Source organism: Ruegeria sp. AM4 (assembly GCF_056540665.1).
On the sequence record NZ_JBQFXD010000003.1, the window covers coordinates 222,621 to 277,425 of the forward strand.

General features: G+C 59.6%; 57 protein-coding genes and 3 tRNA genes (1 of these 60 running past the window's edge). 39 read left to right on the forward strand and 21 right to left on the reverse strand.

The window, feature by feature from the left end:
- Positions 1–326: the 5' portion of a hypothetical protein gene (locus tag ACR0JA_RS08895; RefSeq protein ID WP_480572920.1), read on the reverse strand. The gene continues 34 nt to the left of window position 1, outside the view; 326 of the gene's 360 nt are visible here — the first part of the coding sequence; the start codon lies at positions 324–326; its stop codon lies off the left edge, out of view.
- 394 nt (positions 327–720) lie between these two features.
- Here ACR0JA_RS08895 and ACR0JA_RS08900 point away from each other — a divergent pair, with 394 nt between their 5' ends.
- Together ACR0JA_RS08900 and ACR0JA_RS08905 are read left to right on the forward strand one after the other, a co-directional pair.
- A complete protein-coding gene (locus tag ACR0JA_RS08900) occupies positions 721–2,007 on the forward strand; it encodes a lipoprotein-releasing ABC transporter permease subunit (protein ID WP_480572923.1) in 1,287 nt (428 codons plus the stop codon).
- Positions 2,000–2,686, forward strand: a complete 687-nt coding sequence (locus ACR0JA_RS08905; protein WP_480572926.1) for an ABC transporter ATP-binding protein — start codon at positions 2,000–2,002, stop codon at positions 2,684–2,686. The genes ACR0JA_RS08900 and ACR0JA_RS08905 overlap by 8 nt, the downstream gene beginning before the upstream one ends.
- On the opposite strand, the gene ACR0JA_RS08910 is transcribed toward ACR0JA_RS08905, so the two are convergent.
- Positions 2,670–3,107, reverse strand: a complete 438-nt coding sequence (locus ACR0JA_RS08910; RefSeq protein ID WP_480572929.1) for a DMT family transporter — start codon at positions 3,105–3,107, stop codon at positions 2,670–2,672. The genes ACR0JA_RS08905 and ACR0JA_RS08910 overlap by 17 nt on opposite strands.
- 98 nt (positions 3,108–3,205) lie before the next feature.
- Here ACR0JA_RS08910 and ACR0JA_RS08915 point away from each other — a divergent pair, with 98 nt between their 5' ends.
- Positions 3,206–3,613: a c-type cytochrome gene (locus ACR0JA_RS08915; RefSeq protein ID WP_480572932.1), complete on the forward strand. Its 408-nt coding sequence runs from the start codon at positions 3,206–3,208 to the stop codon at positions 3,611–3,613.
- 4 nt (positions 3,614–3,617) lie between these two features.
- Here ACR0JA_RS08915 and ACR0JA_RS08920 read toward each other — a convergent pair whose 3' ends face one another.
- Both ACR0JA_RS08920 and ACR0JA_RS08925 read right to left on the reverse strand, forming a co-directional pair.
- Positions 3,618–4,304 (reverse strand): hypothetical protein, encoded by a 687-nt coding sequence (locus ACR0JA_RS08920; protein ID WP_480572935.1) that lies wholly within the window; start codon positions 4,302–4,304, stop codon positions 3,618–3,620.
- A gap of 42 nt (positions 4,305–4,346) precedes the next feature.
- A complete protein-coding gene (locus ACR0JA_RS08925) occupies positions 4,347–5,009 on the reverse strand; it encodes a DNA-3-methyladenine glycosylase I (RefSeq protein WP_480572938.1) in 663 nt (220 codons plus the stop codon).
- A 367-nt stretch (positions 5,010–5,376) separates the two neighbouring features.
- Here ACR0JA_RS08925 and ACR0JA_RS08930 point away from each other — a divergent pair, with 367 nt between their 5' ends.
- The 5 genes from ACR0JA_RS08930 (at position 5,377) to ACR0JA_RS08950 (ending at position 10,811) form a co-directional block, all read left to right on the forward strand.
- Positions 5,377–6,327, forward strand: a complete 951-nt coding sequence (locus tag ACR0JA_RS08930) for an ABC transporter substrate-binding protein (RefSeq protein ID WP_480572941.1) — start codon at positions 5,377–5,379, stop codon at positions 6,325–6,327.
- Between the two features lie 10 nt (positions 6,328–6,337).
- Positions 6,338–7,387 (forward strand): quaternary amine ABC transporter ATP-binding protein, encoded by a 1,050-nt coding sequence (locus tag ACR0JA_RS08935; RefSeq protein WP_480572944.1) that lies wholly within the window; start codon positions 6,338–6,340, stop codon positions 7,385–7,387.
- A complete protein-coding gene (locus ACR0JA_RS08940) occupies positions 7,384–9,447 on the forward strand; it encodes an ABC transporter permease (protein ID WP_480572947.1) in 2,064 nt (687 codons plus the stop codon). The genes ACR0JA_RS08935 and ACR0JA_RS08940 overlap by 4 nt, the downstream gene beginning before the upstream one ends.
- A 105-nt stretch (positions 9,448–9,552) precedes the next feature.
- A complete protein-coding gene (locus tag ACR0JA_RS08945) occupies positions 9,553–10,218 on the forward strand; it encodes an NnrU family protein (protein WP_480572950.1) in 666 nt (221 codons plus the stop codon).
- A 71-nt stretch (positions 10,219–10,289) separates the two neighbouring features.
- Complete coding sequence (locus ACR0JA_RS08950; RefSeq protein ID WP_480572952.1) at positions 10,290–10,811, forward strand: DUF2478 domain-containing protein; 522 nt, start codon at positions 10,290–10,292, stop codon at positions 10,809–10,811.
- Between the two features lie 83 nt (positions 10,812–10,894).
- Here ACR0JA_RS08950 and ACR0JA_RS08955 read toward each other — a convergent pair.
- Positions 10,895–10,978, reverse strand: a tRNA-Tyr gene (locus tag ACR0JA_RS08955).
- 116 nt (positions 10,979–11,094) lie between these two features.
- On the opposite strand from ACR0JA_RS08955, the gene rlmB reads away from it, so the two are divergent.
- From rlmB to ACR0JA_RS08975, 4 genes are all read left to right on the forward strand, one after another.
- Entirely contained in the window at positions 11,095–11,868 is a 774-nt protein-coding gene (gene rlmB / locus ACR0JA_RS08960; protein ID WP_480572955.1) for a 23S rRNA (guanosine(2251)-2'-O)-methyltransferase RlmB, read from the forward strand.
- A 141-nt stretch (positions 11,869–12,009) separates the two neighbouring features.
- Positions 12,010–12,150 carry a hypothetical protein gene (locus tag ACR0JA_RS08965; protein ID WP_480572958.1) on the forward strand — a complete coding sequence of 47 codons (141 nt, stop codon included), beginning with the start codon at positions 12,010–12,012 and terminating at the stop codon, positions 12,148–12,150.
- Positions 12,151–12,215: 65 nt separating this feature from the next.
- Entirely contained in the window at positions 12,216–12,698 is a 483-nt protein-coding gene (locus ACR0JA_RS08970) for a YHS domain-containing (seleno)protein (RefSeq protein ID WP_480572961.1), read from the forward strand.
- A gap of 201 nt (positions 12,699–12,899) precedes the next feature.
- Positions 12,900–13,370, forward strand: coding sequence for a CoA-binding protein (locus tag ACR0JA_RS08975; RefSeq protein ID WP_480572964.1), 471 nt, complete (start codon positions 12,900–12,902; stop codon positions 13,368–13,370).
- 4 nt (positions 13,371–13,374) lie between these two features.
- Here ACR0JA_RS08975 and ACR0JA_RS08980 read toward each other — a convergent pair whose 3' ends face one another.
- The 3 genes from ACR0JA_RS08980 to hisF form a co-directional block, all read right to left on the reverse strand.
- Positions 13,375–13,941 carry a hypothetical protein gene (locus tag ACR0JA_RS08980; RefSeq protein WP_480572967.1) on the reverse strand — a complete coding sequence of 189 codons (567 nt, stop codon included), beginning with the start codon at positions 13,939–13,941 and terminating at the stop codon, positions 13,375–13,377.
- Between the two features lie 74 nt (positions 13,942–14,015).
- The gene (locus ACR0JA_RS08985) at positions 14,016–14,333 is read right to left on the reverse strand and encodes a phosphoribosyl-ATP diphosphatase (RefSeq protein ID WP_480572970.1); all 318 of its coding nucleotides are present in this window, start codon (positions 14,331–14,333) and stop codon (positions 14,016–14,018) included.
- Positions 14,330–15,091 (reverse strand): imidazole glycerol phosphate synthase subunit HisF, encoded by a 762-nt coding sequence (hisF, locus tag ACR0JA_RS08990; RefSeq protein WP_480572973.1) that lies wholly within the window; start codon positions 15,089–15,091, stop codon positions 14,330–14,332. Before hisF ends, ACR0JA_RS08985 begins: the two co-directional genes overlap by 4 nt.
- A 118-nt stretch (positions 15,092–15,209) precedes the next feature.
- Here hisF and ACR0JA_RS08995 point away from each other — a divergent pair, with 118 nt between their 5' ends.
- On the forward strand, positions 15,210–15,656 hold the full coding sequence (locus ACR0JA_RS08995; protein WP_480572976.1) for a DUF302 domain-containing protein: 447 nt from the start codon (positions 15,210–15,212) through the stop codon (positions 15,654–15,656).
- A 130-nt stretch (positions 15,657–15,786) separates the two neighbouring features.
- Entirely contained in the window at positions 15,787–16,161 is a 375-nt protein-coding gene (locus ACR0JA_RS09000; protein WP_480572980.1) for a hypothetical protein, read from the forward strand.
- 16 nt (positions 16,162–16,177) lie between these two features.
- On the opposite strand, the gene hisA is transcribed toward ACR0JA_RS09000, so the two are convergent.
- On the reverse strand, positions 16,178–16,900 hold the full coding sequence (gene hisA, locus ACR0JA_RS09005; protein WP_480572983.1) for a 1-(5-phosphoribosyl)-5-[(5-phosphoribosylamino)methylideneamino]imidazole-4-carboxamide isomerase: 723 nt from the start codon (positions 16,898–16,900) through the stop codon (positions 16,178–16,180).
- A 134-nt stretch (positions 16,901–17,034) separates the two neighbouring features.
- On the opposite strand from hisA, the gene ACR0JA_RS09010 reads away from it, so the two are divergent.
- On the forward strand, positions 17,035–17,436 hold the full coding sequence (locus tag ACR0JA_RS09010; RefSeq protein WP_480572985.1) for a DUF2147 domain-containing protein: 402 nt from the start codon (positions 17,035–17,037) through the stop codon (positions 17,434–17,436).
- A gap of 4 nt (positions 17,437–17,440) precedes the next feature.
- Here ACR0JA_RS09010 and hisH read toward each other — a convergent pair whose 3' ends face one another.
- Both hisH and hisB read right to left on the reverse strand, forming a co-directional pair.
- On the reverse strand, positions 17,441–18,079 hold the full coding sequence (gene hisH, locus ACR0JA_RS09015) for an imidazole glycerol phosphate synthase subunit HisH (RefSeq protein WP_480572988.1): 639 nt from the start codon (positions 18,077–18,079) through the stop codon (positions 17,441–17,443).
- Positions 18,080–18,136: 57 nt separating this feature from the next.
- Positions 18,137–18,724: an imidazoleglycerol-phosphate dehydratase HisB gene (hisB, locus tag ACR0JA_RS09020; protein ID WP_480572991.1), complete on the reverse strand. Its 588-nt coding sequence runs from the start codon at positions 18,722–18,724 to the stop codon at positions 18,137–18,139.
- Between the two features lie 153 nt (positions 18,725–18,877).
- Here hisB and ACR0JA_RS09025 point away from each other — a divergent pair, with 153 nt between their 5' ends.
- Positions 18,878–19,117, forward strand: coding sequence for an Lrp/AsnC ligand binding domain-containing protein (locus tag ACR0JA_RS09025; RefSeq protein ID WP_480572994.1), 240 nt, complete (start codon positions 18,878–18,880; stop codon positions 19,115–19,117).
- On the opposite strand, the gene ACR0JA_RS09030 is transcribed toward ACR0JA_RS09025, so the two are convergent.
- The 3 genes from ACR0JA_RS09030 to ACR0JA_RS09040 form a co-directional block, all read right to left on the reverse strand.
- Positions 19,114–19,980 carry a GNAT family N-acetyltransferase gene (locus tag ACR0JA_RS09030; RefSeq protein WP_480572997.1) on the reverse strand — a complete coding sequence of 289 codons (867 nt, stop codon included), beginning with the start codon at positions 19,978–19,980 and terminating at the stop codon, positions 19,114–19,116. The genes ACR0JA_RS09025 and ACR0JA_RS09030 overlap by 4 nt on opposite strands.
- 83 nt (positions 19,981–20,063) lie before the next feature.
- Positions 20,064–20,138, reverse strand: a tRNA-Gly gene (locus ACR0JA_RS09035).
- A 34-nt stretch (positions 20,139–20,172) separates the two neighbouring features.
- Positions 20,173–20,247 (reverse strand) — tRNA-Gly (locus ACR0JA_RS09040).
- A 172-nt stretch (positions 20,248–20,419) separates the two neighbouring features.
- Between ACR0JA_RS09040 and ACR0JA_RS09045 the strand changes: the two genes are divergently transcribed.
- Entirely contained in the window at positions 20,420–20,548 is a 129-nt protein-coding gene (locus ACR0JA_RS09045; RefSeq protein ID WP_480573000.1) for a hypothetical protein, read from the forward strand.
- Positions 20,549–20,563: 15 nt separating this feature from the next.
- Here the strand turns inward: ACR0JA_RS09045 and ACR0JA_RS09050 are convergent, their stop codons facing one another.
- From ACR0JA_RS09050 to ACR0JA_RS09060, 3 genes are all read right to left on the reverse strand, one after another.
- Positions 20,564–20,947 carry an MAPEG family protein gene (locus tag ACR0JA_RS09050; RefSeq protein WP_480573003.1) on the reverse strand — a complete coding sequence of 128 codons (384 nt, stop codon included), beginning with the start codon at positions 20,945–20,947 and terminating at the stop codon, positions 20,564–20,566.
- Between the two features lie 77 nt (positions 20,948–21,024).
- Positions 21,025–24,462, reverse strand: coding sequence for a pyruvate carboxylase (locus ACR0JA_RS09055; RefSeq protein WP_480573006.1), 3,438 nt, complete (start codon positions 24,460–24,462; stop codon positions 21,025–21,027).
- 266 nt (positions 24,463–24,728) lie between these two features.
- On the reverse strand, positions 24,729–26,519 hold the full coding sequence (locus tag ACR0JA_RS09060) for a sensor domain-containing diguanylate cyclase (protein ID WP_480573009.1): 1,791 nt from the start codon (positions 26,517–26,519) through the stop codon (positions 24,729–24,731).
- Between the two features lie 180 nt (positions 26,520–26,699).
- Here ACR0JA_RS09060 and ACR0JA_RS09065 point away from each other — a divergent pair, with 180 nt between their 5' ends.
- The gene (locus ACR0JA_RS09065) at positions 26,700–29,096 is read left to right on the forward strand and encodes an ATP-dependent helicase (RefSeq protein WP_480573013.1); all 2,397 of its coding nucleotides are present in this window, start codon (positions 26,700–26,702) and stop codon (positions 29,094–29,096) included.
- 3 nt (positions 29,097–29,099) lie between these two features.
- Here ACR0JA_RS09065 and ACR0JA_RS09070 read toward each other — a convergent pair whose 3' ends face one another.
- Both ACR0JA_RS09070 and ACR0JA_RS09075 read right to left on the reverse strand, forming a co-directional pair.
- Entirely contained in the window at positions 29,100–29,390 is a 291-nt protein-coding gene (locus ACR0JA_RS09070; protein ID WP_480573016.1) for a DUF1330 domain-containing protein, read from the reverse strand.
- 375 nt (positions 29,391–29,765) lie between these two features.
- Positions 29,766–29,990: a DUF1127 domain-containing protein gene (locus ACR0JA_RS09075; RefSeq protein WP_480573019.1), complete on the reverse strand. Its 225-nt coding sequence runs from the start codon at positions 29,988–29,990 to the stop codon at positions 29,766–29,768.
- An 899-nt stretch (positions 29,991–30,889) separates the two neighbouring features.
- On the opposite strand from ACR0JA_RS09075, the gene mraZ reads away from it, so the two are divergent.
- From mraZ to ACR0JA_RS09120, 9 genes are all read left to right on the forward strand, one after another.
- Positions 30,890–31,393, forward strand: a complete 504-nt coding sequence (mraZ, locus tag ACR0JA_RS09080) for a division/cell wall cluster transcriptional repressor MraZ (protein ID WP_170476981.1) — start codon at positions 30,890–30,892, stop codon at positions 31,391–31,393.
- A gap of 4 nt (positions 31,394–31,397) precedes the next feature.
- Complete coding sequence (gene rsmH / locus ACR0JA_RS09085) at positions 31,398–32,393, forward strand: 16S rRNA (cytosine(1402)-N(4))-methyltransferase RsmH (protein ID WP_480573369.1); 996 nt, start codon at positions 31,398–31,400, stop codon at positions 32,391–32,393.
- Positions 32,390–32,758: a cell division protein FtsL gene (gene ftsL, locus ACR0JA_RS09090; RefSeq protein ID WP_480573022.1), complete on the forward strand. Its 369-nt coding sequence runs from the start codon at positions 32,390–32,392 to the stop codon at positions 32,756–32,758. Before rsmH ends, ftsL begins: the two co-directional genes overlap by 4 nt.
- Positions 32,755–34,542, forward strand: a complete 1,788-nt coding sequence (locus ACR0JA_RS09095; protein ID WP_480573025.1) for a peptidoglycan D,D-transpeptidase FtsI family protein — start codon at positions 32,755–32,757, stop codon at positions 34,540–34,542. The genes ftsL and ACR0JA_RS09095 overlap by 4 nt, the downstream gene beginning before the upstream one ends.
- A 21-nt stretch (positions 34,543–34,563) precedes the next feature.
- Complete coding sequence (locus tag ACR0JA_RS09100) at positions 34,564–36,045, forward strand: UDP-N-acetylmuramoyl-L-alanyl-D-glutamate--2,6-diaminopimelate ligase (RefSeq protein ID WP_480573028.1); 1,482 nt, start codon at positions 34,564–34,566, stop codon at positions 36,043–36,045.
- The gene (locus ACR0JA_RS09105; protein ID WP_480573031.1) at positions 36,042–37,433 is read left to right on the forward strand and encodes a UDP-N-acetylmuramoyl-tripeptide--D-alanyl-D-alanine ligase; all 1,392 of its coding nucleotides are present in this window, start codon (positions 36,042–36,044) and stop codon (positions 37,431–37,433) included. Before ACR0JA_RS09100 ends, ACR0JA_RS09105 begins: the two co-directional genes overlap by 4 nt.
- A gap of 37 nt (positions 37,434–37,470) precedes the next feature.
- Positions 37,471–38,553, forward strand: coding sequence for a phospho-N-acetylmuramoyl-pentapeptide-transferase (gene mraY / locus ACR0JA_RS09110; protein ID WP_170710236.1), 1,083 nt, complete (start codon positions 37,471–37,473; stop codon positions 38,551–38,553).
- A 149-nt stretch (positions 38,554–38,702) separates the two neighbouring features.
- On the forward strand, positions 38,703–40,118 hold the full coding sequence (murD, locus tag ACR0JA_RS09115) for a UDP-N-acetylmuramoyl-L-alanine--D-glutamate ligase (protein ID WP_480573034.1): 1,416 nt from the start codon (positions 38,703–38,705) through the stop codon (positions 40,116–40,118).
- Positions 40,119–40,209: 91 nt separating this feature from the next.
- Positions 40,210–40,584 (forward strand): glycine zipper family protein, encoded by a 375-nt coding sequence (locus tag ACR0JA_RS09120; RefSeq protein ID WP_480573038.1) that lies wholly within the window; start codon positions 40,210–40,212, stop codon positions 40,582–40,584.
- Here ACR0JA_RS09120 and ACR0JA_RS09125 read toward each other — a convergent pair.
- Positions 40,581–41,759 (reverse strand): BaiN/RdsA family NAD(P)/FAD-dependent oxidoreductase, encoded by a 1,179-nt coding sequence (locus tag ACR0JA_RS09125; protein WP_480573372.1) that lies wholly within the window; start codon positions 41,757–41,759, stop codon positions 40,581–40,583. The genes ACR0JA_RS09120 and ACR0JA_RS09125 overlap by 4 nt on opposite strands.
- Positions 41,760–42,004: 245 nt before the next feature.
- Here ACR0JA_RS09125 and ACR0JA_RS09130 point away from each other — a divergent pair, with 245 nt between their 5' ends.
- Positions 42,005–43,048: a Hint domain-containing protein gene (locus ACR0JA_RS09130; protein ID WP_480573041.1), complete on the forward strand. Its 1,044-nt coding sequence runs from the start codon at positions 42,005–42,007 to the stop codon at positions 43,046–43,048.
- Between the two features lie 27 nt (positions 43,049–43,075).
- Here ACR0JA_RS09130 and ACR0JA_RS09135 read toward each other — a convergent pair whose 3' ends face one another.
- Positions 43,076–43,471, reverse strand: a complete 396-nt coding sequence (locus ACR0JA_RS09135) for a hypothetical protein (RefSeq protein ID WP_480573044.1) — start codon at positions 43,469–43,471, stop codon at positions 43,076–43,078.
- A gap of 211 nt (positions 43,472–43,682) precedes the next feature.
- Here ACR0JA_RS09135 and ftsW point away from each other — a divergent pair, with 211 nt between their 5' ends.
- The 11 genes from ftsW to ftsZ all read left to right on the forward strand — a co-directional run bounded on the left by ftsW (position 43,683) and on the right by ftsZ (position 54,615).
- Positions 43,683–44,846 carry a putative lipid II flippase FtsW gene (gene ftsW / locus ACR0JA_RS09140; RefSeq protein WP_480573047.1) on the forward strand — a complete coding sequence of 388 codons (1,164 nt, stop codon included), beginning with the start codon at positions 43,683–43,685 and terminating at the stop codon, positions 44,844–44,846.
- Positions 44,846–45,943, forward strand: a complete 1,098-nt coding sequence (locus tag ACR0JA_RS09145) for a UDP-N-acetylglucosamine--N-acetylmuramyl-(pentapeptide) pyrophosphoryl-undecaprenol N-acetylglucosamine transferase (protein ID WP_480573051.1) — start codon at positions 44,846–44,848, stop codon at positions 45,941–45,943. Before ftsW ends, ACR0JA_RS09145 begins: the two co-directional genes overlap by 1 nt.
- A complete protein-coding gene (gene murC / locus ACR0JA_RS09150) occupies positions 45,940–47,349 on the forward strand; it encodes a UDP-N-acetylmuramate--L-alanine ligase (RefSeq protein WP_480573054.1) in 1,410 nt (469 codons plus the stop codon). Before ACR0JA_RS09145 ends, murC begins: the two co-directional genes overlap by 4 nt.
- A 77-nt stretch (positions 47,350–47,426) precedes the next feature.
- Entirely contained in the window at positions 47,427–47,675 is a 249-nt protein-coding gene (locus ACR0JA_RS09155; protein ID WP_480573057.1) for a DUF2484 family protein, read from the forward strand.
- The gene (locus ACR0JA_RS09160; protein ID WP_480573060.1) at positions 47,672–47,914 is read left to right on the forward strand and encodes a DUF2484 family protein; all 243 of its coding nucleotides are present in this window, start codon (positions 47,672–47,674) and stop codon (positions 47,912–47,914) included. The genes ACR0JA_RS09155 and ACR0JA_RS09160 overlap by 4 nt, the downstream gene beginning before the upstream one ends.
- A 39-nt stretch (positions 47,915–47,953) precedes the next feature.
- Entirely contained in the window at positions 47,954–48,880 is a 927-nt protein-coding gene (murB, locus tag ACR0JA_RS09165) for a UDP-N-acetylmuramate dehydrogenase (RefSeq protein WP_480573063.1), read from the forward strand.
- Between the two features lie 108 nt (positions 48,881–48,988).
- Positions 48,989–49,906 carry a D-alanine--D-alanine ligase gene (locus tag ACR0JA_RS09170; RefSeq protein WP_480573066.1) on the forward strand — a complete coding sequence of 306 codons (918 nt, stop codon included), beginning with the start codon at positions 48,989–48,991 and terminating at the stop codon, positions 49,904–49,906.
- Positions 49,894–50,898 (forward strand): cell division protein FtsQ/DivIB, encoded by a 1,005-nt coding sequence (locus tag ACR0JA_RS09175; RefSeq protein WP_480573069.1) that lies wholly within the window; start codon positions 49,894–49,896, stop codon positions 50,896–50,898. The genes ACR0JA_RS09170 and ACR0JA_RS09175 overlap by 13 nt, the downstream gene beginning before the upstream one ends.
- Before the next feature lie 7 nt (positions 50,899–50,905).
- Positions 50,906–52,240 carry a cell division protein FtsA gene (gene ftsA, locus ACR0JA_RS09180; protein WP_480573073.1) on the forward strand — a complete coding sequence of 445 codons (1,335 nt, stop codon included), beginning with the start codon at positions 50,906–50,908 and terminating at the stop codon, positions 52,238–52,240.
- Positions 52,227–52,652, forward strand: a complete 426-nt coding sequence (locus ACR0JA_RS09185; protein WP_480573076.1) for a hypothetical protein — start codon at positions 52,227–52,229, stop codon at positions 52,650–52,652. Before ftsA ends, ACR0JA_RS09185 begins: the two co-directional genes overlap by 14 nt.
- 349 nt (positions 52,653–53,001) lie before the next feature.
- Positions 53,002–54,615: a cell division protein FtsZ gene (gene ftsZ / locus ACR0JA_RS09190; RefSeq protein ID WP_480573079.1), complete on the forward strand. Its 1,614-nt coding sequence runs from the start codon at positions 53,002–53,004 to the stop codon at positions 54,613–54,615.
- Positions 54,616–54,805: the final 190 nt, after the last annotated feature.

The following is a 54,805-nucleotide window of genomic DNA, read 5'->3' on the forward strand; positions in this document are numbered from 1 at the left end:
AGATCGCCATCTGCGTCATGACCCCGGGCCACAACGATTGGACGGCCCATGCGGCTGACCAGCTCTTTCAGGTCCAACCCCAGAAACCGTAGCCCGCAGACGCGTTCGTTTGTGGCGCGATCTGTCACGCAGAGCGATCCCTGACGAAACGCGAGACGATAGCCCTTGTCCCGCATTATGTCAGCCAGGCTTGCCCAACTTGCGGCGGTTGCGAACAAAGGACGGATCGCCGCACGCAGCAGCGCCGCTGTTTCACAATCCAATTCTGATGATGCTTTGCGGGCCAAAACAGGGCCCGATTCATAAATGTTCTCTTGAATACCCATGAGCGACCTCCCGCTCGTAACTCTTAAAACTGTGTCCCCCGAACTTTAGGGTGACAAAATTACACAAAATAAGCAAACCGCGAAATAAAGTTACGCCTTAAATGTTGCTTTATGGACTCGCATTATTGCTCAACTACTCACATTGACTTCATAGCTGAAACAATAAGCCCTTGTCTGTGAAGGGCTTCACAACTGGCGGTATATCGGAAAAGAAATACATTCTCGGCTGGCAAGAGTGGTTTTGTCAGAAACCGAAGACTGATTCGGAGTTTCTGAATGCAGGGGCCTGTTTCCCGGCGAGCGAAGGCGCCAGGCGTGGTGGGAATAGCACTACTGGCTTGACCATCCCGCGAAATGCCGAAAGGGTCGCCGCAAAACAAATGCCGGAGCAGTAATGGCCAAGACGCCCCCGCCTTTTGCCCCATTCGAATGGAAAATCGCCTGGCGCTATCTGCGCGCCCGCCGCGCCGAGGGCGGTGTCAGCGTGATGACGTGGATTTCTTTGATCGGAATTACGCTGGCGGTTTTCGCGCTGATTGCGACGCTTGCCGTGCGCTCGGGCTTCCGCTCGGAATTTGTCGGCACCATTCTGGGTGCCAATGCCCATGTCACCGTCTATTCCGCGGGCGAGATCGATGCGCAGGGCCGTGTTGACCGGACCATTGAGGACTACGACGGCATGGCGGCCCGGATAGCCAAGGTGCCGGGCGTTGAACGCACCGCCCCGCTGGTTAAGGGGCAGGTGCTGCTGACCAATCGGGACCGCAGCACTGGTGTCGAAGTCTATGGTATTCGCCCGGACGACCTGTTCAGTCTGCCCGGTATTGCCGACAGTGAGCAAGCTTACGGAGACCTCTCGCAATTTGAGAACGGCATTGCCATCGGCTCGGGCGTGGCGCGGGCGATCGGGGCGACGGTTGGCGACAAGATCAAAATGACGTCGCCCAATGGGGTCAAGACCGCCTTTGGAACATCGCCTCGCGTGAATGCATATGACGTGGTCTATGTCTTTTCCGCAGGCCGCTATGACATCGACCGCACGCGGGTCTATATGCCCTTTGCCGAAGCGCAGAGCTTTTTCAACCGCGATGGCGTCGCGGATGAGATCGAGGTCATGGTCGCGCAGCCCGAAGATATGAACTCAGTTCTGATCCCGATATTGGACGCTGCGGGCGAACGCGCGCAGTTGTGGACGTGGAAGGATGCCTCGGGCGGGTTCCTGCGGGCGCTTGAGGTTGAGGACAACGTGATGTTCATCATCCTGTCGATCCTTGTTCTGATCGCGGCGATGAACATCGTTTCCGGCCTGATCATGTTGGTCAAAAACAAGGGCAGGGACATCGGCATCCTGCGCACAATCGGCCTGAGCGAAGGATCTGTGCTGCGTGTCTTCTTCATCTGCGGGGCGTTCACCGGCATCATTGGCACGGCGATGGGCGTCATTCTTGGCTGCCTGTTCGCGCTCTATATTGATCCGATCTTTTCATTCGTGAACTACGTGATGGGCGGCGGCGTCTGGGACCCGGCGATCCGGGGTATTTACGCTCTGCCTGCGGAACTGCACCTGTCGGATGTGCTCAAGGCCATCGGATTGTCACTTGGGCTTTCTTTCCTAGTTACATACTTCCCTGCCCGCCGCGCCGCGCGGCTGAACCCGGTTGAGGCGCTGCGCTATGAATGACGTAACTTTGCGGCTGAGCGGCCTGACCAAGACCTATCTCAAGGGCACGCCGGGCGAGGTGCAGGTACTGCGCGGCGCTGGACTGGAATTGCGCGCCGGTGAGGCGGTTGCTCTGGTAGCCCCGTCCGGAGCGGGAAAATCGACGCTGTTGCACATCGCCGGGCTATTGGATTCACCGGATGCGGGAAGCGTCGAGGTTGCAGGGCAGTCCGTCACCGGCAAAGGCGACCGCACCCGGACTGCGGTCCGCCGACAGGATGTCGGCTTTGTCTACCAATTCCATCACCTACTGCCTGAATTCACCGCGCTTGAGAATATCGTGCTGCCGCAACTGGCCAACGGTGTCTCGGAAAAGGCGGCCAAGGACCGGGCCATGACCTTGCTTGGTCGGGTCGGCGTGGACGCGCGGGCCGATCATCGCCCGGCGGCCCTGTCCGGCGGCGAACAGCAGCGTGTGGCCTTTTGCCGGGCACTGGCCAACAATCCACGCGTTTTGCTGGCGGATGAGCCAACTGGGAATCTGGACCCCGAAACCTCGGACCAGGTGTTCGAAGCGCTCATGACCCTTGTGCGCGAGGCGGGGCTTTCGGCGCTGATCGCGACTCACAACTTTGAATTGGCCGCCCGTATGGATCGGATGGTGCGATTGGACGCGGGGATGCTCAGGCCAGTTGAGTGATGGCGACCCCTGCGGCCATCACCGCGATTCCGCCCGCGCGCATCCATGTCAGCGGCGTCACCTGCGCGCCAAACAGCCCATAATGGTCAATCGCGGCGGTGCTGATTAACTGCCCCAGCAGGACAAAGAACACCGCGTTTCCAACCCCGAAATGCGGCGCTACATGGGTGATGGACAGTACGTAGAACGCGATCAGAATGCCTGCCAGAAACAAGTGTTTTGGGGCCTGCGCTGCTTTGGCAAACGCCTGACCTCCCGGCATTACCAGCAACACCAGTGCAGATGCGGCAAAAGCGATCGCAAACAGGATAACCGCCGCCGCAGTGGGCGAACCGATCAACCGCCCAAGCGCCGCGTTCAGCGCCGCTAGGATCGGAATGCCGATCCCTGCTGCCAGCATGATCGCTGCGTATTGTGTCATGAGGTGCCCCCGAATGTGCCGATCTCGTTGATCTGGATCATTGCGGCATCGCGACTGTCCGGCAAGCCTGTAAATGTCTGATTGCGTCGGAGGATAAGATGACGAATTGGTTGCTCGGGTTCATGAGCCTGGCGCTGGCCACGATGGCAGCGCAATGCGCCACAGCGCAGGATGCCGAAACTGGCGAGGAAATCTATCAGCACTATTGCGCAACATGTCACGGGCTGGACGCCACCGGACACGGCCCCATGGCGGGCGTGCTGGTTATTCAACCGACCAACCTGAAGGCACTGACTGATGCGGAGGGCGTCTTTCCCACTGCGCGGGTCGTAGCCAGAATCGACGGGCGTGACCCTTTGGTCAGTCACGGCAGCCCAATGCCGGTTTACGGCCCCTTTTTCGAAGGGAAAGATACGGCGATCAAAACGCCCGAGGGTCAGCCCATCCTGACCAGCCGACCGATTGCCGATCTGGTCGCCTATCTGAAAGCCTTGCAGACTCGCTAGCGCCTTACCGGCAGATACCTTCGATTTCCGCCCCGGCCCAGGGCAGCAATACGTCGCTTTCGCGCCGGCTTGCGGGCAGGGCAGCGAGGTCGAAATGCGGTTTCAGCATGTCATGCAGGCGTTTCGTGCGCGGCGCTCCGGGATCCAGCGCCCGGCAACACACATATTCTTCGACGATTGAGCCCTGTTGTTCGTAACCATAGGCCAGAAAGTCCGGCGAGGTATCCAGATCGAACAGATATGGGTCAGGCTCACGGCCATGCTCGGCCGCCGCACGCAGGGGGTGATAACCGGTTGTCCTGCGATTTTGCCACTGCCAGACATGCGTTACCTCATGCGCCAGCAACATCGCAGCGATCAGGTTCATCTTTTCGGGGTATTGCGACATGTAGTCGTCCAGATACCAGTCCCTGGTGAAATACACCCGGTTGAACAGGGCCACCGCCGCAGGTTTGCCCGTAACGGTTTCGGTCTTTACCGGCGGCAGTATCCGTTCGCGGCAGGCCAGACGTGGGCGCGCCTGACGGGTAAAGGTAATCGCGGCAACCGGCGCGCCTTTGACGAGTCGCACACGATCCGGGTTAATCGTTTCGCCGTGAATGTTCCCGATAAATGCGCGTTCCTGCGAGGTCATCTGGCGACCGCAGGAAACAAGAAGGATCAGGATCAAAACGAGAAAAACGCGCAGCATGAGGCAGAGCCTAATGCGCGCAGGCGGCGCTGCAAGCCGTTTTCACAGGCTCATGGCCAAAACCCGGCTGATTTCCGTAAGTGACCTTCCGGATTGATTCATCCATGTATTGAACGCCTCTTGCACGGCGGCCATAGCCTTCTTTGACGTAGCGGCCTTGTCGATGACACCTTCGGCGATCAGCCGCGCGGTGACATCTTGTGACAGGATGAAACTGTCGCGACCCGCAAAGCGCATGGCATATTGCGCCGACGCCCCACCCAGTCGCGACCCGCGCTTGCCCAGCATCGCCAGCAGACCAACGTAGTCGGTCGACGGCCATTCGCCTAGAATCTTGCCTGCGCCCCCTTCATCGCGGAGTTCCAGCAGAAACGCCGCGTTGTCGCGGACGGTCGCGATCTTGGTTCCGTTGCGCACGATCCGAGTGTCTTGCAGCAGCGCATCAAACTTTTCATCATCCATGAAAGCACAGCGCCCGATGTCAAAGCCGTCGAAGGCGGTTTCGAACCCGTCCCACTTGGCCTCGATCACCTTCCAGCTGAATCCGGCCTGAAAGATGGTTTTGGTGATAATGGAAAGCCACCGGTCGTCCGGCATCTCCGCGAGTTCTGCCGCAGGTTTGGGTTTGCTCAAGCCGCTCTCCAATGCCTCTGCGCCACCGTGGCGACCTGCGGCCAATTCGTAGATTTCATCAAAGTGACGCATGGTGTTTGCCCTCCACCTGGCAAGTGTTGCCGCTTTGTTCGTGCCTTGCAAGAGCAAGCCCCCAAACGCGTCGTAGAGCCAAGGGTAAAACGGTCAAAATCGACGGGTGATATTTATAATTGACTGGTCAATCAATTTCCCGCAATCTGCCGCCATCCAAAGACCGGAAATGCCGTGCCGCGCGTGGATGGGATAGTAAAGACAGAATTGCGCTAACCGATCCGGAGAATTCGGCAGCGTCAGCAAATGATGTCTTTTCTTATCGTCCTCAACTCGTGCATGTTGCGGTACGGTTTCGGTAAAAGAAACGCCCGTGGACGAGTCACCGATCGGCGCGGGCCAACGAAAGAAGACAGGGAGAATTTCCATGAAAAAACTAGGTGTCAGCCTTCTGGCTTTGACTGTGGCAAGTGCTGCAAGCGCAGCCGACATGGGTGCCGTGGACGAACCGATCAAACTGGCAATCAACGAATGGACAGGCCAGCACGTCACCACCCACGTCGCGGGCGAAATGCTCAAGGCCGCAGGCTATGATGTGGAATATGTGACCGCAGGCATGATGAACCAGTTCCAGGCGATTGCCGATGGCGACATTGCTGCAACGCTCGAGATCTGGTCCTCCAACGTTTCGGACGAATACGCCAAGAAAATTGACGAAGGCACAGTGGTTGAAATCGGTGATCTGGGTCTGGATGCCAAGGAAGGCATCGCTTACCCGGCACACGTTGCCGAACTCTGCCCGGGCCTGCCCGCGTGGGAGGCGCTGAAAGACTGTGCGCAGGTCTTCGCAACAGCCGAGACCTTGCCCGGCGGTCGTCTGGTTGACTATCCCGCCGACTGGGGAACACCCGGCGCGGACCGTATGACTGGCCTGGAGCTGCCGTTCAAAGCAGTCCCTGCCGGATCCGAGGGTGCGCTGATCGCAGAACTGCGCGCGTCGACCGAGCGCAAGTCGCCGCTGTTGATCACCTTCTGGCAGCCGCACTGGGCGATGTCGGCCTATGACGTGCAGTTCGTTGACCTGCCGGCGGGCGAAGAGGCGTGCTTCAACGATCCGGCATGGGGTCCGAACCCCAACGCGGTGAACGATTGCGATTTCTCGCCGTCGCGCATCTTCAAGGCCGGCTGGAGCGGAATGGAAGAGAAGTGGCCCGCCGCTTACGAAATCCTGACCAACTATCAACTGGCGGTTGAAGATCAGCAGCCGATGATGGGCGCGATCGACGTTGACGGTGGTTCCGTCGAAGAAGTCGTGGCCGCCTGGATGGCAGAAAACGAAGGCAAATGGCGTCCGGTCGTTGATGCCGCAACCCAGTGAGCCCCTTTAAGTGACTGACGCGAATACGCCAGCCATTGCCTGCCAGAATCTCTGGCAGGTCTTTGGGCCCGGCGCTGAAAAAGCCCTGACCGACGCGCTGGCTCGGTCAGGGAATGACGCCGACAAAGCAGCCACCGAATTGCGCGACGAGGGGTTTATTCCCGCTGTGCAGGACGCGAATTTCGAGGTCCGAGAGGGTGAGCTGTTCGTTATCATGGGGCTCAGCGGGTCGGGTAAATCCACACTGATCCGGTGTATCTCGCAATTGCTGCCCGGAACGGGTGGTGAAATCCGCGTGGATGGCGAAAATGTCATTGGGGCCTCCAAGAAAGCGCTGACGGAACTGCGCCGCAAGAAACTGGGCATGGTGTTCCAGCATTTCGGCCTGTTTCCACACATGACCGTTGCAGAAAACGTCGCCTATCCGCTGCGCGTTCAAGGGACTGGCAAAAAGGAACGACTGGCGCGCGCGCAAGAAGTGATTTCGCTGGTCGGGCTGGAAGGGCGCGAAGACAGCTTTCCCCGGCAATTGTCCGGCGGGCAACGTCAACGCGTGGGCATCGCTCGTTCGCTGGCTGTGAACCCCGATATCTGGTTTCTGGACGAGCCGTTCTCGGCCCTTGACCCGCTGATCCGCCGACAATTGCAGGATGAGTTCCTGCGCATTCAGGCGACGCTGCGGAAGTCCATCGTCTTCATCACACATGACATTCAGGAGGCGCTGAAGCTTGCCGACCGGATCGCCATCATGCGCGATGGCAAAATTGTGCAGATCGGCACGCCGACGGATATCGTGCTGCGCCCGGTGGACGATTATGTGCGCGAGTTCTCGAAAGATGTTGCCAAGGGGCAGCACGCCAAGGTCGCCTCGGTCATGCGCGAGGATGGCGAGCGAGGGCCGGATGATCCCGGCCTGACCACCGCAATGACGCTGGACGCCGCACTTGCGCATTGCATGGAACTGTATGAACCGGTTCCGGTACGCGATGCCGAGGGCAATATTGTCGGGACCGTTCATCCGTCCGATCTGGCTGCTGCCTTGCAGGTGGATGAAACATGAGTCTTGCAACGGACATGCCCGCGCAAAACACGCAGCTGACCGCAGGTGCGCAGGCGGCGCTGATCACGCTGATCGTCGGTGCGGTTTGCCTCGCGCTTGAGGGCGTCGCGCCATGGTTGGGCAAATGGCCCACAGCATGGGAATTGCCTGCAACCCAATGGGTCGGGGCGTTTCTGGATTGGTTTCTGAACGGAATCAAACCGGCGGCTCGCCTGTTTTCCGATGTCATGGCCTATCCAATGAACTGGGCCAATTTCGTATTGGGCAACACTCCGTGGCCGGTTTTGATCGGCATCGTCACGGCGCTGGGCTGGTATCTGGGTGGTTTGCCGATGGCGGCGCTGGGCTTTCTGGGGCTCAGCTTTGTTCTTGCATCTGGCTATTGGGCCGAGAGTATGAACACGCTCGCGCTGGTTGCGGTTTCGGTGCCCGTTGCACTGGTTCTGGGCGGGGCGATCGGGATTCTGGCCAACGAAGTGCCACGCGTGAAGACCTTTGTTCAGGCGGTGCTGGATGTGATGCAGACGGTGCCGACCTTTGCCTACCTGACACCGTTATTGTTGTTGTTTGGCTTCGGTCCGGTTGTTGGCCTAATCGCCTCGGCGATCTATGCCGCGCCGCCAATGGCGAGAAACGTGATGCTGGGTCTCGAACGGGTTGAGCCCGAGATCAAAGAGGCCGCGATCATGTCCGGCGGCACCCGGTTTCAACAGCTGTTTCAGGTCGAAATCCCTGCCGCGACAACGCAGATCATGGTCGGTGTGAACCAATGTTTGATGGCGGCCCTGTCGATGGTCATCATTGCCGCCGTGATCGGCGGGTTCAACGATATCGGCTGGGAAGTCCTTTTGACCATGCGCAAGGCCCAGTTCGGGGAATCTCTGCTGGCCGGTCTTGTGATCGTGGTCTTTGCGGTGGTCATCGACCGGATGAGCGGCACCCTGGCGACCGAGCGCAAACGATATGACCAACGCATCGTCTGGGCGGTTCTGGGTTTCGCTGTGCTGTTCACGGCAATCTTCTGGGCCCGGTTGCCGAATCCGTCTGACCTGACGTTGCTGGACCCGATGGCACAGGCGGTCGATAGCGGGCTGACCGCATTCACCCAAGCCAACGGGCCGTGGCTGGATGCGCTCAAGAACAACTCGTTGTTCTATGTGCTTCTACCTTTGCGTATCGGTTTGGATCAGGCGGTGCTTCCCTTCACCTGGGGGTTTCAGTGGACCCCGGCCATGAGCTTTGGTCTGTTTGCCTTTGGTGGCGCAATTGCGCTGCTGATGGCGTGGCGCGGCCGCCTGACGGGCGGGTTGATTGCGCTGATCCTGATCGGAATGCTGGAAACCGGCATCTCGAACCTGCCGTGGCCGTTTGTTCTGACCGGGGCTGCCGCGCTGGGCTGGGTCGCCGGTGGTTGGCGTTTAGCGGCGTTGGTGGTTGGTCTTCTGGCCACGATTCTGGTGTCGGGCCTGTGGGAACGGGCTTTGCTGTCGCTCTATCTGAGCGGTGCAGCGGTATTTTCCTGCGCAGTCATCGGAGGTCTGGTCGGTCTGGCCAGCGCAGTCTGGAAACCGGTCTGGAGCGTCGTGCGCCCGATCTGCGACATGCTGCAGACGATCCCGCTGTTCGTTTTCTTGATCCCGGTGCTGATGGTGTTTCAGATCGGAGAGTTCTCGGCTTTCCTTGCGATCTGCGCCTACGCCATTGTACCGATGATCCGCTATACGCGGCACGGGTTGGTCAACACACCGGATGAGATGATGGAGGCCGCCATTTCCAGTGGCGCAACCGATTGGCAGATCATGCGGGATGTGCGGGGGCCCTATGCCGCACCGACGATCCTGCTGGGGCTGAACCAGACGATCCTTTATGCCTTTGCCATGTTGGTGATTGCGGCGCTGATCGGTACCACCGGATTGGGCCAGTCTATCTATCTGGCGCTGGGCCAGGCGGATGTGGGGCTGGGCATTTCGGCCGGTGCAGCGATGGCAATTCTGGCATTGGTCGCCGATCGCATCGTGCAGGGTTTTGCCGAAGAACGCCGTCAGGCGTTAGGCCTGTAAGAGCTGGGACAGGGCGATCTGATCGCCCTGCCGCAAACTTGATTTCGAACAAGGACGGCACGACGTCCGGCGCTTAAAACGCCCTCAAACACGTTCGGAGGTCACATGGCGGGTTGGGGCAGTTTTAGCGCAGCATTGGTCCTGTTCATGCTCAGCCACGCCGTCCCGGCGCGGCCAAAACTTCGCAATCAGTTGATTTCTGCGGTGGGGCGGCAGGCTTATTTCGCCTGCTATTCCCTGATGTCGCTGGGACTGCTTGCATGGCTTGTCGTGGCCGCTGCCAACGCGCCCTATGTCGAGGTCTTCCCGCCCTATCCTGCCTTGCGTTGGGTCCCATTGTTGATAATGCCCATCGCCTGCTGGCTGGCGGTCGTGGGGCTTTCGATCCAAAATCCATTCTCTTTTGGTGGTTTGGGGCGCAAACCGTTCGATCCCGACCAACCGGGCGTTCTCAGAACCACACGTCACCCCCTTTTGCTGGCGCTTTTGTTGTGGGCGGTTGCCCACCTTTTGGCGAATGGCAGCCTGTCCCATGTGATCCTGTTTGGCCTGTTCGCAACTTTTGCGGGGCTTGGAATGTGGATGATCGACCAGCGAAAATCCCGCGACCTGGGGGACGAGTGGGTGCGGTTGGCCCGTAACACGGCCCGTCTATCTCTGCGCTTGCCAAAACCCTGGCCACGCCCCTGGATGTGGCTTGCCGCCGCTGTCGCGTTTGCGGCCCTCTTACACCTGCATGCACCTGTCATCGGTCTCACACCGTTGCCTTGACGGTGCCGAGTGGCCGAACAGACCGAACCGTGCTAACTGAACATTGACACGACTGCTTTGGGGAATTGCTAATGCATCTGGCCTATGTCACCACCACAGACCGCGGAGCAACCGACCGGTTGCTAAGTGCCGTTGCCGAACATTTGCTGGACATGGGGGCCAAGCTGTCCGGCGTCGTTCAGACCAATACGGAATGTGCCGACAACAGCAAATGCGACATGGATCTGCGCGTGCTGCCGGATGGCGAGACAATTCGTATTTCACAGTCTTTGGGAACCCATGCGCGCGGTTGCCGCTTGGACCCGGCGGCGTTGGAACAGGCGGTTGGTTACGTGACCGCATCCCTGTTCGACGCTCCGCAGTTGCTGATCATCAACAAATTCGGCAAGCACGAATCGGATGGTCGCGGATTTCGCCCCGTGATCGGCGAGGCGCTGGCGCAGGACATCCCGGTTCTGGTTGGCGTCAACGGCCTGAACGCGGACAAGTTTCAGGAATTCACCGGGGAAGGGGCCGAGGCACTTGAACCGAATGTCGACGCGATTTTGGACTGGTTCGACCGCATCGACACGCAAAGGAACGCAGCCGCGTGACCAAAGCTGCTGCTGTCCGCTCACACAGGTGGACAGCGCGCCATCTGCTTGCCAAATTCCGGTCTGCTATCGTGTTGGAGAGATGGTGGGCGACCCTGGAATCGAACCAGGCGTGCGTCTCCGCGAGGGAGTTACAGTCCCCTGCCACACCTTGCGGCCTGTCGCCCACTGTCAGGCGTTGCACCTGACGTGGAGGCGTGATTACTAGCGCGCCTAAGAAGCGTCAACAGGAAAATACCGCTTTGACGCAGGAAACGTATGTCCCGGCCCGGAGGCCCAAGTCATGAAGAAACCCAAGTGGGTCGTCCAGAAGGAACAGGCGCGAAAAGCGACTGCCGCAGAAACCGTTTGGCTGTTCGGACTGCACGCCGTGCGCGATGCTCTGATGAACCCGAAACGGCAGAAATTGCGTCTGATCGTGACCCGCAACGCGCAGGACAAACTGGCTGAGGCAATAGCATTTGCCGGGATCGAGGCGGAAATGGTCGATCCGCGAAAATTCACGGCTCCGATTGATCCGGGATCTGTGCATCAGGGGGCCGCGCTCGAGGTCAAACCGCTGGATTGGGGCGGGTTGGCCGAAAATTGCATCGGTGAGGAAAACCCACGCGTGCTGCTGCTCGACCGGGTCACGGACCCGCACAATGTGGGCGCTATTCTGCGCTCGGCCGAGGTGTTGGGCGCCAGCGCCGTGATTGGCACACGCCACCACTCGGCCCCGGAAACCGGCGCTTTGGCTAAGACCGCCAGCGGCGCGCTGGAACGTCAGCCCTATCTGCGGGTGCGCAATCTTGCGGACACGATCACCGAATTGCAGGGGATGGGGTATCTGGTGCTCGGACTGGACGGAGAGGCCGAAGAAACCATCGAGACCGCGCTGAGGGATCGTCGGGATCACCCTGTGGCGCTGGTATTGGGGGCCGAAGGTCCCGGGCTGCGGCAGAAAACAAAAGAAACCGTTGATATGCTGGTCAAGATTGACGCGGCGGGCGGATTTGGGTCACTGAATGTCTCAAATGCAGCCGCAATTGCCCTATATGCATCTGTGAGCAGATAAGAGGAGGCCGCCATTCCCGCCCCGCAAAAAATCGCCACATGTTGCTATTGCGGCACCCGCGCTGCCCTGGTCCTGAAGGGCAGGCAGCAGCATGAGCTGAGCTGTTCCAGTTGCGGCGCGCCGCTGCATAACCTCAAGATGATGCCCAAAGCCAAGCTTGAGAAAGCAGTCGAGTATAACGGTGCCAAGAAAAAGACAGCCAAGCCGAAGAAAAGGAAGAAATCGCTGTTCTCGAAAGTGCTGGACGAGGCATGGGACGTGATCGAGGACGTCTTCGACTAGGTTTGCCACAGCTGTTCACATCCCTGTCATAGGGGGTTTCGACACTGCGCGAAAAAACGCATCTTATGGCATTCGGATCAGAGGTGGATGGAACTCCGATGTTGTCGAGACGAGTATTTTTGGCAGGTTTGGCATGTGCCGCAAGCGCACCCTTTGCGCTGGCTCAGGCAGAGCCGATGTATTTCTCGGCGGATGGTGCCGCGCTGTCGGGCTATGACGCAGTGTCCTATTTCAGCAATGGACAGCCGCTGCAGGGTCAGGCCGGCATCGCCGTGATGTGGAAGGGCGCGGTGTGGCATTTCGCATCTCAGGAAAACCGCGAACAGTTCGAGCGTAACCCGCGCGCATTTGCACCGCAGTTTGGCGGTTATTGTGCCTTGGCGATGGCGCAGGGGCTGCTGAGTTCCACCGATCCGAAAGCCTGGAAAGTCGTCGACGGACGGCTTTACCTGACGCACTCGCCGGCGATCGAAAAGCTATGGGAACGAAACGTGGCCGAAAACATCCAAATGGCCCAGCAGCATTGGCCTGCGATCCTGTATGATTGATCGGCAGACTTCCGCCGTTTGTGCTTTGTCATCACAAAAATGCGCGCTCCCCCTTTTTTTTCGCCAACTCATGCCTAAATGTCACAGTGACCGCGGATCGGAACTGCCGCGGGTCATTTCACTGTCCCTCGTTCCAACAACTGGCGCTCAGGCATGGCCTGGGCGCTTTTTTCTTGGGGCCAGACCGCATAGGTTTGCGCTATGAGTGAATATTCCGATGAATTCCTGAAAACAATCTTGCAACGTACAAAGACGGTTGCGGTTGTGGGCGTGTCGATGAACCCGGTTCGGCCCAGCTATTACGTGACGCGATACTTGTCGTTGAAAGGTTTCCGGGTCATTCCGATCAACCCGGGTCATGCGGGCACACAGCTTTTCGGACAGACCGTGCGCGGGTCACTGGCGGAAATTTCCGAACCCGTTGATATGGTGGATATCTTCCGGCGCTCGGAATCCGTGCCACCCATCGTCGACGAGGCGCTGGAGCAGTTTCCCGATTTGCAAACCATCTGGATGCAGATCGGTGTGTCTCATCCCGCGGCAGCGGCCAAAGCGCAGGCGCGCGGGGTGGATGTGATCATGGATCGGTGCCCTAAGATCGAGTATCAACGCCTGTTTGGCGAACTGCGCATGGGCGGATTCGCAACCGGTGTGATTTCTTCAAAACTCTAGCTGTTCAGTTGGCGGCAAGCGGTTTCAGGCGGGCGACCTGTTCCTGCCTGCGGCGTTCCAGAACAACCTCGCGCGGCACCCAGTCATAGCGGGTATCTTCGGGCAAAGGGGCCCAGTACAGCACGCCGCCATACCGCCACGGGTCCAGCACAACCCCGTCAAACATCGAATCCCCTTTTCGGCTGATTATCGCCGTGCTGTGATCGATTCGGAGCGGGTTGTCCGCGTTGGCGATGGCGCGATGCAAGGTCAGGGTCTCAAAGCCCTCCTGTTTCAAACGGCGTTCGATATCCTCGGCCCAATGCCAGCACAATCCGCGCGGGCGCAGGCCCTTGTTGACCTTTGCGTTGTGGATCAGTGGCGGGTCAGTGATCTCATACTCCTGCACCAGCTGCGCCGTGTAGGAATAGGCGATCTGCGCCGCGCGGTTTGCCTCTTCGGGATCAACATCAGGGCCCAGATCGCGGATTTCCGATGCTAGGCGCTGCACCTCATCCCCGGTTGTTGGGGGCGGGGCCGCGCAGGCCGTCAAGGCTAGAAAAGCACATACAAGGGCCAGAAGTCTGATCATTTGCGCGTCCTTCGGTCCATTGCGCCGTGATGGAGGATCATAATCGCTCGGACGCTGCGACGGAACCCGTCCGCTTACCCTTTGGGCCGTGCCTCTTTTTCCGCGATGCCACTCGTGCCCTGACGCCGGGCCAGTTCCGACAGCACGTCATCCAAGGCGACGTCTCGCGCGGCCAGCATGACCAGCAGGTGGTAAAGCACATCCGCCGCCTCAGAAGTCAGTTTTTCCCGATCTCCCTTGGCTGCCTCGATGATCGCTTCGATCGCCTCTTCCCCGAATTTCTCGGCGCATTTCTCGGGGCCCTTTGCCAACAGCTTGGCGGTCCAGCTGCTGTCTGGGTCAGCCCCTTTGCGGGCTTCGATCGTGGTGGCCAGATCGTGCAGAATGCTCATGTCAGCCTCATGGGAATGCCCGCAGCGACCATATGCTCTTTGGCCTCGCGGATGGTGTATTCGCCAAAGTGAAAGATCGAGGCCGCAAGCACGGCACTGGCGCCGCCTTTGGTCACGCCCTCGACCAGGTGATCCAGATTGCCGACGCCCCCGCTTGCGATCACCGGCACGTCCACTGCGTCGGAAATGGCGCGCGTCAGTGGCAGGTTGAAGCCCGCTTTGGTGCCGTCGCGGTCCATCGAGGTTAGCAGGATCTCTCCCGCGCCCTTTGCGACAACGGTTTTGGCGAACTCCACCGCATCGATCCCGGTGGGTTTGCGGCCCCCGTGTGTGAAAATCTCCCACTTGCCGGGGCTGACGGTCTTTGCGTCGATGGCGCAGACGATGCACTGGCTGCCAAACTGGTCCGCCGCTTCGGCGATGACATTCGGGTTGGCAACGGCCGCCGAATTGAAACTGACTTTGTCGGCACCCGCCAGCAGCAATGCACGCACGTCGTCTTTGCTGCGCACGCCACCGCCGACTGTCAGCGGCACAAAGCACTGTTCTGCCGTGCGTCGGACCACTTCGAACATGGTTCCCCGATTTTCGTGCGTGGCGTGGATGTCCAGAAAGCAAATCTCATCCGCACCGGCGGCGTCGTAGGCTTTGGCCGATTCCACCGGGTCGCCAGCGTCGCGCAGGCCGACAAAGTTCACACCCTTGACCACGCGGCCATCGGCGACATCCAGACAGGGAATGATACGGGTTTTCAGCATCTCGGCGTCCTTTGTTGGCGCACCTCTACCGGCAAAGCCCTGCCGATGCCAGACTTGTGATTGTCACGCGGCTGAAACCTGTGAAAACTGTTCCTAAATTCATCAGGAGATCAATAAGATGCGTAAACTCTTTCTCACGACGACATTCATACTGGCAGGAGCGGTCGCGGCGATGGCTGACGATATTATCAAAGTGAGCACGGACAAATCCGTGCAAGAGGCGATGGACGCGCTGGAAGCCGCCGTCGGTAATGCGGGCGCGACCGTTTTTGCGCGTGTCGACCACGCGGCGGGGGCCGAAAAGGTCGGCACACCGATCCCCCCCAATCAGGTGCTGATTTTCGGCAACCCCAAGCTTGGCACGCCCGCGATGCAGATAGATGCCCGCGCGGGTTTGTTCCTGCCCCTGAAAGTTCAGGCCTACGAGGATGCAAACGGGCAGGTTTGGCTGGCCTATGAGGACCCAAAGGAAACCATGGATGAGCTGGATGAGGTCGAAAACTCGCCAGTTGTCGAAAAGATGCGCGGCGCGTTGAACAAGTTGACGGCGGCTGCGGCGCAATAGCCCAAGAAAACCCGCCGCTATGCTGCGACCTGGCAACGCCGCCATCTCGTGCAAGGCGCTGATTTTGCGCGCGCACCTGTTTTTTGGTAAGTGTTGCACAGTGTTCCCGGCAGCCGTTGGATAAGTGAAAATGAGACAGAGATTGAGAACTGTTTTGCTTGCAGTCGGCCTTATTTCAGGATCGACGGGCGCGAGCTTTGCGCAAGACTTCATGTCTCAGGAAGAGCTTTTGGCAACGATCCCCGGATCAACCTTGTCCGGAATCTCCAATACTGATGGTGTAACGCCTTGGGTTCAAACCTATCAGAAGGGCGTAAAAACAGGAGAGGCTGCCGGATCGTTCGGCGGCCGGCAATACAAAGCCACTTGGGCCGTCATGGGCGATCTATGGTGTGAGTATTGGGACGGCGGCTCCGGTTGCTGGCAGATTGAACGTACCGAAGCGAAGGAACTGCAAATCTACGAGGCGGGCCGACCCCTCCAAAATCGTTGGAAGATCGAATAGCGACTTTCGGCCTGACCTAGTCTCTGAGCGCCGTCAGGGCCTCCTTAAGATCAATCGCCCCATCATAGAGTGCGCGACCGGAAATCGCACCATTCAGACCCGCGTCACAGTCCCGCAGTGCGATAAGGTCTGCGACCGAGGAGACACCGCCAGACGCAATCACCGGGATCGAGACAGCGCGGGCCAGCGCAGCCGTGGCCTCGATATTCGGTCCCTGCATCGCACCGTCACGGTTGATGTCGGTGTAGATGATTGCCGCGACGCCTGCGTCTTCAAAGCTGCGGGCCAGATCGGTGACCTGTACATCGGTTTCCTCGGCCCAGCCCTTGGTGGCAACCATACCGTTGCGGGCATCGATGCCGACCGCGACCTTGCCGGGAAAGGCGCGGGCCGCTTCGCGCACCAGGTCGGGGTTTTCGACGGCAACCGTGCCCAGAATCACCCGGGCCAGGCCTTTGTCGATCCAGGCCTCAATTGTGGCCATGTCGCGGATGCCGCCCCCTAGCTGGGCGGGCACGTCGCATTCTTTCAGGATCGCCTTGACAGGGGCGGCGTTGACCGGCTGACCCGCGAAGGCGCCGTTCAGATCGACCAGATGCAGCCATTCGCACCCTGCCTCAACAAATGCGCGCGCCTGTGCGGCCGGGTCGTCGTTGAAAACGGTCGCCTTGTCCATTTCACCGCGCAGCAGGCGCACGGCCTGGCCGTCTTTGAGGTCGATGGCGGGGTAGAGGATCATGTCGGGCGGCCCTATATCACTGTTACACGCGCGGGATATCGCACAGGCGGGGCAGGGGATGCAACGCGACGCTAAGTCAATCTTGCCCGACAGCTATTCGCGGGTCAGACTGACCCCAAAGCAGGGAGAATATCATGAAGACACTAACGCTTGCGGCGGCTTTCACCGCTTTGGCCACGAGCGCCTTTGCCGATGACCCGGTTGACGGACTGTGGAAAGTTGGACCGGGCGAATCCGGTGGCTATCTGCATGTATCAATTTCGGAATGTGGTAGCGCCATTTGCGGGACGATTGATTCCGCGTTTGATGCACAGGGCAATCAGTTGCTGGAGTATGAGAACCTTGGAAAACAGCTCATCTGGGACATGGTTCCTGAAGGTGGCGGCGACTATGACAACGGTAAGATCTGGGACCCGCAAAAAGACAAGACTTATAAGTCAAAAATGTCGCTGGATGGTCAAAACAAGCTGACCGTCAAGGGCTGCGTTGCCGGTGGCCTGGTCTGCCGTGGGCAAACCTGGACGCGGGTTCAATAGACGCTCAGGGCGTCCAGGTCAGGAAATTCCCGATCATGCGCAGGCCCACATCCTGGCTTTTTTCCGGATGGAACTGCATTCCAACCATGGTTTCGCGGCCCATCACGGCCGTGACCTCCTGGCCATATTCGACGTGAGCCAGCCGTTCCGCCGGATCCGCTACGCGGAACTGGTAGGAGTGAACGAAATAGACATGATCTCCGGAACTGACCCCGGCAAAAACCGCGTGGTCGCTGTTCAGAATCAGATCGTTCCAGCCCATATGGGGCACTTTTAACGAACTGTCCGACGGCTCGATCCGCACCACGTCGCCCGAGACCCATCCCAATCCATCGGTTTCGGTGTACTCGTGCCCCTTGGTCGCCATCAGCTGCATGCCGACGCAGATGCCAAGAAACGGGCGGCCCTTTTGTTCGACCGCCTCGACCATAGCGTCATAGATGCCTTTGTGGCCGCGCAACTCGGCGGCGCAGGCAGGAAAGGCCCCGTCTCCGGGCAGGACCAATCGATCCGCCCGCGCGACAACATCCGCGTCAGAGGTTACGACAACGTCACCCGCGTTCAATTCCTGCGCCATGCGCTGAAATGCCTTTTCGGCAGAGTGCAGGTTGCCGCTTTCATAGTCGATGATGGCGGTCAGCATCTGAATCCTTTCTGCACGCAACGTGTTCGAAAACCGGCGCCCGTTTCCGGGGTGCGCTTATAGCGCGCCCTTGGTCGATGGAATCGCGTCTGCTTTGCGCGGGTCGGTCTCGACAGCGTCGCGCAGGGCGCGCGCGACCGCTTTGAAGGCCGCCTCGGCAATGTGGTGGCTGTTGAAGCCGTGCAATTGGTCGACATGCAGCGTGATACCGCCATGGGTGCTGAGTGCCTGAAAGAACTCACGTACCAGTTCGGTGTCAAACGTACCGATCTTGGGCGTCGGAAGGTCCACGTTCCAGATTAGAAAGGGTCGCGCCGACAGGTCCAGCGCGCAGCGGACCTGAGCGTCATCCATCGGTAGGTGACACTCGCCATAGCGGCGAATGCCTTTCTTGTCGCCCAATGCCTGCGTCAGCGCCTGACCCAGAGCAATTCCGGTATCCTCGACCGTGTGGTGGTCGTCGATGTGATAGTCACCCTTGGCCCGGATCGTCATATCGATCAGTGAATGGCGCGCCAACTGGTCCAGCATGTGGTCAAAAAAGCCCACACCGGTCTGATTGTCATATGTGCCGGTGCCGTCCAGATTGACCTCGACCGAGATATCCGTCTCGGCGGTCTTGCGGCTGATCGAAGCGGTGCGCATGGGCAAATTCCTTTTGCTACAGGCGCGCTTATAGACGGGGTTGGCCGGGCTTTGAAAGAGCGGCCTGACCATTCGGCCTAAACTGTTGCAGGGGATTGCGCCCGGCTTGCGCCCATGCCAGCCTATTGGCAACTCAATCAACAGGGCCCATCCATGTCCACCTGCGTCTTCATACAGATTCGTTGCAAACCCGGCACCACCTACCAGGTGGCCGAAGGGATCGCCTTGCGCGAAATACACTCAGAGCTTTACTCCACCAGCGGCGAATACGACCTGCTGCTTAAACTCTATATCCCCGAGACCGAGGATGTGGGCCATTACATCAACGAAAACCTGCTGGTGATTCCCAATATCGAACGGTCCCTGACGACGATGACCTTCAAGGCATTCTAGCCCAGCTCAAACGTCGTCACGCCGAAAATCCGGTCAAGATCGATAACCGGCTGATGATCGGAATACATCCGCGCGGTTTCAAACACCTTCTCAAGCCCCAGCGCATCCGCCAGGGCAAAGGCGGCGGCGTTGGGCTGGGGCATGTCGATGAACACCTCATGTGTGGCGTGATCGTCGGGGATCGCCTGCAGCACCGAGGTCAGCAGAGCCTGCGCAATCTCGGAACTGTCCGCAAACAACGGCCCGATCTTGTACCCGCTCTGGCACGGGCGCAGCGTCGCGTAACCCCTGATCTTGCCATTCTTGGCATATACCTTTGAAACGTGGCTGTAAGCGCTCAGCCAGCTTTCAAGAAACAGGTCGCGCGCGGCAGGAAACAGCGCGCGATCATAGGCTTTCAATGCGGCTGACGCTTCGGTCAGATCCGAGACATCGCTGATTGGCGTGGTCCCGAGCTTGGCCAAAATCCCGCGCTTTGTTCCGCCAAAACGATAGTTGTTGTAGGCGAAATTGAACCCGGATTTACGATAATTGTCCTGCTGCTCGACCACCCCATCCAGACCCATATTGCGGCCCTTGCAATGGGTCAGCGCATGGCCTGCGATCTCAAGCCCGTGACCGTGATGGCGAAACTCGGGCTTGACGATGTAGAACCCCAAGAATGAAAACACATCGTCATAGTTCACCGCCGAGACTGAGGCGATCATCTCGCCATCCAGAAAGCCGCCCAGAAACCCGTCGGGGTCCGTCGGGCGAAAGCACTCCGCGTCGTGGACACCCGGATTCCACCCCTCGCGCCCGGCCCAATCGACGGCGTGCTGCACTTCGGCGGCGGTGAGAGGGCGAATGACATAATTCGACATGAGCGTTGCCTTGCAATCTGCGTTGCACCCAGCATGGCCGAGGCCCACCAAAAGAACCAGCATGTTCAGACAGGTTTGGTATCTGGAGCGGGCGAGGCGATTCGAACGCCCGACCCTAACCTTGGCAAGGTTATGCTCTACCCCTGAGCTACGCCCGCATCAGATACGATATATGGTCCAAAGACCTCTCAATGGAGCGGGCGAGGCGATTCGAACGCCCGACCCTAACCTTGGCAAGGTTATGCTCTACCCCTGAGCTACGCCCGCGCCGTTGAGTGAGGCGTGAAGTATAAATTCTGGGACCAAGCTGCAAGAGGAAAAACGCAGAAATCTGAAAATTCTTTGCGACGGAAACGCGATTGTCGTCCGTTCAAAGGGTATTGGAACTTAAAACTACAAAGGCGTGGCTATGATTGTGGCGAAGGTGGAAAACTTAAAAATGGTCGCATTGGCCGCAATGATATTGCTGGCCACCGCGATATGCGATCTGGATAGCGACAGAATCAGTGATGTTGATCCGGTCATGATGCCAGCCGTTGAAATCGAGACGCGTGTTCTGATCGGATAGTCTGATGCCCCAGAACTAAAGCGCAAGAACGAGGTTTGCGAGCGCGGCAATCAAAATGGCGGCGAATGTCAGCATCATGCCGATCTGTCGCAGAATCATGATCTGAGGCGAGCGTCCAAAGCCATAGGCGTGCGCCACGCGTCCCGCCAAAAGCGCTAGCCCCAACAGGTTCAAAAGCAACGCGCCAGCGCCCTGCAACTCTGCCATAGCCAGCAACAACAGCCCAAACGGAGCATATTCCGCGCAGTTTGCGTGGGTGCGCATTGCTTTGATCATCGCCTCGTTCGCACCATCCCCGACCGAGATTTTGCCACTTCGGCGGGTCTTGATGACGTTGACGCTGAGCCAGACATAGAGAAACGCGATCAGCGCGGCATAGATCGGTGTAACTGCAAGCATGCGGAACCCTCTGGACCATCATTGAAAAAGGCCGCGCTTAGTTGCGCGGCCTTACAGATTGTATATCGGTTTCCGGTTTATTCCAGTTCGACGAGCAGGTCTTTAGCGTCGATCTGGCCGCCGGGCTGGACGTGGACGGCCTTGACCACCGCGTCGCGTTCAGCGTGGATGCCGGTTTCCATTTTCATCGCTTCGATGGTCAGCAGCAGATCACCTTCGTGCACCTCCTGACCAGTGGTCACGGCAACGGTGGCAACAACCCCGGGCATCGGCGCACCGATGTGATTGGAGTTGCCGATCTCGGCCTTCGGTCGTTGCGCGGTCGACGCCTTGACCAGACGGTTGGGCACACGGATCACACGAGGTTGGCCGTTGAGTTCAAAGAAGACGCGAACTTCGCCGTTTTCGTCGGTCTCACCGATGGCCTGACAGCGGATTTCCAGCGTCTTGCCCGGATCGATTTCGGCGGTGATCTCTTCTCCCGGCTCCATGCCGTAGAAAAAGGTGCGCGTCGGCAGGGTGCGAACAGGGCCGTAGGTCCGGTGGCGGCCCATGTAATCCAGGAACACCTTGGGATACATCAGGTATCCGTTCAGGTCCTCGTCATCGACCTCTTTGCCCTCAAGCTGCTTGGACAGATCGGCGCGGGTAGCTTCCAGATCAACCGCTTCGACATGTTTGCCGGGGCGTTCGGTGTTGGGGGCTTCGTCCTTGAGCACCTTTTGGATGATCGTGTCGGGGAACCCGCCTGGAGGCTGGCCCAGATTGCCGCGCATCATGTCGATAACGGAATCGGGGAAAGCCACATCTGTGCACGGGTTTTCCACATCATCGCGGGTCAGGTTCTGGCTGACCATCATCAGCGCCATGTCACCCACCACTTTCGACGACGGCGTTACCTTGACGATGTCACCGAACATCTGGTTCACGTCGGCATACATCTGGGCGACCTCGTGCCAGCGTTCCTCCAGCCCCAGACTGCGCGCCTGCGCCTTGAGGTTGGTGAACTGACCGCCGGGCATTTCGTGCAGATAGACCTCAGAGGCCGGGGCCTGCAGGCTGGATTCGAAGGCCGCATACTGGCCGCGGACGGCCTCAAAGTAGTCGCTGATCTCGCGAATGGCCTTGATGTCCAGCCCGGTATCACGCTCGGTGTGGCGTAGCGCTTCGACCACAGTGCCCAGCGTCGCCTGTGAGGTATTGCCCGAGAAGCTGTCCATCGCGCAGTCCACCGCGTCCACGCCCGCCTCGGAGGCGGCCAGAATGGTGGCGCTGGCGATACCGGCGGTGTCGTGGGTGTGGAAGTGGATCGGCAACCCGACCTCCTCCTTCAGAGCGCGGATTAGGATCTTGGCCGAGGCGGGTTTCAACAAACCGGCCATGTCCTTGAGACCCAGCACATGCGCGCCTGCATCGCGCAGTTCTTTCGCCATGCCAACATAGTATTTCAGGTCATACTTGGCGCGATCCGGGTCGAGGATATCGCCAGTGTAACAGACGGTGCCTTCGCAGATTTTGCCATTCTCGACGACGGCATCCATCGCGACCCGCATATTTTCCACCCAGTTCAGCGAGTCGAACACGCGGAACACGTCGATATTCTGCGACGCCTGGCGCACGAACTCCTGCACAACGTTGTCGGGATAGTTGGTGTAGCCAACCCCGTTCGCGCCGCGCAGCAGCATCTGGGTCATCAGGTTCGGCATCGCTTCGCGCAGATCGCGCAGGCGCTGCCACGGGCATTCCTGCAGGAACCGATAGGCCACATCAAAGGTCGCACCGCCCCAGCATTCGACGCTGAACAGTTGCGGCAGGTTGGCTGCGTAGCTGGGCGCCACCTTGATCATGTCGATTGACCGCATCCGCGTGGCCAGCAGTGACTGGTGCCCGTCGCGCATGGTGGTGTCGGTGATCAGCAACTGACGCTGCGCTTTCATCCAGTCAGCAACCGCCTGCGGGCCTTTCTGCTCCAGCAGGTTGCGGGTGCCCATCTGGGGTTCAGCCTTCAGCGCAGGCGGCTTGGCCTCTTTCAGGTCCGCGCGCGGCTCGGGGCGATCTTTGGTCTCAGGGTGACCGTTGACCGTGATATCCGCGATATAGGTCAGAACCTTGGTGCCCCGGTCACGGCGCTTTTTGAACTGGAACAGGTCCGCCGTCTCATCAATGAACTTGGTGGTGTATTCATTCGACAGGAAGGTCGGGTGCTTCAGCAGGTTTTCGACAAAGGCGATATTGGTCGAGACGCCGCGAACGCGGAATTCGCGCAGCGCGCGATCCATGCGCGCGATCGCCTTTTCGGGCGTCGGCGCCCAGGCGGTCACTTTGGTGAGCAGCGAGTCATAATATCGCGTGATTACCCCCCCTGCATAAGCGGTGCCGCCGTCCAGACGGATGCCCATGCCCGTCGCCGATCGATAGGCGGTGATGCGGCCATAGTCGGGGATGAAGTTGTTCAGCGGATCTTCGGTGGTCACGCGGGTCTGCAGCGCGTGGCCGTTCAGACGAATCTCATCCTGGCTGGCTTTTCCGGTGGCCTCGGCCAGCGTCTTGCCCTCGGCGATCAGGATCTGAGCCTGAACGATGTCGATGCCCGTCACTTCTTCGGTGACGGTGTGTTCCACCTGAACGCGCGGGTTGACCTCGATGAAGTAGAACTTGCCGGTGTTCATATCCATCAGGAATTCGACGGTCCCCGCGCATTCATAATTCACATGGGCACAGATGCGGCGGCCCAATTCGCAAATCTCGGCCCGTTGCTCGTCGGTCAGATAGGGGGCAGGGGCGCGTTCCACGACCTTCTGATTGCGACGCTGAACCGAGCAGTCGCGCTCGTACAGGTGATAAATCTCGCCATGCTTGTCGCCCAGGATCTGCACCTCGACATGACGGGCGCGGGTGATCATCTTCTCCAGATAGCCCTCGCCATTGCCAAAGGCGGCCTCGGCCTCGCGGCGGCCTTCCAGCACTTTTTCTTCCAGCTCATCTTCGGACAGGATCGGGCGCATGCCACGCCCGCCACCGCCCCAGCTGGCCTTGAGCATCAGCGGATAGCCGATCTCGGCCGCCTCGGCCTTGATGGCGACCATGTCGTCGCCCAGCACTTCCGTCGCCGGGATCACCGGCACATCCGCCGCGATCGCCACTTTCCGCGCGCTGGCCTTGTCGCCAAGGGCACGCATGGTTTCCGCCTTGGGGCCGATGAAGGTAATGCCATTTTGAACGCAAGCATCGACGAAATCGGGGTTCTCGGACAGCAATCCGTAACCGGGGTGGATCGCGTCGGCACCACATTCCTTGGCCACGCGGATGATCTCGTCGATCGACAGGTAGGCGGCAACCGGCCCCATTCCCTCGCCAATGCGATACGCCTCATCCGCCTTGAAGCGATGCAAGCCCAGCTTGTCTTCTTCGGCAAATACAGCAACGGTCTGTTTGCCCATCTCGTTGGCTGCGCGCATCACGCGTATGGCAATCTCGCCGCGATTGGCGATCAGGATCTTGTTGAAGTCGGTCATTGCGGGTCCCGGTCTTGGTGGTTTGGCCTTCTCATAGGCGGACAATACGCGCTGCTATATCAGTCTTTTTGACAGAACCGGCATGTTAACGCTCGCAAACGCCGCTTATATGCGCAGTATTAATACACACGCTGCACCGCAGCATCAATCACCCATGTGAATTGAACTCACGAACCGGCTTCGGGACCCGAATTGGGCTGCACGACAGGTCGTGAGAATCACTCTGGCGGCTGACGAGTCCGCGTTGCTTTGGGCGTTCGGGCCATCTAGGCTGCTGACGATCGCTTGGCGGGCTTTACCGTCGCAGAGTCGACTGCACCAGAATCCCTGATTGCAGGCAAAGACTGCGCTGCGACCTGCACCTGATTTCGCCCACCGTCCTTTGCGGCATATAATGCGTCATCGGCTGCACGCATCAGATCCTGCGGCATTGAACCATGTGCGGGGTAATGCGCCACCCCAACCGAAATCGTGATCCGTGGCAGGGACTTTTCGCCATACCGGACCGACACAGCCTCGACCGCCTGCCGTAGCTGTTCGGCGCGCGTAACGGCTTCTTCCGGAGTGTTGTCGGGCAGGATCAGCATGAACTCCTCGCCACCAATCCGGCATGCGACCTCATCCCGGTCGCAGCCCTGTTCCAGCGCGGCACCCACCGCACGCAGAACCATGTCGCCGGCGTCATGGCCATGTGTATCGTTGAACTTCTTGAAATGATCCACGTCCACCGCAACCAGGCTAAGCGCGGCTCCGGTCTGCTGGCTCCGGCCGATGGACTTTCGCAGCGATTCGGTCATGTGGCGGCGGTTGAACAAACCGGTGAGAGGGTCGCGCACCGATTGGTCATGCAACTGATCCCGCATCCGCACATTTGCGATCGCCATGCTGATCTGCTCGGCGCAGAGCTGCGCAAGCTTCTTGCTGGCATGGAATTCTTCGCAGGCGCCGTCATGGGCGCGCAGATGCAACAAACCGACGGTTTCCCCATGCGCAAGGATGGGAAAGCAGAAATAAGCCCGCCCGTCATGCGGCTCTGCATGTTCGCAGACAAAATCGATCTCGGACGCGCCGAATTCATAGGTTCGACCGCGACGCAGGCCCCAGCACCCTTCGGGATGAATATGCGACTTGTGCGTGCCGCCGTTCCAACTGGCGCAGCCGTCCAGAACATCGCGCGAATTGGAATAGACATATACGCTGCCCTCGGCCTCGGGCAGGATGTGGGTCATGAAACGCGAGACCATATCGAACAGCTCGTCCAGCGAGCGGCTGGATTGCAGCCACTCATTCAATTCGCCCAGCAACCGAACCTCGCGCGCAAGGCGCAGTTGTTCATTCATCAAGTCCCGTTCTTTTGCGGATTGCCTGTGCAGTGCGAGCACCTGAAACCGGTTGGTCCGATAGGTCGCAAAGGACACTGCCCCTAGGGCGAGCAGGGCAATTCCACTCAGAACGGTCAGTGAGACCCTGAGCCGCGATATGAAAGTGGCACGCAAGTCGGAGATATCGGTGAAGAATTCGATCGCACCAATAAAGCGCCCGTTGCGGGTGACCGGCATGAAAACCTCGGCCACGTGGTGTTGCAGTGTGTTGTCGATATTGTCGGTATGCAGATCCAGCCCGTCGATTTCCGAAAGCGGAACGACCTCCTGAATGTAATGGATCATTCCTCGGGCGACGTCGCTGCGAAAAAAGTCGCGGCTTTCGACACTGCCAATCTCATCGGGACGGGTTGACCATGTCACCTTGCCCGACGCGTCGAACAGCTTGAAGCGATAGACATCCGAGGCTTCGGGCATCGAGGACAGAAACTCGGCATCGTGCGTATCGATCAAGCCCGTCTTCAAGGCGCGCTCGGGGTTTTCCAGGTGCAGAACGACCCGTCGTTTCCAGAGTTCGGCCTGTTTCAGGATATCGGTCTGCAGCATCCTGTCGACCAGCGGGGCCGGCAACTTATAGATGCCCCAGCCGCATCCAATGGCCAGAGTTATCAGCATCACGCTGATGCCGATCCATTTCAGACGATGTTTCACGGTCCCCTGAGGTTTCTGTTTCATACCCTACGCTCCCACAGCAATGAGACGATCATGGCGGCCTGGTTTTTACAGGTGGTTAATGGCACCGTGGCAGTTCTGCTCGGTTTGTTTAGAATTGGCGGGAACCCAGCGCGAAATTCTGCGCGAACAAGCCGTGAACAAACCCTTTCCCTTCGCGCCCATCCGGCGTAGTTTGGAACCATGAGCAGTTTTGACGAAATGGACGCCTTCGAGGGCGCATCGCTGTCGGCGCGGGCGATGCCTGCCCGTTCATCATCTCATCTCGAGTGGTTGAACGAAGAGCAGCTTAAGGCGGTTAAGGCGTTGGACGGCCCTGTACTCGTTCTCGCTGGTGCAGGAACTGGCAAAACTAGAGCGCTTATCTCGAGAATTGCAGAACTTCTGCACACCAGGCGTGCGCGATCCAACGAAATACTGGCGGTAACCTTCACAAACAAAGCTGCAAAAGAAATGAAGGACCGGGTGCAACAGTACCCAGTTGACGTGAAAAGCGGACTGCAATGGATGGGTACATTCCATGCTATCTGCGTCAAGTTGTTACGCCGCCACGCAGAATTGGTCGATCTGAAATCGAACTTCACCATCCTGGACTCTGACGATCAACTTCGGCTGCTCAAGCAATTGCTGAAAGTAAACAACGTTGATGAGAAACGATGGCCTCCTCGGATGTTGGCCGGGATCATCGACGACTGGAAGAACCGCGCCCTGACGCCCGACAAGGTGCCTGCAGCAGATGCGGGGGCCTATAACCATAAGGGCATCGAACTTTACGCCCAGTACCAGACCCGCTTGCGCGAGTTGAATGCGGTGGATTTCGGCGACCTGCTGCTGCACATGGTCACTATCTTCCAGACTCACCCGGATGTATTGGAGCAATACCAGCGCTGGTTCCGCTATATCCTCGTGGACGAATATCAGGATACCAACGTCGCCCAATATCTCTGGCTGCGCCTGCTTGCCGGAAGGCACAAGAACATCTGCTGCGTCGGCGATGACGACCAGTCGATCTATGGCTGGCGTGGGGCCGAGGTGGGCAATATCCTGCGGTTCGAAAGGGATTTCCCCGGCGCTTTCGTGGTTCGGCTGGAACAGAACTACCGCTCGACCCCGCATATTCTGGCGGCCGCGTCGAATGTCATTCGCGGCAATGAGGGCCGTCTGGGCAAAGAGCTTTGGACCGACCGTGAAGAAGGCGAAAAGGTTCGTCTGATCGGCCATTGGGATGGCGAAGAAGAGGCGCGCTGGATCGGCGAGGAAATCGACGCCATGCAGGGCGGAACACGGGGCGTGCGGCCGATGAACCTGGATGAGATGGCCATCCTTGTGCGCGCCTCGCACCAGATGCGCGCGTTTGAGGATCGGTTTCTGACCATCGGCTTGCCCTACAAGGTGATCGGCGGCCCCCGGTTCTATGAGCGGATGGAGATTCGCGATGCCATGGCCTATTTCCGGCTGGTGGTCAGCCCCGAGGATGATCTGGCCTTCGAGCGGATTGTGAACACGCCCAAACGCGGCCTTGGCGACAAGGCGCAGCAGACGATTCAGGTGGTGGCGCGGGAAAACGGCGTGTCCTTGGTCGAGGGCGCGCGGATCGCGGTCGACAATGCTCTGATCAAAGGCAAAGGGGCCAAGGCGCTGCGCGAATTGATCGACGGGCTGGCGCGGTGGAATGCGATGACACGCGGACCTCGGATCGAAGTGGATGATGACACGGTGATCGACGATGGTGTTTCACCGATCCGCTATGGCGAACCCGAACATACGCATATCGAGCTGGCGCAGATCGTGTTGGACGAATCCGGTTACACCGCCCATTGGCAGAACGAAAAGACGCCCGAAGCGCCGGGGCGGTTGGAAAACCTTAAGGAACTGGTCAACCAGTTGGACAATTTCGAGAACCTGCAGGGGTTTCTGGAACATGTCAGTCTGGTGATGGACAACGAGCAGGAAACCGATGGGGCCAAGGTCTCGATCATGACTCTGCACGCGGCGAAAGGGCTGGAGTTTCCCGCCGTGTTCCTGCCGGGATGGGAAGACGGATTGTTCCCCTCACAGCGATCGATGGACGAGCAGGGGCTCAAGGGTCTCGAAGAGGAACGACGGCTGGCCTATGTGGGAATCACCCGCGCCGAGGAGGTCTGTACCATTTCCTTCGCAGCCAACCGGCGGGTGTTCGGGCAGTGGCAGAATGCGATGCCGTCTCGGTTCATTGACGAGTTGCCCGAGGATCATGTCGAGGTTCTGACGCCTCCGGGTCTTTACGGCGGTGGGCAGGTTTCGGCCACTATCGAAACCCGCGCGGCCGAGGCGAATGTCTATAACTCTCCGGGCTGGAGGCGGTTGCAGGCGCGGCAGGGGCAGTATGGGATGTCTCAGCCGAAAGAAAGCCGGAATACAGTGATTGATGCGACCGCCGTGGCCAGTTTCACGCTGGGCGAGCGGGTGTTTCACCAGAAATTCGGTTATGGCGCGGTGATCGGAATCGAGGGCGACAAGGTCGAGGTCGATTTTGACAAGGCTGGTGTGAAAAAGGTGGTTTCGCGCTTTCTGACAGCCAAGGACGACGTGCCGTTCTGACGCCTACAACCCTTCGACAAGCACAAGATTCGCCGTCGCGGTTTTTTGCCTGATCCGGGCCAGTTCGGCATAGTCGGGGTCGTCCTTCCATGCTCTGGCGGCGGCCATGTCCGGAAATTCCATCAGCACGATCCCGTCTTCAGCCCAACTGCCTTCGACAATCTCGACGGGTTTCGAGGAAACGGTCAGCAGGCGCCCGCCATGCCGGTCGAAAATTGGCATGAAGCCTTCAAGATATTCTTGGTAACCATCCGGGTCATGAATGGAAATCTGGGCGATGAAATAGGCGGCCATGGGATGCTCCTGATGAACTCGTTCACGACCCAAGCTTACAACGTATGCGGAAAAACGAAAAACGGCGGTTCCCAGGGAGGAGGAAGGGGAACCGCCGTTCTTTTCAACACCAGGGTAGGGAGGAGGAGAACCCCGATGTATCCGAACCCGGGTTTGAACCCGGTATGAAGAAGTCGCGGCGACGTCAGGGAGGAGAAGGACGTCGCCGCGCGCTTTCTACATCAAGGCAGGGAGGAGGAGAGCCCTGATGTATCCGCTTCCGGCGTTCTGGGCCGGTATAAACTGCGGCAACGTCAGGGAGGAGGAGAGACGTTGCCGCTGAAATACAGGTCCGAAAGGGAGGAGTACGGACCTGATCTCGGTGTTCTGACGCGCTTAGCGCGCTGTCTGTTCTTCTGCCGCCTGCAAGGCCAACCGGCGGATCATCGAGCGATTCAAGCCCAGATCTGCCAACTCGCGGTTGGACAGCGCGGACAGTTCGTTGAACGTTTGGCGGTACATGCGATAGCGCACAAACCGGGTCGTGACTGATTCAAACAACGCGGCAATTCCGACTGCCGGGGCACTCTTTGAAGCTGCGTTTGTGGTTGCGACTGCCATATTCGTATTCCGTATTTGATCTTTTGCCGGAACGTTCCGGCGTTTGCTTGAGACTGAAAATAGGCAAATGCTGCAGTTGCACAATAGCCCACGTCGTCAATGCTGCTATGCGGCGAACGCATGGATTGCCTTGAACTCTTCGGATCAAGCCCTGATTGCCATGAAAACAAGGAGCTTCCGGTACGATTTCGATGCCTCTAATCCTTTATTCGATTGCGCGCGAGACAATGACGTCAGGGCAATTCGGTGGCGCTGGCCTTGAATTGAGGGAAGCCGGACCCAGCGCTGCGTGAACAGTCTCATTGATGCTGAGCGGGAGGCAGAATCTCTTCATGGGAATTCATGGGCCAGGCCAGAATCCAAACTGAGCGCGTCAGATTCCGGGCGCTTTAACTCAGGATCACGTCGTCAAAACCTGAAAAGCTCTGTAATTTCCCAGGGCGCATGAAGTTTTTTCGGGAATTCATGGGCATATTTTAAGTCATACATCTAGTGGTTGTTCTGTTAGCGTCGCCAAATTGTGGTGCAAATTCCATCGATTCTCAGTATTTTCTAGGTTTTTGAGCCCAGTCACCAGAAGGTGGTGTTCAAATTTCCTATTGATTTCCATGAATTCCCATGTCATCCCTTATGCATCCGATGAGGACGAGGCGTAGGGGCACCAAACGACCCCGAACCAAAAATATAAGAACAGGTTTCATACAGGCATCTCGCTTTCATCACTCAACAGATCCGGCGCGCGGGCGAGCAGACATCCCCCCAGGTGGCGCGCGCAGCTGGACATCCCGCAAAGCGGGTCAATGCGGCGGGTTGGTCAGTGGCAGCAGATCAACCCGCCGTTTTTCATCCGGGGGGGATACGAATTTTGAGGTGGGGCGCAAGCGAAAGGGACAGTCGTCTTGGCGCGCAGGTTTAGAGGTGAAAGCCACCATAAGGTGGACACGAAGGGCAGGGTATCGATCCCGGCCTCGTTTCGCCGTGTGCTTGAAGCCTCCGATCCCAACTGGCAACCCGGCGACAACCCCGAACTGGTGATTGTCTACGGTGATCATCGCCGCAAATACCTTGAATGCTATACCATGGAAGCGATCGACGAAGTGGACGCCAAGATAGATGCGTTGCCACGTGGCTCGATGCAACGCCGGATGTTGCAACGGATGTTCCACGGTCAGTCCTTCCCCACCAATGTGGACGAAACCGGGCGGCTTGTGCTGCCTGCAAAGCTGCGCAACAAGATCGACCTCGAGAATGAGGCGTTCTTTATCGCCGCCGGTGACACCTTCCAGATCTGGAAACCCGAAACGTACGAGGCCGAGGAACTGGCCACGACCGAGGAATGGCTGGACGATCTGCCCGAGGATTTCGATCCGATGCAGTATCTCGATGGCATCGGGGATGGGTGACGGCATGGCCGGCGCTCAGACTTCTGCGGACAAACCTCATATCCCTGTTCTTCTGCGCCCGTTGCTGGCTGCCGTGGCGCCGGTGTCAGGTGCCTGGCTGGATGGCACCTTCGGCGCAGGCGGTTATACCCGTGGCCTGCTTGAAGCTGGGGCCGAGAAAGTTATCGGCGTGGATCGCGATCCGCTGGCCTTTGAAATGGCCGCAAGCTGGGCCGGGGAATACGGCGATCGGCTGATGATGCAGCCGGGTGTGTTCTCTCGGATGGATGAATATGCGCAAGATCTTGACGGCGTGGTTCTGGACCTGGGTGTCTCGTCCATGCAACTGGATCAGGCCGAGCGCGGCTTTTCCTTCATGAAAGACGGCCCGCTTGATATGCGCATGAGCCAGCAGGGCGAAAGCGCTGCCGATCTGGTCAATACGGCCACCGAGGCGCAACTGGCCGATATCCTGTTTCATTTCGGCGAGGAGCGTGCCAGCCGTCGGATCGCGAAGGCCATCGTAAAGGCGCGGGCGGAAGAACCGATCGAAACGACTCTGCGTCTTGTCGAGATCATTGAATCTTGTCTGCCACGCCCAAAGCCGGGTCAGTCGCATCCGGCGACACGTAGCTTTCAAGGGCTGCGCATCGCGGTGAACGCCGAGTACGAAGAGCTGTTTCAGGGCCTCATGGCGGCTGAGCGAGCGCTGAAACCGGGCGGGCAACTGGCCGTAGTGACCTTTCACTCGATCGAGGACCGGATGGTCAAACGGTTCCTGCAGTCGCGCGCAGGCAAAACCGGCCGCGCCAATCGCTATGCGCCTGAGATGCTCGAAGATCAGCCTCAATTCACGTTAAAAACGCGCAAGGCCGTAGGGCCGGATGACCAGGAGTTGCAGGAAAACCCTCGTGCGCGCTCGGCCAAGCTGCGCGTGGCGGTGCGAACGGATGCGCCGGCAGGGGAAGAAATTGAGGCCCGTGCAATTGGCATGCCGCAACTGGGGGGGAGGGCAAGATGAAGAGTGTATTGTATGTGTTGACTGCCTTGGCCGTGTTCGGGCTCGCCCTCTGGGCCTATCAGGAAAACTATCGGACCCAGCAAGTGCTTAAGGAAACGCAGTCGTTGCAGCAGAAAATCGGAAACGCGCAGGCGCGGTTGGCTGTATTGAATGCGGAATGGGCCTATCTCAACCGTCCGGATCGTCTGCGTGAACTGGCGGATCTGAATTTTGAACGGCTGGGTCTGCTGCCGCTGCGCGCCGAACAGTTCGGGCGCGCGGATAGAATCGCCTATGGCGAGGACCCCGATCTTCCGATTGTCAGCCCTGACGAATTGCAGGCGATCACGGAAATTCAGTCGCTGGGCGAGGTGCAGATCCCATGACACGCACCCCGCTTCGACCTCTGGCCCGCGTTCTGGACGCCCGCGCTCGTGGTGAAAACCCCAAGGCGATTGAGCGTGAGAACATCCGTCAACGGCACGAGGATATGAAAGACCGCGCCCGCGCCCGGGCTGAGGGTCGCTTGCTGGTGCTAGGGCTGTTCTTTTTCTGTGCGTTTGCGGTGGTGGGCGTGCGTATGGGCATGTTGGCCACGTCCGAGCCGCAAGAGCCTTTGGCCACCGCCCAAGGTGCAGCCATCGCGATGCAGCGCGCCAATATCGTGGATCGTGAGGGGCGCATTCTGGCCACCAACCTGGATACCTATTCGGTCTATGCCCAGCCCCCGTTGATGATCGATCCGACCGCGGCCGCCGATCAGCTGGTGGCGATCTTCCCGGATCTGGACCGTGACCGGCTGATCAAGGACTTTACTGGCGACCGCAAGTTTTTGTGGATCAAAAAGCGGATCTCGCCAGAACAAAAGCAAGCGGTTCATGATATCGGCGACCCCGGCATTCTGTTTGGCCCGCGCGAGATGCGGCTTTACCCGAATGGCAAGCTGGCCGCACATATTCTGGGCGGCTCGGGATTCGGGCGCGAGGGTGTCAGCGCCGCCGAAGTGATCGGAGTTGCAGGTGTCGAGAAGCAGTTCGACAATTATTTGCGCGACCCGGCCAATGGCAACAAGCCGCTGCAATTGTCGCTGGACCTGACGGTGCAGGCTGCGGTCGAACAGGTGCTTTATGGCGGTATGAAGATCATGAACGCCAAAGGCGCGTCGGCGGTTCTGATGAATGCCCATACGGGCGAGGTAATCTCGGCCGCGTCGCTTCCGTCTTTCGATCCCAACGACAGACCGCGTCCACCAACCACTGGGTTCGACCCGTCGGACAGCCCGCTGTTCAACCGTTATGTGCAGGGCGTGTACGAACTGGGGTCGGTGTTCAAGATTTTCACCGCCGCGCAGGCGGTGCAGCTTGGATTGGTCAACTCGAATACGATCATCGATACGTCCGGCCCGATGAAGATCGGCCGGTTTCCGATTGGCGAATTCAACGGCAAGAACTATGGCAAGATCAGCGTGGCCGATGTGATCGTCCACAGTTCGAACCGGGGTACCGGACGTTTGGCACTGCAAATTGGTGCGCAACGGCAACAGGATTTTCTGGAAACGCTGGGCATGTTCGAACCCACCCCGTTCGAGATCGTCGAAGCCAAGGGTGGACAGCCGCTCAAACCCAAAAAATGGGGTGAGTTGAGCACGGTCACTATTTCCTATGGTCACGGCCTGTCGACCAGCCCGATGCATTTGGCGGCGGGCTATGCGGCGATTGCAAATGGTGGGCATTATGTCAGCCCGACCATCCTGCGCAAAAATGGCCCGCAATATGGCCCGCGCGTCTTGTCGGACTCCGCCGCAAGCCAGGCCCAAAAAATGTTGCGCAAGGTTGTCACTGACGGCACCGCCAGCTTTGGTGACGTCGCGGGGTACGATGTTGCGGGCAAGACAGGCACTGCCGACAAACCCAAACCCCGGGGTGGGTATTATGACGAGAAGGTCATCGCCACTTTCGCGACGATTTTCCCGGCCTATGATCCGAAATACGTAATGATCGTGACGCTGGATGAGCCGTCGATCGTGGCTTACGGCGAAAAGCGCCGTACTGCAGGGTGGACCGCCGTGCCGGTGGCGGCTGAATTGATCGGTCGGGTCGCCCCGCTTTTGGGCCTGCGTCCCCGGCTTGAGCCTGAGGCGGGCGCTGCTATAACGCTGACCTCGAATTAGGCTGTCCAAAAGAGGTGGGTCATGGGCGCAAGGACAAAGAAACTCAGCCAACTGGCCCTGACAGCGCGCGGTGGCGCGAATCCCGATATCTCGGGGCTGGCGGTAGACAGCCGCAAGGTTAAGGATGGCTATCTGTTTGCGGCCTTGCCCGGAACGCGGGTTCATGGCGGTGAGTTCATCCAATTCGCCCTGCGCATGGGGGCCTCTGCCATTCTGACCGACGCCGAGGGGGCGGAGATTGCGGCCAAAGAACTGGCAGCCTCCGACGCCGCTCTGATCGTGGCCGAAGACCCGCGTCAGGCGCTTGCCGGGGCTGCCGCGCTTTGGTTCGGGGCGCAACCGCAGACCATTGTGGCGGTGACCGGCACCAACGGCAAAACATCCGTCGCCACATTCGTGCGCCAAATCTGGTCCGAGCTTGGCCATGCCGCCATCAATCTTGGCACCACCGGTGTCGAAGGCGCATGGACCGCGCCGCTGGCCCATACCACACCGGAACCGATCACCCTGCATCGCGCTCTGGCCGAGGCTGCCGAAAATGGCGTAACCCATGCCGCGATGGAGGCGTCGTCGCACGGGCTCGAACAGCGCCGCCTGGACGGGGTGCACCTGACAGCCGCCGGTTTCTCGAACTTCACACAGGATCATTTGGACTATCACGAAACATTCGAGGCGTATTTCAACGCCAAGGCCGGGCTGTTCGACCGGGTGCTGCCACAGGACGGAACAGCGGTGATCAACCTCAGCGATCCCAAGGGCGCGCAGGTGCAGGACATTGCCATGGCGCGAGGCCAATCCGTTCTGACCGTCGGGGCCGAGGGCGCAGACCTTTGGCTTTTGAATCAACGCTTTGATGCAACTGGCCAGGACTTGCGGTTCTCATTCCAGGGCAAGACCTATCAAACCCGCCTGAACCTGATCGGCGGTTTTCAGGCTGAAAACATCCTGCTGGCCTGCGGTCTGGTCATTGCCGCCGGGGAAGACCCCGACCGTGTATTCGAGACCCTGCCGCACCTGACAACCGTGCGCGGACGGATGCAACTGGCCGCCACCCGTGAGAACGGTGCGACGATCTTTGTCGATTACGCCCATACGCCGGACGCCGTGTCGACCGCGCTGAAGGCGATGCGCCCGCATGTCATGGGTCGCCTGATCGCTATCGTTGGTGCAGGTGGGGACCGTGATGCCACCAAGCGCCCCCTGATGGGGCAGGCTGCCGCTGACAACGCGGATCTGGTGTTCGTCACCGATGACAACCCCCGCGGCGAAGACCCCGCCACCATCCGGGCTGCCGTCATGCTGGGCGCGCCGGACGCCACCGAAGTGGGCGACCGGGCCGAGGCCATTCTGCGCGGCATCGACGCTCTGCAACCGGGCGACGCGCTGCTGATCGCGGGCAAAGGGCACGAAACCGGCCAGATCGTCGGCGATCAGGTGCTGCCCTTCGACGACGCCGAACAAGCCAGCATCAGCGTCGCCGCGCTGGACGGGAGGGTCGCATGACCCTCTGGACTGCATCCGAGGCCGCAGCGGCCACCGGCGGGCGTGCAACGACAGACTGGCAAGCCGACGGCGTGTCCATCGACACCCGCACCTTGCAGCCCGGCGACCTTTTCGTGGCGCTCAAAGCTGCGCGCGACGGGCATGAGTTCGTCGCTCAGGCTTTGGAAAAAGGGGCAGGGGCCGCGCTGGTGTCGCATATCCCCGATGGTGTGGACGACACTGCACCGCTTTTGATCGTGGACGATGTGCAGACAGCACTCGAAGCTCTGGGTCAGGCCGCACGTACGCGCACATCCGCTCAGGTTGTTGGCGTGACTGGCAGCGTCGGCAAGACCTCGACCAAGGAAATGCTGGCGACGATCCTGGAAACCCACGGCAAGACCCATGCCAGCGTCGCCAGCTACAACAACCATTGGGGCGTCCCCCTGACGCTGGCCCGAATGCCGCGCGATACCGAATTTGCGGTGATCGAGATCGGCATGAATCATCCCGGAGAGATCGCCCCGCTCGCCCGTCAGAGCCGCCCGCATGTGGCGCTGGTCACAACCGTCGCGGCGGTTCATCTTGAGGCGTTCGACTCGGTCGCCGGAATCGCCGCCGAGAAAGGCGCGATTTTCGATGGTTTGACCGAGGGCGGCACCGCCATCGTGAATGCCGATATCGACCATGCAGACATCCTGCGCCAATGCGCGACGCAAAACGGTGCGCGGATTGTTGATTTTGGCCGGACCGCCACGGATTACCTACTGACCGATGTGGAACCGCAGGCCAACGCGATCCGCGCGCAGGCCATCATCGCCTGCCGACCCGCCGCTTTCGAAGTCAATTCGGCAGGAACCCATTTCGCCATGAACGCGCTGGGTGCCTTGGCGGCTTGTGCGGCGATGGGCGTCGACACGGATGCGGCCATCAAGGGGCTGGGCCGGTGGTCTCCGGTCAAAGGGCGCGGCGTGCGCGAGGTGATTGACCTGACAAACGGCGGCAGGATCGAACTGCTGGATGACAGCTATAACGCCAACCCAACCTCGATGGAGGCGGCGCTTGACGTGCTGGCGGCCACGCAATCCAAGCGCCGCATCGCCTTTCTGGGCGATATGAAAGAACTGGGCGCGCAGGAACAGGCCATGCACGCCGCAATGGCCGATGTCACCGCGATGACGCGTGTCGATCAGGTGCATTGCATCGGCCCGCTGATGCAGGCGCTGCATGAGGTGTTGCCGCAAGACAAACGTGGGCTGTGGTTCGAGACGAGCGCCGAAATGGCCACCCACCTTCCGGACCTGATCCGCGACGGAGATGCGGTTCTGGCCAAGGGATCGCTGAGCATGGCGCTGGCGGGCATTGTTGACGGCCTGCGAGAAATGGGGCAAGGGGGCGCGCTTGATTAAACGCGCGCCGTGACCTCTGTGTGAGAAAGGTATTGGTATGCTCTATTGGTTGACCGCACTGTCGGACGGAGGGGACTTTTTCAACCTCTTCCGCTATATCACGTTCCGTGCAGGCGGCGCGTTTCTGACGGCGCTGGTCTTTGGGTTCATCTTTGGCAAACCCCTGATCAACGTGCTGCGCCGCAAGCAGGGCAAGGGTCAGCCGATCCGTGATGATGGGCCGGAAGGGCATCTGAACAAGGCCGGAACCCCCACCATGGGCGGGCTGCTGATCGTCGGCGCGCTGGTGACGTCGACCCTGATCTGGGCGCGCTGGGACAATCCGTTTGTATGGATGGTCCTGTTTGTGACACTGGCATATGCAGCGATTGGCTTTGCCGACGACTACGCCAAGGTGTCGAAACAAAACACCAAAGGCGTGTCCAGCAAGATGCGGCTTGCGCTGGGTGTGCTGATCGCGGTTCTGGCCGCGCTTTGGGCAACGTTGCATCACCCGGCTGATCTGCAGAACCAACTGGCGCTGCCGGTGTTCAAGGACACGCTGATCAATCTGGGCCTGTTCTATATCCCATTCGCCATCGTGGTCATTGTGGGTTCGGCAAATGCAGTGAACCTGACCGATGGTCTGGACGGTTTGGCCATCATGCCGGCAATGATTGCGGCCACAACGCTGGGTATCATTGCCTATGCGGTGGGCCGCGTCGACTTCACGGAATATCTCGACGTGCATTACGTGCCGGGGACCGGAGAGATCCTGATCTTTACGGCAGCCCTTTTTGGCGGCGGGCTTGGTTTCCTTTGGTACAACGCCCCTCCTGCGGCGGTGTTCATGGGCGATACCGGATCGCTCGCGCTGGGTGGCGCGTTGGGGGCCATCGCCGTTGCCACCAAACACGAGCTGGTTCTGGCCGTAGTCGGCGGTCTGTTCGTCGTTGAGGCGTTGAGCGTGATCATTCAGGTTCTTTACTTCAAACGTACTGGTAAGCGCGTGTTCTTGATGGCGCCCATCCATCATCATTATGAGAAGAAGGGTTGGGCCGAGCCGACGATTGTGATCCGGTTCTGGATCATCTCTCTGATTCTGGCGATGATCGGTCTGGCAACGCTGAAAGTCCGGTAGCTCTCCCGCCAGGTTCGGAGGGCCTTCGGCCCGCCTGCACCTGTTGGGTCCGGCTCGCGCGCAGGCGCGCGAGCCTGATCGCGCCCTTGCCTTTCGGTTTTCCTTGGGTGCAGTGTGCGCGTGGAATTCACGTCAGGAAGGTATGCGGCATGATCCCGGTCAAAGGGTTTTCTGGGCAGAAAGTTGCGGTATTGGGATTGGGTCGTTCCGGTCTTGCTACGGCGCGGGCACTGCGCGCAGGCGGGGCGGAGCCAGTTTGCTGGGATGACAACCCAGCGGCGCGTGAAACGGCCGAGGCCGAAGGGTTTTCCTGCACGGAGCTGAAACGCCAGGGTGCGATGGAGGATGTCGCATCGTTGATCGTTTCGCCCGGGATTCCGCATCTTTATCCTGAGCCGAACCCTGTCGTGCTGGCGGCGCTGGAGGCGGGCGTGCCCGTCGACAATGACATCGGCCTGTTCTTTTGCAGCTTTGCCGGCCAGGATTGGGGCCGGTTCGAAACCCCGCCCCGTGTCATTACCGTGACCGGCTCCAACGGGAAATCTACGACAGCGGCGCTGATCCACCACATACTGACTGAGGCCGGGCGGGACTCGCAGCTTGCCGGGAACATTGGTCGTGGGGTTCTGGATATTGATCCCGGCGGTGACGGTTCTGTCGTTGTTCTTGAGCTCAGCAGCTATCAGACCGAACTTGCGCGGGCACTGACACCTGATATCGCGGTCTTTACCAACCTGTCGCCCGACCATCTGGACCGGCATGGAGGTATGGGTGGCTATTTCGCTGCCAAGCGACGCTTGTTTGCCGAGGGGGGACCGGACCGCGCCATCATCGGCGTTGACGAGGACGAAGGCGCCTTTTTGGCGGGGCAGTTGGCCGAAGGTCCCTCCGATGACCGTGTTATCCGCGTCTCTGTTGAGCGCAAGATAACTGGCCCAGGATGGCAGGTTTTTGCACGTAAGGGGTTTCTTTCGGAATACCGCAAGGGGCGGCAGGCGGCTTCGATCGACCTGCGCGGCATTAAGGGGCTGCCCGGCGCGCATAATCACCAAAATGCCTGCTCTGCCTATGCGGCCTGCCGTGCGCTGGGGCTGGCGCCCAAATTGATTGAATCCGCACTGCACAGCTTTCCTGGCTTGCCACATCGCAGCCAGATCATCGCCGAGGCTGACGGGGTCACTTACGTCAACGACTCGAAGGCGACCAATGTGGACAGCGCCGTCAAAGCTCTGAGTGCCTTCCAAAGCATTCGATGGATTTGCGGAGGGCTTGAGAAAGAGGGGGGGCTGGCTGCCCTGAACGACGCCTCGGACCATGTACTGAAAGCCTATGTTATTGGGCGCGAGGCCGCGCGTTTTGCCATGCAGTTGGACGCGGAAACCGTGGTCTGCACCACGATGGCAGACGCCGTCGCGCAGGCGATGGCCGACGCGCAACCGGGCGAGACGATTCTGCTGGCACCGGCGGCGGCCAGTTTCGATCAATATGACAGTTTCGAAAAACGCGGCGAGGATTTCGAGGCCGAGGTTCACAAACGGCTGCCAGAGGCCAGCGGTTGCAAATGACCGCCGGTTCGGTCAGGCTCTGACCGTATCAGCTTGACGCGCCATTGCTTTTGGTTTTGCCTGCCGAAAATTTCACTACGAGGTTATGAATATGCCATACCGTAAGTTTGCCCTGATCCTTCCTGCCCTCTTTGTGGTAGGAGCCTGCACCAACACCGGTGCGAACTATCAGCCCGTGATAGATGGCCCCGTCGGCCCGAACTACAACAACGACCTGTTGCAATGCCAGCAGCTTGCCGCATCGCAGGCAAGCGTTGACGGCTCGACGGCAGGCAACGCCGCAATCGGTGCGGCGGGTGCGGCTGCGGTCACTGGAATCGTACAGGACAGCAGCGACAATCTGGGCCGCGCAGCGGTTGCCGGTGCGCTGGTCGGCGCTGGCGCGGACGTGATCAATAAGAATCAGAACAAGGAAGTCATCGTGCGCAACTGCATGCGCGGACGCGGCTATAACGTCGTCGGCTAACGACCTGCGATGGCGGTTCCAGCGGCGTGGCCTGACGACCACGCCCATTGAAAATTGTAGCCGCCCAGCCAACCGGTGACATCCACCGCTTCGCCAATGACATAAAGGCCAGGGATATCTCTGGCCTCCATTGTTTTTGACGAAAGCCCATCGGTCGAGATGCCGCCGAGTGTCACCTCGGCCGTGCGATACCCTTCGGTGCCCGAGGGGGTCAGGTGCCAGTTGGACAGGGCGGAAACCAGTTCACTCAACGCGTCGTCGGATTGATCGGCCAAATTGCTATGCATCGGGATCTGATGGCTCAGATACTCGACCAGCCGAGCAGGCAAGTGCCTGGCCAGTTCCGTTTTCAGGGCCTTGCGACCACCGCTCTGGCGCTGATCACGCAGCAGATCATGCAGGTTGAGATCAGGGATCAGATTGACGCTGATATCCTCGCCCTCGCGCCAGTACGAGGACAGCTGCAAAACCGACGGACCGCTGAGCCCGCGATGGGTGAACAGCAGTGCCTCGTCAAAGCTGGTGCGGTCATTCGAGAGGCGCACGGGCAGGGAAACCCCGGACAGCTCCTTGAATTTGCCATCCGAGAAAGTGAACGGAACCAACGCTGCGCGCGTGTCCGTGACACTCAGGCCAAACTGGCGGGCAATATCATAAGCCAACCCGGTCGCGCCCATTTTGGGTATCGACTTGCCGCCCGTGGCCAGGACCAGATTGGCGCAAGACAGGCTCAGCCGCTGCCCTTCGCGATCGACGCCCAACGCAAATCCGGCTTCGGTCCGGCGAAGCTCTTTCACATCGGTCTGAACCCATAACTCTGCCCCGGCGCGCGCCATTTCGGTCAACAGCATCTGGATGATCTGTTTTGAGGATCCGTCGCAGAAGAGCTGCCCCAGAGTCTTTTCGTGCCACGCGATACCATGACGCCCAACAAGATCGACAAAGTCCCATTGAGTGTAGCGCGCCAGCGCGGATTTGCAGAAATGCGGGTTCTGCGACAGGAAATTCTGCGCGCTCGCGTACATATTGGTAAAGTTGCAACGCCCGCCACCCGAGATACGGATTTTTTCGCCAGCAGCCTTTGCGTGGTCGATCACCAGCACACGTCCGCCGCAATGGGCGGCGCACATCATGCCCGCAGCACCTGCGCCCAGTATGATGGTGTCATAGATCATGCGAAGCCCATGGCGCGGTTTGCGCTCGATGGCAAGTCGAAGCTGCCCGTGCAGGGTCTGCCCATCCAGAGTTCTGCCAAGCCACACGCGATCCCTTGCCGGTGGCATGTATTCCTTGGATGTATCACGGCCACAGTTATGCGCGTGCATATCTTCGATAGTTGACCGGTTCCGTCAACATTTCTATCAATCTCCAACCCTGACGCTAGGGAAGGGGCACTTTAGTCTGGTGGAGTCTCACCTGAATGCCGACTACGATTTATGGTGCATTTCGCAGCAACAGTACTCTGACGGACGCGGGTGCCTCGTCGACGGTTGTCGGGTCCGTTTTTGAAATCTCGTCATATAGCCAGATCACCATCGAGGATGGTACAGACGGAACAGTATTCGACGGTGACAGCAGTTCGAACGAAACCGCCAATGACCCGACCCAGACGTTTAACGACGAGATCATTTTTTGGGATTTCACGGTTTCGGTGACGGACGGCATGAATACCTATCAGATCGCCCTTTTCGACTATGACCTTGACGGTGACGGAAACTCGATTGGCGTGGACTCCGAAGATGGGTATTTCATGGCGTTTATCGGCCCGATTCCGCCGCTTGATACGCCGCTCGAGATTACGGCGATCATCGACAACGGGCCGAATATTGACGTTGACACCGTTGTGCCCTGTTTCGTTTCCGGCACAGCAATCCTGACGCCTGATGGCAGACGCCCGATTGAGACGCTAAGCGTTGGCGACACCGTCATCACATTGGACAACGGCCCGCAGGTGATCCGATGGATCGGATCCCGGACGCTCGATAGCATTGATCTTGCGATAAAGCCAAAGCTGCGCCCGATCAGGTTCGCGCCGGGGTCGCTTGGCAAGGGATTGCCCGAGCGCGAATTGTATGTGTCCCGGCAGCATCGGATGCTGGTGCGGTCTCCGATCGTTGCCAGAATGTTTGCCAAGAACGAGGTGCTGATCGCCGCACATAAGCTAGCGGGTCTGCCGGGTGTCACAGTGGGCGATGACGTGGAAACGGTCACCTACCATCATATGCTTTTCGACCGGCATGAGGTCGTCTTTGCCGAAGGCGCGCCATCAGAAAGCCTGTTTACCGGACCCGAAGCATTGAAAGCCGTCGGAGAGGCGGCAATTGCCGAGATCAATACCCTGTTCCCGGAGCTTCTGGCGGACGATTACGTGCCGCAGTTGGCTCGACTTGTTCCGGCAAAGGGCCGAAAGGTGCGTTCTCTGGTTGCGCGGCACAAGAAGAACGGAAAACCGCTTTTGTCCTGAATTGCGAACCGGACAGCTCGGCTGAAATCAATTGGGCGTATCCGCAAAAGGCTCGGCGACGATCTGGTGGTCGTCCTCATAAACGACGTATCCAACGCGGTCGGTGCGCAGGGTTTCGATGACATAGCCGTTTTCCGTCAGCAAAGCGATCAACTCATAGGATTTGTCCAGCGCCTCTGATGCGCCGGGTTTGAACCAGCTCAACCCTTTGGTTTCGCGATGGAATGCACCCTTGGACTTGGTGCTGTTGAAGCGCGTCGGAGTAGGCAAATGTACGCGAAACCAGTCCAGCAGGTCCTCGAGACGCGCATGGGAATATTGGTCCAGCGTTTCCAGATCGCGAAGATCGTAGGCGGCGCAGAAAAAACCGCTGCGGGCTGCCATGCCGGCAACGGCGTCCTGACACACAAACCTGACATACATTACCTGATGACTTCCGCATTCATTGTCTGACGTTCAGTAAGCTATTCGCTCGTCCAAAGTGTCAATCGCGGTAAGGTCTGCGCGTTTCGCAACGCCTGCGCGAAATCCCCCCGCACCCGTCATTCCGCTAGCCCAAATGCAAATTTCCCTGTAGAGTCTCAATCAGACCCCGAAAACGGGGCGTTAACGAGGCAGATAGTGGCGGTATCTCATGACTGAGATGGTGTATGGCGCGGTCCAGAACCAGCGCGGCGAACCGATTCTTCCAAAGTGGTGGCGAACGATTGATCGCTGGAGCATGTCCTGCGTTCTGATCCTGTTTGTCATCGGGTTGTTGCTGGGGCTGGCCTCATCCCCGCCGCTGGCAGGGCGCAACGGGTTTGATCCGTTCCACTATGTCGAACGGCAGGCGCTTTTCGGTGGACTGGCTCTGGTTGCGATGCTGCTGACCTCAATGATGTCCCCCACTCTGGTGCGGCGCCTGGCGGTGCTGGGGTTTCTGGGGGCTTTCGTGGCGCTGGCGTTCCTGCCGGTTTTCGGCACTGATTTCGGCAAGGGTGCGGTTCGGTGGTATTCGCTGGGCTTTGCCTCGCTACAACCATCCGAGTTCCTTAAGCCGGGTTTCGTGGTTGTGGCCGCATGGCTGCTGGCCGCCTCGCAAGAGATCAACGGCCCGCCGGGGCGGCTGTGGTCCTTTGCTTTGTGCATGGCCATTGTTGGCATGCTGGTGATGCAGCCCGATTTCGGTCAGGCCTGCCTGATCCTGTTTGGCTGGGGCGTGATGTATTTTGTGGCCGGCGCACCCATGTTGTTACTGGTCGGGATGGCTGGTGTCGTTGTCTTGGGCGGGATGTTTGCCTATTCGAACTCAGAGCATTTCGCACGCCGGATTGATGGCTTCCTCAACCAAGAGGTCGACCCGACGACTCAGCTTGGCTATGCGACCAACGCTATCCGCGAAGGCGGCCTGTTCGGTGTTGGTGTTGGCGAAGGGCAGGTGAAATGGTCTCTGCCTGACGCGCATACGGATTTCATCATCGCCGTGGCCGCCGAGGAATATGGCCTGATCCTGGTGCTGATCATCATTGCGCTTTATTCGATCATCGTTGTGCGTTCGCTGCTGCGTTTGATGCGCGAACGCGACGTTTTCATCCGTCTGGCTGGCACCGGTCTGGCGTGCATGTTCGGTGTGCAGGCAATGATCAACATGGGCGTTGCGGTCCGCCTGCTGCCCGCCAAAGGCATGACGCTGCCATTTGTCAGCTATGGCGGTTCCTCACTGATTGCGGGTGGTATTGCGGTCGGCATGCTGCTGGCCTTCACCCGTAGCCGCCCGCAGGGCGGGCTTGGCGAAATTCTGCGCGGACGAGGCTGATGAGCAAACCCTACCTTCTGATCGCGGCTGGCGGCACCGGGGGGCATATGTTCCCAGCGCAGGCTCTGACCGAGGCGATGCTGCACAAGGGCTGGCGGGTACGCCTGTCCACCGACCCGCGTGGTGCGCGCTATACCGGTGCCTTCCCCGAAGGTGTAGACATCGTTCAGGCCTCTTCGGCAACCTTCGCCCGTGGCGGCCTGGCGGCCAAGGTACTGGTTGGACCCAAGATCGTAACTGGTGTCACAGGAATGGCCGCGCAGATGATGCGCGACAAGCCGGACGTGGTGGTGGGCTTTGGTGGGTATCCTTCGATCCCGGCTTTGGGCGCGGCGACGCTGTTGAAGATTCCGCGCATGATCCACGAACAGAACGGAGTTTTGGGCCGCGTTAACAAGGTGTTTGCCACCCGCGTGGCGCATGTGGCCTGCGGTGTCTGGCCAACCGATCTGCCGGAAGGCGCGCAAGGCATACACACTGGAAACCCGGTCCGCGCCGCCGTGTTGGACCGCGCCGCCGCGCCTTACATTCCGCCCGGAGATTACCCGATGTCGGTCCTCGTGATGGGCGGCTCTCAGGGCGCGCGTATCCTCAGCGACATGGTGCCGGGGGCAATTGCAGCGCTGCCCGAACACCTGCGCGGCTTCATCCGCGTCGCGCATCAGGCCCGTGATGAGGACGCAGAACGGGTCAAGGCGTTTTATGCCGACAACGGCATCCGTGCAGACGTTCAACCCTTCTTCGATGACGTCCCTCGGCGCATGTCTGATGCACAGCTTGTCATTTCACGTTCCGGGGCTTCGAGTGTGGCGGACATCTCGGTCATCGGGCGACCGTCGATCCTGATCCCGTTTGCCGCCGCCGCAGGCGATCACCAGACCGCGAATGCGCGCGGACTGGTTCAGGCCGGTGCTGCGATCATGATCCCCGAAAATTCCCTTGACGTTCCCGCGTTGACCGAGCAAATGAACACGGTTCTCACCAACCCCGAAGCCGCACAACATATGGCCCATGCCGCGCTATCGGTTGGGGCGCCGGACGCAACCGAGCGTCTGACAGCCCTTGTCGAGCAACTGGCGCAGAAGGAGACCTCATGAATCCAGCAACCAAACTGCCGCAGGACGTTGGGCCGATCCACTTTGTCGGCATCGGCGGAATCGGGATGTCAGGCATCGCCGAGGTGCTTCTGAACCTGGGCTACCGTGTCCAAGGCTCGGACCTGAAGTCGTCAAAGATCACCGACCGTCTGGCGTCGCTTGGTGCCGAGATTTTCGAAGGCCAGCGTGCCGAAAACCTGAAGAACGCTGCTGTGGTGGTGGTTTCGACTGCGATCAAACCGGGCAACCCGGAACTTGACGAGGCGCGTGCCCAAGGTCTGCCGGTGGTGCGCCGCGCCGATATGCTGGCCGAGCTGATGCGCTTGCGCTCGAACATCGCGATTGCGGGAACCCACGGCAAGACCACCACCACCACCATGATGGCCGAACTGATGGTCGCGGGCGATTTCGACCCTACCGTCGTCAATGGCGGCATCATCCACGCCTATGGCTCGAATGCCCGCATGGGGCAGGGCGAATGGATGGTGGTCGAGGCCGACGAGAGCGACGGTTCCTTCAACCGCCTGCCCGCGACGATTGCCATCGTCACCAATATCGACCCCGAGCATATGGAGCATTGGGGTGACTTCGACACGTTGCGCGACGGCTTTTACGAGTTCGTCTCGAACCTGCCCTTCTACGGGCTGGCCGTCTGCTGTACCGACCACGCCGAGGTGCAGACGCTGGTGGGACGTATCTCGGACCGCCGTGTGCGCACCTATGGGTTCAACGCGCAAGCTGATGTGCGGGCCGAGAACCTGACCTATAAAGGCGGCATCGCGCATTTCGACATTCACCTGCAATACGAAGACAAGGTGATCGAGGGCTGCACCCTGCCGATGCCCGGCGACCACAATGTTTCGAACGCGCTGAGCGCTGTGGCCGTGGCCCGCCATCTGGGCATGAAAGCCAGCGAAATCCGCGATGCGCTGGCCAATTTTGGCGGCGTCAACCGCCGCTTTACCAAGGTCGGCGAAGTTGATGGGGTGACCATAATCGACGATTACGGCCACCACCCCGTTGAAATCGCCGCAGTCCTGAAAGCCGCCCGTCAGGCGACCGAGGGTCGGGTGATCGCCGTCCACCAGCCGCACCGCTATTCCCGCCTGTCCGATCTGTTCGACGACTTCTGCACCTGCTTCAACGACGCCGACGTCGTCGCCATCGCCGAGGTCTTTGCTGCAGGTGAAGACCCGATCGAAGGGGCCGACCGCGATGCTTTGGTGCAGGGGCTGATCCGTCACGGCCACCGCCACGCGCGCGCGATCCTGGACGAAGGCGACCTAGAACGCCTTGTCCGCGAACAGGCCCGCCCCGGTGACATGGTCGTGTGTTTGGGGGCCGGTACGATCAGCGCATGGGCCAACGGGTTGCCGGAGAGATTGCAAAGGAAAGTGGCTGTTTGACGCGGCCACTCAACCGGGCGTGACGCCCTGATGCTTGAAACCATATTTTAGCCGCAATGACGGTGTCAGAAGCGCATATGTATTTGTCCGTCGTCCTGTCCGCCCTTTGGGTCATCTGCGCTACAATCGTGGCCATGCTGCCGATGCGCTTGCAGTTTCCGCCGGGCATCACCCTGCTGATCTGCGCACCTGTGCTGATCGTCTGGCTGGGACATGATTTTGGATGGTTCATCGCAGTCCTCGCACTCGGAGGATTCGTGTCGATGTTCCGAAACCCGATCCGCTACTATTGGCGTAAATGGACCGGGCGCGAGGTGCAGGAATGAGTTGGTCTATCGCTTTGGCCGGGTTGTGGGGGTTGATCGCCAATGTGCTGGCGATGGTCCCCAGCAAAGACAACCACTGGACCCGAGCCTATGTCCTGATCGCCGTGGGCGTGCCCATTCTGGGCTATGTCACCTACGAAAACGGCCCGTGGATCGGGCTGGTCGTTCTGGCGGCCGGCATGTCTGTCCTGCGTTGGCCAGTGATTTACTTGGGGCGGTGGTTGCGGAAACGTGTTTGAGACCTTGCCATGTTTCCTCAAATCCGCGATCTAGCCCCCATGGACACCCTTCCTACCCCTCGTGGCAAACTAACCGAAAAACGTTCCCTGAACGACCTAACGTGGCTTCGTGTCGGGGGTCCGGCGGATTATCTGTTTCAACCGGCTGACACCGAAGATTTGCAAACGTTCCTACGCGAATTGCCTGCCAATTTTGCGGTGTTCCCCATTGGAGTCGGCTCGAACCTCATAGTGCGCGATGGGGGGCTGCGCGCCGTTGTGATCCGGCTTGGGCGCGGGTTTAACGGGATATCTGTTGAAGGCAATTCCGTCACCGCAGGGGCCGCCGCGCTGGACGCCCATGTTGCGCGCAAGGCGGCAGAAGCAGGCGTCGACCTGACATTTCTGCGCACAATTCCGGGCTCTGTCGGTGGAGCCGTGCGGATGAATGCGGGCTGCTATGGCAGCTACACGGCGGACGTTCTGCAAAAGGCCACCATCGTCACGCGGGGCGGGGAGATCAGAGACCTCTCACCCCAAGACCTCAACTTCCGCTATCGCCAGTCCGACCTGCCCGAAGGCGCGGTGCTGATCTCGGCTACGTTCCAAGGACCCAGTGGCGATCCCGCCGCGCTGCATGCCCGCATGGAAGCGCAACTTAAGAAACGTGACGAGACCCAACCCACTAAGGACCGCAGCGCCGGGTCGACCTTCCGAAACCCCGCTGGGTTCTCGTCGACCGGCAAGGCAGACGATACCCATGACCTCAAGGCGTGGAAAGTGATCGACGATGCCGGGATGCGCGGTGCCACAAAGGGCGGTGCCCAGATGAGCCCGAAGCACTCGAATTTCCTGATAAACACCGGCGGTGCGACCGCCGCAGACCTCGAAGGTCTGGGTGAAGAGGTGCGAAAAAAGGTTTACGAAACAAGCGGCATCACGCTAGAGTGGGAAATCATGCGGGTCGGCGACCCGCTGAATGAATAAAGCCCCGACCGTCAGACCAAAACAGGCAAATTCAGGCGACGGATCAAAGGCATAAACGCAGTACGGACCACCACATAAGGTCCGGGGACATTGAGGCGCACATTGGGTATGTCGAGCAGGACAAACCCCAAAGTGGCGGTATTGATGGGCGGCCCCTCGGCAGAACGCGAGGTGTCTCTCAGCTCTGGGCGCGAATGCGCGGCCGCCCTTGTGGGAGAAGGCTTTGAAGTGGTCGAGCTGGACGCAGGTCCCGACCTCTATGCGCGCCTTTTGGACATCAAGCCGGATGTGGTTTTCAACGCCCTGCATGGCCGTTGGGGCGAGGATGGCTGTGTGCAGGGCCTGCTGGAATGGGTGCGCATTCCCTACACGCATTCCGGCGTTCTGGCCTCGGCTTTGGCGATGGACAAGCAGCGCAGCAAAGAGGTCTATCAGGCCGAGGGCCTGCCCATTGTGCCCAGCGTGATCGTGCCCAAGATTGAGGTGGTCGAGGTCCACGTGATGGAGCCGCCCTATGTGGCCAAGCCCAACAACGAGGGTTCCAGCGTCGGCATCTATATCGTCCACGAGAACGCCAACGGCCCGCCGCAGCTGTCCGAGGACATGCCCGAGCACATCATGGTCGAGAAATACGTGGCAGGCCGCGAACTGACCGTGACAGTGATGGGCGACCGCGCATTGACCGTGACCGAGATCATGACCGATGGCGGCTGGTACGACTACGACGCCAAGTACAAACCCGGCGGATCGTGGCACGTGCTACCGGCAGACATCCCGCAGGATATCTTTGACCGCTGCATGGACTACGCGCTGAAGGCCCACAATGCGCTGGGATGCAAAGGCGTCAGCCGAACCGATTATCGCTGGGATGACAGTCTTGGTGCGGACGGGTTGTTCCTGCTGGAAACCAACACGCAGCCGGGAATGACCCCGACCTCGCTTGTGCCGGAACAGGCCGCGCATATTGGCATGACCTTCGGCCAGCTCTGCGCCTGGATGGTGGAGGACGCCTCATGCGACCGCTGACCGCCACCCGCGCACCGGTTATTCACCGGACCAAAGCCGTTGCGGGGCCGGATGCGGATTTCGCTTCTGCGCCACGACCCGAGCCAAGGCCCGAGCCCAAACTGCGCCTACGCGGCGCGCGGCTATTTGGCCGATCGCGCCTGTCCGATCCCGCGCCATCGCGCCTCAGCTACCGCCTTCAGCGCTGGATGCTGACGCCAGGCATTCGGCGCGGACTGAGGATTGGCTTGCCGGTGCTCGCGGTCCTCGGCGCTGTCGGCGGCTATTTTGCTTCGGAAGACCGCCGTGAGGCGGTCAGCACCTATATCGCAAGCATCAAGACCTCAATTCAGGAACGGCCGGAATTCATGGTCAATCTGATGGCGATCGATGGGGCAGGGACAGGGCTATCCGAGGATATCCGCGAAGTCGTGCCGTTGGATTTCCCTCTCAGTTCCTGGGATCTGGACGTCGAGCGAATCCGCGACACGATCACCGGGCTTGATCCGGTAAAATCGGCGACCGTACGTATTCGCCCCGGCGGCATCCTTCAGGTGGATGTGGTAGAGCGCCAGCCGGTCATCGTCTGGCGGAACCGTGACGGGATCGAACTGCTGGACGAAACCGGTGCCCATGTGGATCAGATCGCCGCGCGCGCCAATCACGCCGAATTGCCTCTGATCGCGGGAAGGGGGGCGGACCGGCACGTGCCCGAAGCGTTGGAAATCCTGACAACGGCGCGCAGCCTGGGTGAGCGCGTGCGTGGCCTTGTCCGAGTTGGCGAGCGGCGTTGGGACCTGGTTCTGGACCGCAGCCAGCGCATCATGCTGCCGACCGAACGCCCGGTGCGGGCGTTGGAGCATGTTCTCGCAGTCAACGAAGTGCAGGACCTGCTTGAACGCGATGTTGCCGCGGTGGACATGCGACTCGGGCAACGACCGACAATCAGAATGAACAAAACCGCCAGTGACATCTGGTGGAACACAAAAGTTACAGCAAGTGACGGGCAGTAAGACCATGATGACCGATCTTTATCAGTCCCAACGGGCAATGCGGCAGATGCGCAGGCAAGCGATGCAGCGGGGCGTTGTCGCCATTCTGGACGTGGGCAGTTCCAAGATTGCCTGTCTGGTCCTGCGCTTTGATGGCACCGGCAGGCTGAGCGAGGATAACGCGATCGGCTCCATGGCAGGTCAGACCGGCTTTCGTGTGATCGGCGCAGCCACGACGCGTTCACGCGGGGTGCAGTTTGGCGAAGTCACGGCAATGCAGGAAACCGAACGTGCGATCCGCACGGCGTTGCAGGCGGCGCAGAAAATGGCCGACATTCGCGTCGATCACGTGATCGCCTGTTTCTCGGGTGCCAACCCGCGCTCATACGGATTGGATGCACAGGTCGAACTAGAAGGTCAACTGGTCACCGAGGCAGAGGTTGGCCGGGTGCTGAACGCCTGCGACGTGCCGGATTATGGTGCTGGCCGAGATGTATTGCACGCGCAACCGGTGAACTTTGCACTCGACAACCGCTCGGGTCTGATTGATCCGCGCGGGCAGCTGGGTCAGTCGCTGGCGGTCGACATGCATATGCTGACGGTCGATGCGGCCGCAATCCAGAACATCGTGCGTTGCATCAAACGCTGCGATCTCGAATTGGCGGGGATCGCAAACTCGGCCTATGTGTCGGGCATCTCGGCGCTGGTCGAAGACGAACAGGAACTGGGCGCGGCCTGTATCGACATGGGCGGCGGCACGACCAGCGTGTCGATCTTCATGAAGAAGCACATGATCTACGCCGATTGCGTCAAGATGGGCGGTGATCACGTGACCAGCGATATCTCGATGGGTCTGGGTGTGCCTGCTGCCGTGGCAGAACGGATCAAGACTTTTAACGGCGGTGTCCATGCAACCGGAGCCGACGATCGCGACCTGATCGACATTGGCGGGGATACCGGCGACTGGGAACATGACCGCCGGACCGTCAGCCGGGCCGAGCTGATCGGCATCATGCGCCCCCGCGTCGAGGAAATACTTGAAGAGGTCAGAACTCGTCTCGACGCCGCAGGCTTTGATCATTTGCCCAGCCAGCAGATCGTGCTGACAGGGGGCGGCAGTCAGATCATGGGGCTCGACGGGCTGGCCACACGCATTCTGGGCCAACGTGTGCGCTTGGGTCGCCCACTACGCGTTCATGGCCTGCCGCAGTCGGCCACTGGGCCTGGCTTTTCGTCAGCCGTTGGTCTCAGTCTGTTCGCGGCGCATCCGCAGGATGAGTGGTGGGATTTCGAGATTCCGGTCGATACCTATTCGGCGCGTCCGTTCAAGCGGGCGGTGCGCTGGTTCCGTGACAATTGGTAAGGTCGCCGCCACGGCTGTGATGGCCATTGCGGGTGCTCTTGGTTCAACGGCTGCCTTGGCGCAGACCCGTATCTCGCCCGAGGCGTTTCTGGCCGCCCTGCAGGGCAAGACGGTCGACTTTCATGAGATACACAGCGGCGAGCTGGTCGGTACCGAACAGTTTCTGAGTACAACGCTTTCGGTCTGGCGACAGCAGGGAGAGGACTGCGTTTATGGTCGGATCACAACACCCGATGGTCAGGTTTGTTTCCTTTACGACAATGATCCGGACGGTTTGCCGGTCTGTTGGTGGCCGTTCGAGCATGAAGGCAGGCTAATGGTGCGGCTGTCCAGATTCGCCGGTGCGGAAATTCAGGAAATCCGCCGCGTCTCGACCGAGGGTTTGAACTGTCCGGGGGCGCCGACCAGCTAAGAATTGGGTTGCACGGGCCAGAATTATCCCTAAAACTATCCACAGGGTCCGAAAGAGGCCCAGCGGCAGGACCTGAGCAGTTTTCCGCGATCAAAAACCGATCTACGTGATGCAACGTTTCGCTGAGGCAGCGGGGCGATGATGCCGTGCATTGTGCGTCTTTGGGTTGGCATCGCTACATGTGGCGTGGCATGCGAAATGCCGCTGATCTCTGCCATATTTCCTCCACATTTTGTGGATTCTCGCGATTTTTGGCGTGACGTTTGGGGATTTCAGCAGTAGAATCAAAGGTGGATAGGTCAGAAAAGTACCGCATTACGCGGCAACATATAAAACAGGCGGACAGAGCATGACATTGAATCTTTCGATGCCCGGGCACGATGAATTGAAGCCACGGATTACGGTATTTGGCGTTGGCGGAGCGGGTGGAAACGCGGTCGACAACATGATTGCAAAGCAGCTGGACGGGGTTGAGTTCGTGGTCGCGAACACCGACGCACAGGCGCTGCAGCAAAGCAGTTCGTCCGCGCGGGTTCAACTGGGCGTCAAGGTTACCGAAGGTCTGGGCGCGGGGGCTCGCCCGACCGTTGGTGCGGCGGCTGCCGAGGAAAGCATCGAACAGATCGTCGATCATCTGGCGGGTGCGCATATGTGCTTTATCACCGCAGGCATGGGCGGCGGCACAGGTACGGGTGCCGCCCCGATCATCGCGCAGGCAGCACGCGAACTGGGGGTTCTGACCGTCGGTGTTGTGACCAAACCCTTCCAATTCGAAGGCGCCAAGCGCATGCGTCAGGCTGAGGATGGCGTTGATGCCCTGCAAAAGGTCGTCGACACGCTGATCATCATCCCGAACCAGAACCTGTTCCGTCTGGCCAATGAAAAAACCACGTTCACCGAGGCATTCTCGATGGCTGACGATGTCTTGTACCAGGGCGTCAAAGGTGTGACCGACCTGATGGTGCGCCCTGGCCTGATCAACCTCGACTTTGCTGACGTTCGCGCCGTGATGGACGAAATGGGCAAGGCAATGATGGGCACGGGTGAGGCGACCGGTGAGGACCGCGCCATCCAAGCGGCCGAGAAGGCGATTGCCAACCCGCTGCTGGACGAGATCAGCCTCAAGGGCGCCAAGGGCGTGCTGATCAACATCACCGGTGCACACGATCTGACCTTGTTCGAACTGGACGAAGCCGCGAACCGCATCCGAGAGGAAGTGGATCCCGAGGCCAACATCATCGTCGGCTCGACCCTCGATACCGAAATGGAGGGCGGCATGCGCGTGTCGGTCGTCGCCACCGGCATCGATGCAACCGAGAAAACTGATGACGTCCCGGTCGCGCGCCGCTCGATGTCGGCCCCGCTGACCCGCACGGTTTCCGCAGAAGAGGCACCGGAAGAGCCGGCTCAGGAGATCGCGGCCCAAGCGCCTGCGCAAGAGGAAAACGTGGCACCAACCCTGTTCGAATCCATTGAGGATGTTGAACTGCGGGAAGGTTGGCATGAAGAGCCTGCAGCGGCAGCTCAGCAGGACGACGGATTGCCCCCGCCAGCCTATCAGCCGCAAGTGGCAGAGTTTGAACCGCGCCACGAACCAGAAGAGCCGGTCGCCGAAAGCTATGTCGCTCCGCGTGCGCCAGCCCCGGGAACGCCGTCTCCAGCGGCCATGAAGCGCCTGCAAGCGGCGGTACAGAAAGTACCGTCAAACGGACAGCGCATGCACGTAACACCCGCGCAGGAACCCGCCCCTCAGGCCCAGCCTGAACAAGAGGAACGGCCGCGGTTTGGCTTCAACCGTTTGATCGACCGGATGACTGGACATGCGGCTGATACGCCCGCGCAACCAACGCGCCAGCAGCCCGCGTTGCGGACATCTGACGCCACGGCACCCGCACAGGATGAGGCCGATCCGGATCAGGAACGCATCGAAATTCCGGCGTTCCTGCGGCGTCAGGCCAACTGATCGCGGTAACAAAATACAATCAAAGGGCCGCCTCAGGGCGGCTCTTTTTTGTTGAAAAGCAGGGTGTTGGGTGGCTGTAAGCAGGGTTTTGCCGATCTGTCACATTCATGTTTCATTCAGTTGCAAAGAGTGAGTTGAGCCTTGGCGCGCCGTTCCTTAACTGATGTGCCAACACAGCCACTGCCAGGCT

Bases quoted from the DNA above. Each gene is read 5' to 3' on its own strand.
- ACR0JA_RS09095 (WP_480573025.1), top strand. From the start codon at position 32,755: ATGACACGCACCCCGCTTCGACCTCTGGCCCGCGTTCTGGACGCCCGC.
- ACR0JA_RS08915 (WP_480572932.1), top strand. From the start codon at position 3,206: ATGACGAATTGGTTGCTCGGGTTCATGAGCCTGGCGCTGGCCACGATG.
- ACR0JA_RS09170 (WP_480573066.1), top strand. From the start codon at position 48,989: ATGTCGAGCAGGACAAACCCCAAAGTGGCGGTATTGATGGGCGGCCCC.
- ACR0JA_RS09010 (WP_480572985.1), top strand. From the start codon at position 17,035: ATGAAGACACTAACGCTTGCGGCGGCTTTCACCGCTTTGGCCACGAGC.
- murD (WP_480573034.1), top strand. From the start codon at position 38,703: ATGATCCCGGTCAAAGGGTTTTCTGGGCAGAAAGTTGCGGTATTGGGA.
- ACR0JA_RS08970 (WP_480572961.1), top strand. From the start codon at position 12,216: ATGGCATTCGGATCAGAGGTGGATGGAACTCCGATGTTGTCGAGACGA.
- ACR0JA_RS09060 (WP_480573009.1), bottom strand. From the start codon at position 26,519: ATGAAACAGAAACCTCAGGGGACCGTGAAACATCGTCTGAAATGGATC.
- rlmB (WP_480572955.1), top strand. From the start codon at position 11,095: ATGAAGAAACCCAAGTGGGTCGTCCAGAAGGAACAGGCGCGAAAAGCG.
- ACR0JA_RS08950 (WP_480572952.1), top strand. From the start codon at position 10,290: ATGCATCTGGCCTATGTCACCACCACAGACCGCGGAGCAACCGACCGG.
- ftsL (WP_480573022.1), top strand. From the start codon at position 32,390: ATGAAGAGTGTATTGTATGTGTTGACTGCCTTGGCCGTGTTCGGGCTC.
- ACR0JA_RS09105 (WP_480573031.1), top strand. From the start codon at position 36,042: ATGACCCTCTGGACTGCATCCGAGGCCGCAGCGGCCACCGGCGGGCGT.
- ACR0JA_RS08920 (WP_480572935.1), bottom strand. From the start codon at position 4,304: ATGCTGCGCGTTTTTCTCGTTTTGATCCTGATCCTTCTTGTTTCCTGC.
- hisA (WP_480572983.1), bottom strand. From the start codon at position 16,900: ATGATCCTCTACCCCGCCATCGACCTCAAAGACGGCCAGGCCGTGCGC.
- ACR0JA_RS09065 (WP_480573013.1), top strand. From the start codon at position 26,700: ATGAGCAGTTTTGACGAAATGGACGCCTTCGAGGGCGCATCGCTGTCG.
- ACR0JA_RS08900 (WP_480572923.1), top strand. From the start codon at position 721: ATGGCCAAGACGCCCCCGCCTTTTGCCCCATTCGAATGGAAAATCGCC.
- ACR0JA_RS08985 (WP_480572970.1), bottom strand. From the start codon at position 14,333: ATGAGCATTCTGCACGATCTGGCCACCACGATCGAAGCCCGCAAAGGG.
- ACR0JA_RS09145 (WP_480573051.1), top strand. From the start codon at position 44,846: ATGAGCAAACCCTACCTTCTGATCGCGGCTGGCGGCACCGGGGGGCAT.
- ACR0JA_RS08975 (WP_480572964.1), top strand. From the start codon at position 12,900: ATGAGTGAATATTCCGATGAATTCCTGAAAACAATCTTGCAACGTACA.
- ACR0JA_RS08965 (WP_480572958.1), top strand. From the start codon at position 12,010: ATGCCCAAAGCCAAGCTTGAGAAAGCAGTCGAGTATAACGGTGCCAAG.
- ACR0JA_RS08910 (WP_480572929.1), bottom strand. From the start codon at position 3,107: ATGACACAATACGCAGCGATCATGCTGGCAGCAGGGATCGGCATTCCG.
- ACR0JA_RS08995 (WP_480572976.1), top strand. From the start codon at position 15,210: ATGCGTAAACTCTTTCTCACGACGACATTCATACTGGCAGGAGCGGTC.
- ACR0JA_RS09120 (WP_480573038.1), top strand. From the start codon at position 40,210: ATGCCATACCGTAAGTTTGCCCTGATCCTTCCTGCCCTCTTTGTGGTA.
- ACR0JA_RS09030 (WP_480572997.1), bottom strand. From the start codon at position 19,980: ATGTCGAATTATGTCATTCGCCCTCTCACCGCCGCCGAAGTGCAGCAC.
- ACR0JA_RS09125 (WP_480573372.1), bottom strand. From the start codon at position 41,759: ATGATCTATGACACCATCATACTGGGCGCAGGTGCTGCGGGCATGATG.
- hisH (WP_480572988.1), bottom strand. From the start codon at position 18,079: ATGCTGACCGCCATCATCGACTATGAAAGCGGCAACCTGCACTCTGCC.
- rsmH (WP_480573369.1), top strand. From the start codon at position 31,398: ATGGCCGGCGCTCAGACTTCTGCGGACAAACCTCATATCCCTGTTCTT.
- ACR0JA_RS09175 (WP_480573069.1), top strand. From the start codon at position 49,894: ATGCGACCGCTGACCGCCACCCGCGCACCGGTTATTCACCGGACCAAA.
- ACR0JA_RS08945 (WP_480572950.1), top strand. From the start codon at position 9,553: ATGGCGGGTTGGGGCAGTTTTAGCGCAGCATTGGTCCTGTTCATGCTC.
- ACR0JA_RS09130 (WP_480573041.1), top strand. From the start codon at position 42,005: ATGCCGACTACGATTTATGGTGCATTTCGCAGCAACAGTACTCTGACG.
- ACR0JA_RS09160 (WP_480573060.1), top strand. From the start codon at position 47,672: ATGAGTTGGTCTATCGCTTTGGCCGGGTTGTGGGGGTTGATCGCCAAT.
- ACR0JA_RS09100 (WP_480573028.1), top strand. From the start codon at position 34,564: ATGGGCGCAAGGACAAAGAAACTCAGCCAACTGGCCCTGACAGCGCGC.
- ACR0JA_RS08925 (WP_480572938.1), bottom strand. From the start codon at position 5,009: ATGCGTCACTTTGATGAAATCTACGAATTGGCCGCAGGTCGCCACGGT.
- ACR0JA_RS09075 (WP_480573019.1), bottom strand. From the start codon at position 29,990: ATGGCAGTCGCAACCACAAACGCAGCTTCAAAGAGTGCCCCGGCAGTC.
- ftsZ (WP_480573079.1), top strand. From the start codon at position 53,002: ATGACATTGAATCTTTCGATGCCCGGGCACGATGAATTGAAGCCACGG.
- murB (WP_480573063.1), top strand. From the start codon at position 47,954: ATGGACACCCTTCCTACCCCTCGTGGCAAACTAACCGAAAAACGTTCC.
- ftsA (WP_480573073.1), top strand. From the start codon at position 50,906: ATGACCGATCTTTATCAGTCCCAACGGGCAATGCGGCAGATGCGCAGG.
- ACR0JA_RS09055 (WP_480573006.1), bottom strand. From the start codon at position 24,462: ATGACCGACTTCAACAAGATCCTGATCGCCAATCGCGGCGAGATTGCC.
- ACR0JA_RS09045 (WP_480573000.1), top strand. From the start codon at position 20,420: ATGGTCGCATTGGCCGCAATGATATTGCTGGCCACCGCGATATGCGAT.
- ACR0JA_RS09025 (WP_480572994.1), top strand. From the start codon at position 18,878: ATGTCCACCTGCGTCTTCATACAGATTCGTTGCAAACCCGGCACCACC.
- ACR0JA_RS09000 (WP_480572980.1), top strand. From the start codon at position 15,787: ATGAGACAGAGATTGAGAACTGTTTTGCTTGCAGTCGGCCTTATTTCA.
- hisF (WP_480572973.1), bottom strand. From the start codon at position 15,091: ATGCTGAAAACCCGTATCATTCCCTGTCTGGATGTCGCCGATGGCCGC.
- ACR0JA_RS08930 (WP_480572941.1), top strand. From the start codon at position 5,377: ATGAAAAAACTAGGTGTCAGCCTTCTGGCTTTGACTGTGGCAAGTGCT.
- ACR0JA_RS08940 (WP_480572947.1), top strand. From the start codon at position 7,384: ATGAGTCTTGCAACGGACATGCCCGCGCAAAACACGCAGCTGACCGCA.
- ACR0JA_RS09155 (WP_480573057.1), top strand. From the start codon at position 47,427: ATGTATTTGTCCGTCGTCCTGTCCGCCCTTTGGGTCATCTGCGCTACA.
- ACR0JA_RS08905 (WP_480572926.1), top strand. From the start codon at position 2,000: ATGAATGACGTAACTTTGCGGCTGAGCGGCCTGACCAAGACCTATCTC.
- ftsW (WP_480573047.1), top strand. From the start codon at position 43,683: ATGACTGAGATGGTGTATGGCGCGGTCCAGAACCAGCGCGGCGAACCG.
- ACR0JA_RS09050 (WP_480573003.1), bottom strand. From the start codon at position 20,947: ATGCTTGCAGTTACACCGATCTATGCCGCGCTGATCGCGTTTCTCTAT.
- ACR0JA_RS09070 (WP_480573016.1), bottom strand. From the start codon at position 29,390: ATGGCCGCCTATTTCATCGCCCAGATTTCCATTCATGACCCGGATGGT.
- mraY (WP_170710236.1), top strand. From the start codon at position 37,471: ATGCTCTATTGGTTGACCGCACTGTCGGACGGAGGGGACTTTTTCAAC.
- ACR0JA_RS08980 (WP_480572967.1), bottom strand. From the start codon at position 13,941: ATGATCAGACTTCTGGCCCTTGTATGTGCTTTTCTAGCCTTGACGGCC.
- murC (WP_480573054.1), top strand. From the start codon at position 45,940: ATGAATCCAGCAACCAAACTGCCGCAGGACGTTGGGCCGATCCACTTT.
- ACR0JA_RS09135 (WP_480573044.1), bottom strand. From the start codon at position 43,471: ATGTATGTCAGGTTTGTGTGTCAGGACGCCGTTGCCGGCATGGCAGCC.
- hisB (WP_480572991.1), bottom strand. From the start codon at position 18,724: ATGCGCACCGCTTCGATCAGCCGCAAGACCGCCGAGACGGATATCTCG.